The 56,571-nt window shown below is 68.8% G+C and carries 50 protein-coding genes (2 of these 50 running past the window's edge); 27 read left to right on the top strand and 23 right to left on the bottom strand.

Annotation, left to right across the window (positions count from 1 at the left end):
* The 10 genes in view from ispC to KAK06_RS11260 are tightly spaced (at most 18 nt apart) and all read left to right on the top strand, a layout consistent with a single transcriptional unit that may run on beyond the window.
* A protein-coding gene (ispC, locus tag KAK06_RS11305) for a 1-deoxy-D-xylulose-5-phosphate reductoisomerase (protein ID WP_210802182.1) crosses the window boundary here: on the top strand, positions 1–31 show its end. Its footprint begins 1,157 nt before the window's first position; only the last 31 of its 1,188 coding nucleotides appear in the window; its start codon lies beyond the left edge, outside the window; it ends in the stop codon at positions 29–31.
* 7 nt (positions 32–38) lie between these two features.
* Positions 39–1,391, top strand: coding sequence for an RIP metalloprotease RseP (gene rseP, locus KAK06_RS11300; protein WP_210802178.1), 1,353 nt, complete (start codon positions 39–41; stop codon positions 1,389–1,391).
* A gap of 8 nt (positions 1,392–1,399) precedes the next feature.
* Positions 1,400–3,703 (top strand): outer membrane protein assembly factor BamA, encoded by a 2,304-nt coding sequence (bamA, locus tag KAK06_RS11295; RefSeq protein ID WP_375140890.1) that lies wholly within the window; start codon positions 1,400–1,402, stop codon positions 3,701–3,703.
* 14 nt (positions 3,704–3,717) lie between these two features.
* Positions 3,718–4,212, top strand: coding sequence for an OmpH/Skp family outer membrane protein (locus KAK06_RS11290; protein ID WP_310738553.1), 495 nt, complete (start codon positions 3,718–3,720; stop codon positions 4,210–4,212).
* Between the two features lie 14 nt (positions 4,213–4,226).
* Positions 4,227–5,282: a UDP-3-O-(3-hydroxymyristoyl)glucosamine N-acyltransferase gene (gene lpxD, locus KAK06_RS11285; protein WP_210802175.1), complete on the top strand. Its 1,056-nt coding sequence runs from the start codon at positions 4,227–4,229 to the stop codon at positions 5,280–5,282.
* A complete protein-coding gene (gene fabZ, locus KAK06_RS11280) occupies positions 5,279–5,731 on the top strand; it encodes a 3-hydroxyacyl-ACP dehydratase FabZ (protein WP_210802174.1) in 453 nt (150 codons plus the stop codon). The genes lpxD and fabZ overlap by 4 nt, the downstream gene beginning before the upstream one ends.
* 4 nt (positions 5,732–5,735) lie before the next feature.
* On the top strand, positions 5,736–6,512 hold the full coding sequence (lpxA, locus tag KAK06_RS11275) for an acyl-ACP--UDP-N-acetylglucosamine O-acyltransferase (RefSeq protein WP_210802173.1): 777 nt from the start codon (positions 5,736–5,738) through the stop codon (positions 6,510–6,512).
* 18 nt (positions 6,513–6,530) lie between these two features.
* Positions 6,531–7,682 (top strand): lipid-A-disaccharide synthase, encoded by a 1,152-nt coding sequence (gene lpxB, locus KAK06_RS11270; RefSeq protein ID WP_210802172.1) that lies wholly within the window; start codon positions 6,531–6,533, stop codon positions 7,680–7,682.
* Entirely contained in the window at positions 7,651–8,286 is a 636-nt protein-coding gene (rnhB, locus tag KAK06_RS11265; RefSeq protein ID WP_210802171.1) for a ribonuclease HII, read from the top strand. Before lpxB ends, rnhB begins: the two co-directional genes overlap by 32 nt.
* A complete protein-coding gene (locus tag KAK06_RS11260) occupies positions 8,283–9,056 on the top strand; it encodes a TrmH family RNA methyltransferase (protein ID WP_210802170.1) in 774 nt (257 codons plus the stop codon). Before rnhB ends, KAK06_RS11260 begins: the two co-directional genes overlap by 4 nt.
* 39 nt (positions 9,057–9,095) lie before the next feature.
* On the opposite strand, the gene ppsR is transcribed toward KAK06_RS11260, so the two are convergent.
* On the bottom strand, positions 9,096–9,920 hold the full coding sequence (gene ppsR / locus KAK06_RS11255) for a posphoenolpyruvate synthetase regulatory kinase/phosphorylase PpsR (RefSeq protein WP_210802169.1): 825 nt from the start codon (positions 9,918–9,920) through the stop codon (positions 9,096–9,098).
* 218 nt (positions 9,921–10,138) lie between these two features.
* On the opposite strand from ppsR, the gene ppsA reads away from it, so the two are divergent.
* From ppsA to KAK06_RS11220, 7 genes are all read left to right on the top strand, one after another.
* Positions 10,139–12,538: a phosphoenolpyruvate synthase gene (gene ppsA / locus KAK06_RS11250; protein ID WP_210802167.1), complete on the top strand. Its 2,400-nt coding sequence runs from the start codon at positions 10,139–10,141 to the stop codon at positions 12,536–12,538.
* Positions 12,539–12,646: 108 nt separating this feature from the next.
* The gene (gene rpsF, locus KAK06_RS11245) at positions 12,647–13,009 is read left to right on the top strand and encodes a 30S ribosomal protein S6 (RefSeq protein WP_210802166.1); all 363 of its coding nucleotides are present in this window, start codon (positions 12,647–12,649) and stop codon (positions 13,007–13,009) included.
* A gap of 34 nt (positions 13,010–13,043) precedes the next feature.
* A complete protein-coding gene (priB, locus tag KAK06_RS11240) occupies positions 13,044–13,334 on the top strand; it encodes a primosomal replication protein N (protein WP_210802165.1) in 291 nt (96 codons plus the stop codon).
* A 39-nt stretch (positions 13,335–13,373) separates the two neighbouring features.
* A complete protein-coding gene (gene rpsR / locus KAK06_RS11235; protein ID WP_210802163.1) occupies positions 13,374–13,658 on the top strand; it encodes a 30S ribosomal protein S18 in 285 nt (94 codons plus the stop codon).
* A 13-nt stretch (positions 13,659–13,671) separates the two neighbouring features.
* Positions 13,672–14,124 carry a 50S ribosomal protein L9 gene (rplI, locus tag KAK06_RS11230; protein ID WP_210802162.1) on the top strand — a complete coding sequence of 151 codons (453 nt, stop codon included), beginning with the start codon at positions 13,672–13,674 and terminating at the stop codon, positions 14,122–14,124.
* 152 nt (positions 14,125–14,276) lie between these two features.
* Positions 14,277–15,695: a replicative DNA helicase gene (gene dnaB / locus KAK06_RS11225; RefSeq protein WP_210802161.1), complete on the top strand. Its 1,419-nt coding sequence runs from the start codon at positions 14,277–14,279 to the stop codon at positions 15,693–15,695.
* Between the two features lie 60 nt (positions 15,696–15,755).
* Positions 15,756–16,919: a PA0069 family radical SAM protein gene (locus KAK06_RS11220; protein WP_210802160.1), complete on the top strand. Its 1,164-nt coding sequence runs from the start codon at positions 15,756–15,758 to the stop codon at positions 16,917–16,919.
* A 9-nt stretch (positions 16,920–16,928) separates the two neighbouring features.
* Here the strand turns inward: KAK06_RS11220 and KAK06_RS11215 are convergent, their stop codons facing one another.
* The 8 genes from KAK06_RS11215 to KAK06_RS11180 form a co-directional block, all read right to left on the bottom strand.
* A complete protein-coding gene (locus KAK06_RS11215) occupies positions 16,929–17,537 on the bottom strand; it encodes a sensor histidine kinase (protein ID WP_210802159.1) in 609 nt (202 codons plus the stop codon).
* A gap of 10 nt (positions 17,538–17,547) precedes the next feature.
* Positions 17,548–19,194 (bottom strand): tetratricopeptide repeat-containing response regulator, encoded by a 1,647-nt coding sequence (locus tag KAK06_RS11210; RefSeq protein WP_210802158.1) that lies wholly within the window; start codon positions 19,192–19,194, stop codon positions 17,548–17,550.
* 186 nt (positions 19,195–19,380) lie between these two features.
* The gene (gene dnaJ / locus KAK06_RS11205) at positions 19,381–20,532 is read right to left on the bottom strand and encodes a molecular chaperone DnaJ (RefSeq protein WP_210802157.1); all 1,152 of its coding nucleotides are present in this window, start codon (positions 20,530–20,532) and stop codon (positions 19,381–19,383) included.
* A 117-nt stretch (positions 20,533–20,649) separates the two neighbouring features.
* Entirely contained in the window at positions 20,650–22,650 is a 2,001-nt protein-coding gene (dnaK, locus tag KAK06_RS11200; protein WP_259373617.1) for a molecular chaperone DnaK, read from the bottom strand.
* 48 nt (positions 22,651–22,698) lie between these two features.
* Positions 22,699–23,235 carry a nucleotide exchange factor GrpE gene (gene grpE / locus KAK06_RS11195; RefSeq protein ID WP_210802155.1) on the bottom strand — a complete coding sequence of 179 codons (537 nt, stop codon included), beginning with the start codon at positions 23,233–23,235 and terminating at the stop codon, positions 22,699–22,701.
* Between the two features lie 100 nt (positions 23,236–23,335).
* Entirely contained in the window at positions 23,336–23,755 is a 420-nt protein-coding gene (locus KAK06_RS11190) for an Hsp15 family ribosome-associated heat shock protein (protein WP_310741071.1), read from the bottom strand.
* A complete protein-coding gene (locus tag KAK06_RS11185; RefSeq protein WP_210802154.1) occupies positions 23,752–25,182 on the bottom strand; it encodes a sensor histidine kinase in 1,431 nt (476 codons plus the stop codon). Before KAK06_RS11185 ends, KAK06_RS11190 begins: the two co-directional genes overlap by 4 nt.
* Positions 25,182–25,880, bottom strand: coding sequence for a response regulator transcription factor (locus KAK06_RS11180; protein WP_210802153.1), 699 nt, complete (start codon positions 25,878–25,880; stop codon positions 25,182–25,184). The genes KAK06_RS11185 and KAK06_RS11180 overlap by 1 nt, the downstream gene beginning before the upstream one ends.
* Before the next feature lie 102 nt (positions 25,881–25,982).
* Here KAK06_RS11180 and KAK06_RS11175 point away from each other — a divergent pair, with 102 nt between their 5' ends.
* The 3 genes from KAK06_RS11175 (at position 25,983) to KAK06_RS11165 (ending at position 29,111) form a co-directional block, all read left to right on the top strand.
* Positions 25,983–26,954 (top strand): Bug family tripartite tricarboxylate transporter substrate binding protein, encoded by a 972-nt coding sequence (locus tag KAK06_RS11175; RefSeq protein WP_210802152.1) that lies wholly within the window; start codon positions 25,983–25,985, stop codon positions 26,952–26,954.
* Between the two features lie 107 nt (positions 26,955–27,061).
* A complete protein-coding gene (locus tag KAK06_RS11170; RefSeq protein WP_210802151.1) occupies positions 27,062–27,613 on the top strand; it encodes a tripartite tricarboxylate transporter TctB family protein in 552 nt (183 codons plus the stop codon).
* 13 nt (positions 27,614–27,626) lie between these two features.
* Positions 27,627–29,111 carry a tripartite tricarboxylate transporter permease gene (locus tag KAK06_RS11165; RefSeq protein WP_210802150.1) on the top strand — a complete coding sequence of 495 codons (1,485 nt, stop codon included), beginning with the start codon at positions 27,627–27,629 and terminating at the stop codon, positions 29,109–29,111.
* 47 nt (positions 29,112–29,158) lie between these two features.
* Here the strand turns inward: KAK06_RS11165 and hemH are convergent, their stop codons facing one another.
* The 7 genes from hemH to argA all read right to left on the bottom strand — a co-directional run bounded on the left by hemH (position 29,159) and on the right by argA (position 37,689).
* Complete coding sequence (hemH, locus tag KAK06_RS11160; RefSeq protein ID WP_210802149.1) at positions 29,159–30,163, bottom strand: ferrochelatase; 1,005 nt, start codon at positions 30,161–30,163, stop codon at positions 29,159–29,161.
* Between the two features lie 25 nt (positions 30,164–30,188).
* Entirely contained in the window at positions 30,189–31,121 is a 933-nt protein-coding gene (locus KAK06_RS11155; RefSeq protein WP_210802148.1) for an adenylate/guanylate cyclase domain-containing protein, read from the bottom strand.
* 37 nt (positions 31,122–31,158) lie between these two features.
* The gene (gene rpoD, locus KAK06_RS11150; protein ID WP_210802147.1) at positions 31,159–33,390 is read right to left on the bottom strand and encodes an RNA polymerase sigma factor RpoD; all 2,232 of its coding nucleotides are present in this window, start codon (positions 33,388–33,390) and stop codon (positions 31,159–31,161) included.
* A gap of 271 nt (positions 33,391–33,661) precedes the next feature.
* Positions 33,662–35,548, bottom strand: coding sequence for a DNA primase (gene dnaG / locus KAK06_RS11145; RefSeq protein ID WP_210802146.1), 1,887 nt, complete (start codon positions 35,546–35,548; stop codon positions 33,662–33,664).
* 88 nt (positions 35,549–35,636) lie between these two features.
* A complete protein-coding gene (locus KAK06_RS11140; RefSeq protein ID WP_210802145.1) occupies positions 35,637–35,948 on the bottom strand; it encodes an H-NS histone family protein in 312 nt (103 codons plus the stop codon).
* A gap of 109 nt (positions 35,949–36,057) precedes the next feature.
* The gene (locus tag KAK06_RS11135; RefSeq protein ID WP_210802144.1) at positions 36,058–36,330 is read right to left on the bottom strand and encodes an oxidative damage protection protein; all 273 of its coding nucleotides are present in this window, start codon (positions 36,328–36,330) and stop codon (positions 36,058–36,060) included.
* Between the two features lie 18 nt (positions 36,331–36,348).
* Positions 36,349–37,689, bottom strand: a complete 1,341-nt coding sequence (gene argA, locus KAK06_RS11130) for an amino-acid N-acetyltransferase (protein ID WP_210802240.1) — start codon at positions 37,687–37,689, stop codon at positions 36,349–36,351.
* Between the two features lie 16 nt (positions 37,690–37,705).
* Here argA and hrpA point away from each other — a divergent pair, with 16 nt between their 5' ends.
* A complete protein-coding gene (gene hrpA, locus KAK06_RS11125) occupies positions 37,706–41,710 on the top strand; it encodes an ATP-dependent RNA helicase HrpA (protein WP_210802143.1) in 4,005 nt (1,334 codons plus the stop codon).
* Between the two features lie 9 nt (positions 41,711–41,719).
* Here hrpA and KAK06_RS11120 read toward each other — a convergent pair whose 3' ends face one another.
* The 3 genes from KAK06_RS11120 to KAK06_RS11110 form a co-directional block, all read right to left on the bottom strand.
* Positions 41,720–42,823 carry a hypothetical protein gene (locus KAK06_RS11120; protein WP_210802142.1) on the bottom strand — a complete coding sequence of 368 codons (1,104 nt, stop codon included), beginning with the start codon at positions 42,821–42,823 and terminating at the stop codon, positions 41,720–41,722.
* Positions 42,824–42,891: 68 nt separating this feature from the next.
* A complete protein-coding gene (gene serB, locus KAK06_RS11115; protein WP_210802141.1) occupies positions 42,892–43,596 on the bottom strand; it encodes a phosphoserine phosphatase SerB in 705 nt (234 codons plus the stop codon).
* Between the two features lie 73 nt (positions 43,597–43,669).
* The gene (locus KAK06_RS11110; RefSeq protein ID WP_210802140.1) at positions 43,670–44,773 is read right to left on the bottom strand and encodes a methyl-accepting chemotaxis protein; all 1,104 of its coding nucleotides are present in this window, start codon (positions 44,771–44,773) and stop codon (positions 43,670–43,672) included.
* A 356-nt stretch (positions 44,774–45,129) separates the two neighbouring features.
* Here KAK06_RS11110 and KAK06_RS11105 point away from each other — a divergent pair, with 356 nt between their 5' ends.
* On the top strand, positions 45,130–46,398 hold the full coding sequence (locus KAK06_RS11105; protein ID WP_210802139.1) for a hypothetical protein: 1,269 nt from the start codon (positions 45,130–45,132) through the stop codon (positions 46,396–46,398).
* A 28-nt stretch (positions 46,399–46,426) separates the two neighbouring features.
* On the opposite strand, the gene mfd is transcribed toward KAK06_RS11105, so the two are convergent.
* Positions 46,427–49,870: a transcription-repair coupling factor gene (mfd, locus tag KAK06_RS11100; protein WP_210802138.1), complete on the bottom strand. Its 3,444-nt coding sequence runs from the start codon at positions 49,868–49,870 to the stop codon at positions 46,427–46,429.
* An 80-nt stretch (positions 49,871–49,950) separates the two neighbouring features.
* Between mfd and ispD the strand changes: the two genes are divergently transcribed.
* Both ispD and ispF read left to right on the top strand, forming a co-directional pair.
* Positions 49,951–51,024 carry a 2-C-methyl-D-erythritol 4-phosphate cytidylyltransferase gene (ispD, locus tag KAK06_RS11095; RefSeq protein ID WP_310741069.1) on the top strand — a complete coding sequence of 358 codons (1,074 nt, stop codon included), beginning with the start codon at positions 49,951–49,953 and terminating at the stop codon, positions 51,022–51,024.
* Positions 51,021–51,515, top strand: coding sequence for a 2-C-methyl-D-erythritol 2,4-cyclodiphosphate synthase (gene ispF / locus KAK06_RS11090; RefSeq protein WP_210802137.1), 495 nt, complete (start codon positions 51,021–51,023; stop codon positions 51,513–51,515). The genes ispD and ispF overlap by 4 nt, the downstream gene beginning before the upstream one ends.
* 11 nt (positions 51,516–51,526) lie before the next feature.
* On the opposite strand, the gene KAK06_RS11085 is transcribed toward ispF, so the two are convergent.
* Both KAK06_RS11085 and ompR read right to left on the bottom strand, forming a co-directional pair.
* Entirely contained in the window at positions 51,527–52,852 is a 1,326-nt protein-coding gene (locus KAK06_RS11085; protein WP_247652790.1) for a sensor histidine kinase family protein, read from the bottom strand.
* Positions 52,849–53,586: an osmolarity response regulator transcription factor OmpR gene (ompR, locus tag KAK06_RS11080; protein WP_210802136.1), complete on the bottom strand. Its 738-nt coding sequence runs from the start codon at positions 53,584–53,586 to the stop codon at positions 52,849–52,851. The genes KAK06_RS11085 and ompR overlap by 4 nt, the downstream gene beginning before the upstream one ends.
* Before the next feature lie 137 nt (positions 53,587–53,723).
* On the opposite strand from ompR, the gene KAK06_RS11075 reads away from it, so the two are divergent.
* A complete protein-coding gene (locus KAK06_RS11075; RefSeq protein WP_210802135.1) occupies positions 53,724–54,464 on the top strand; it encodes an SIMPL domain-containing protein in 741 nt (246 codons plus the stop codon).
* 19 nt (positions 54,465–54,483) lie between these two features.
* Here KAK06_RS11075 and KAK06_RS11070 read toward each other — a convergent pair whose 3' ends face one another.
* On the bottom strand, positions 54,484–55,263 hold the full coding sequence (locus KAK06_RS11070) for a 3-hydroxybutyrate dehydrogenase (protein WP_210802134.1): 780 nt from the start codon (positions 55,261–55,263) through the stop codon (positions 54,484–54,486).
* 70 nt (positions 55,264–55,333) lie between these two features.
* Here KAK06_RS11070 and KAK06_RS11065 point away from each other — a divergent pair, with 70 nt between their 5' ends.
* The gene (locus tag KAK06_RS11065) at positions 55,334–56,206 is read left to right on the top strand and encodes an alpha/beta fold hydrolase (RefSeq protein ID WP_210802133.1); all 873 of its coding nucleotides are present in this window, start codon (positions 55,334–55,336) and stop codon (positions 56,204–56,206) included.
* Positions 56,203–56,571 carry the 5' portion of a RelA/SpoT family protein gene (locus KAK06_RS11060; protein ID WP_210802132.1) on the top strand. Its footprint extends 1,881 nt past the window's final position, so only the first 369 of its 2,250 coding nucleotides appear in the window; its start codon is at positions 56,203–56,205; the stop codon falls past the right edge of the window. The genes KAK06_RS11065 and KAK06_RS11060 overlap by 4 nt, the downstream gene beginning before the upstream one ends.

The raw sequence follows: 56,571 nt of genomic DNA, 5'->3' as shown, positions 1-56,571 counted from the left end.
GCGGGAACTGATCGCCGCGGCGGCGCTCTGACCTGTCGATGACCACGGTTCTGGCCTTTCTCGTCACGCTGGGCGTGCTGATTGCCGTCCATGAGTGGGGCCACTTCCAGGTCGCCCGCTGGTGTGGCGTGCGGGTGCTGCGCTTTTCCATCGGCTTTGGCCGCGTGGTCTGGCGCCGCCAGCGCGACGCCGCGTCCACCGAGTACACGCTGTCGCTGCTGCCCCTGGGCGGCTATGTGCGCATGCTGGACTCGCGCGAGGGCCCGGTGCCCGAGGCCTGGCGCGCCCAGGCCTTCGACCAACAGCCACTGCGCTCGCGCGTGGCCATCGTCGCGGCCGGACCACTGGCCAATTTGCTGCTGGCGGCGCTGCTCTTCACCGCCACGCACTGGATTGGCGTGCGCGAGCCCGCCGCCCACCTGGCCACGCCACCCGTGGGCGGCCTGGCGGCCCAGGCGGGCCTGCTGCCGGGCGACCGCGTTGATGCCGTCATTGACGATGACGAGCGTCTGGAGATCCGCTCGCTCACCGACCTGCGCTGGCGCATCACCCAGGCCGCCGCCGAGCACCGACCGCTGCAGCTGGAGGTGACCGACGAGCGAGGCAACCATCGGCGCCAGTTGACGCTGGCCCTGGACCGCCTCGAGGGCCATGACCTGGACGCCGCCACCTGGCGCCAGATCGGCCTGCCCGGCCCCTGGACCGATCCGGTGATGGGTACCCTGGTGGCCGGCGGTCCGGCGGAGCAGGCCGGACTGCGCCAGGGTGACCGCGTGCTGCGGGTGGACGAGGTGTCGGTGGCCGACGCCGCCGCACTGCGCGAGCGCATTCGCCAGGGCGCCGGCCAGGCCATGCGCTGGACCATCGACCGCAGCGGCGTGGTGATGCAGCTCGAGGTGCAGCCACGGCGGGTGGAAGAGGGCGGCCAGACCTTCGGCCGCGTCGACGCCTACATCGGTGAGCCGCCGCAGATGCTGACCGTCCGGCTGGGCCTGGTGGACGGCGCGGTGCGCGGCGTGCGCCAGGTGCTGGAAACCGCTCAGCTGAGCTTGAAGATGCTGGGGCGCATGCTGATCGGCGAGGCCTCGGTCAAGAACCTGAGCGGTCCGCTGACGATTGCCGACTACGCGGGCCAGACGGCGCGCGTGGGCCTGACCGAGTTCCTGATCTTCCTGGCCAACGTCAGCGTGGGCCTGGGTGTGCTGAACCTGCTGCCGCTGCCGATCCTGGATGGCGGCCACCTGATATATTATCTTTTCGAGGGCCTGACCGGTCGCCCGGTCACGGATGTCTGGTTGCGCAGGCTGCAGCGAGGCGGCGCCGTGGTGCTCCTGCTGATGATGTCTATCGCCCTGTCCAACGACGTGGCCCGCTTGCTGGGCCTGCATTGACTCCTCCGATGCCATTTCCTTTCCTGACGAGCCGGCTGCGCCCGGTGCCGGCTGGTGTGACCATGGCGCTTGCCGCCATCGTGGCGCCCGCCTGGGCTGTCGAGCCCTTCCAGATTGAAGACATCCGCATCGAGGGTCTGCAGCGCGGCGATCCCGGCAGTGTGTTCAATGCGCTGCCTTTCCGTGTGGGCGACAGTTACAACGACGACAAGGGCTCGGCGGCACTGCGTGCGCTGTTCGCCACCGGCCTGTTCAAGGACGTGCGCCTGGATGTCGACGGCAAGGTCGTGGTGGTGGTGGTCGATGAGCGATCGCTGATCGCCACGGTCAGCTTCAGCGGCCTCAAGGAGTTCGACAAGGACACCCTGGCCAAGGCGCTGAAGGACAACGGCATCGGTGAAGGCCAGCCCTTTGACAAGGCCGTGATCGACCGCGCCGAGCAGGAGATCAAGCGCCAGTACCTCAGCAAGAGTTTCTACGGTGCCGAGGTCACCACCACGGTCACGCCGATCGAGCGCAACCGCGTCAACATCGCCTTCACCGTCACTGAAGGCGATATCGCCAAGATCCGCGAGATCCGCATCCTGGGCTCGCAGGCGGTGTCCGAGTCCACGCTGCTGGACCTGCTCGACCTGACCACCGGTGGCTGGCTCACCTGGTACACCAAGTCGGACCGCTACGCCCGCACCAAGCTCAACGCCGACCTCGAGAAGATCCGCTCCTACTACCTGAACCGCGGCTACCTTGAGTTTGACATCAAGTCGACCCAGGTCACGATCTCGCCGGACAAGCAGGACATCTCGATCACGATCACCGTCGACGAGGGCCAGCCCTACGTGGTGACCGGCATCAAGCTGGATGGCGAGTTCCTGGGCCGCGACGGCGACTTCCGCGACCAGATCCAGGTGCGCCCGGGCCAGAACTACCGCGGCGAAGAAGTCACGGCCACGGTCAAGGCCTTCAGCGAGCTCTACGCCACCTACGGATACGCTTTTGCGCGAATCGAGCCCCGCACCGAAATCGACCGCAAGACCGGCCAGGTGGTGGTCGTCTTCCAGGGCCAGCCCGGGCAGCGCGTGTATGTGCGCCGCGTCAATGTCGCCGGCAACACCGTCACGCGCGACGAGGTCATTCGCCGCGAGTTCCGCCAGTTCGAATCGGCCTGGTACGACGGCGCCAAGATCAAGCTCTCGCGCGACCGGGTCGAGCGTCTGGGCTTCTTCGATGAAGTCACGATCGACACCAACGAAGTGCCCGGCGCACCCGACCAGGTCGACCTGGTGGTCAATGTCACCGAGAAGCAGACCGGCACGCTGCAGCTGGCGGCGGGCTTCTCGCAGTACGACAAGCTCTCGCTGTCGGCCTCGGTGCGCAAGGAGAACATCCTGGGCTCGGGCAACTACCTGGGCGTGGACGTCAACACCAGCAAGTCGCAGCGCAACCTGCTGATCAGCACGGTCGATCCGTACTTCACGGATGACGGCGTCTCGCGCGCGGTGGACCTGTACTACCGCACCTCCAAGCCGCTCAACAGCCTGGGCGATGCCTATCAACTGGCCACGCCGGGCATGGCGGTGCGTTTCGGCGTGCCCTTCACCGAGTACGACACGGTCTTCTTCGGCCTGGGCGTCGAGCAGACCATCATCGGCACCTCGTCAGGCGTGCCCAACAGCTACTACACCTACCGCTCGACCTTCGGCGCCTACTCCACCTCGTTCCCGCTGACCATCGGCTGGGCGCGCGAGGAGCGCGACAACCCGATGGTGCCCACCAAGGGTCGTTTCCAGCGCGTCAACGTCGACATCAGCCTGCTCGGTGACGTCACCTATGCGCGCCTGAACGGCCAGTACCAGCAGTACTTCGCGCTCACCAACAAGCTGACGCTGGGCCTCAATGGCGAGCTCGGCCTGGGCTACGGCCTGCGCGGCAAGCCTTATCCGCTGTTCAAGAACTTCTATGGCGGCGGCCTGGGCTCGGTGCGGGTGTTCGACCAGGGCTCCTTCGGCAGCGTCGACATCACCGGCGCCTATGACGGCGGCCCCAAGCGCCTGAACCTCAACAGCGAGCTCTACCTGCCGGTGCCCGGCAGCGGCAACGACAAGTCGCTGCGCGTCTTCGCCTTTGCCGACGCCGGCAACGTCTGGCGCCTGGGTCAGCCGCTGTCGCTGCGCGACCTGCGCGCCTCAGCCGGCATCGGCGTGAGCTGGGTGTCGCCGGTCGGCCCCTTCAAGCTCAGTTGGGGGACACCGATTCGCTCCTTCAGTGGCGATAAAATCCAACGCTTCCAGTTTCAGATCGGAACGGCTTTCTGATGATGACCTCTCCCGTGAAATCGCTGCTCGCCGCATCGGCGCTGGCGCTCTCGTTCGCCGCCGCCCAGGCCCAGGAGCTGAAGATCGGCTACGTGAACGGCGAACGCGTGCTGCGCGAGGCATCGCCCGCCAAGGCCGCTCAGGCCAAGCTCGAGGCCGAGTTCAAGAAGCGCGAGACCGAGCTGAACGACACCGGCAACAAGCTGCGCCAGGCCTTCGAGAAGCTCGAGAAGGACGGCCCCACGCTGTCCGAGGCCGAGCGCACCCGTCGCCAGCGTGATCTGGCCGAGCAGCAGCGCGACTTCGAACGCAAGCGCCGCGAGTTGCTGGAAGACCTGAACCAGCGCAAGAACGAAGAACTGGCCGCGGTCAGCGAGCGCGCCAGCAAGGTCATCAAGCAGATCTTTGAAACCGAAAAGTACGACCTGATCCTGCAGGACGTGGTTTTCGCCGGCCCGCGTGTCGACATCACCAAGAAGGTGATCGACGCGCTCAACGCTGGCAAGTGACACCGCGGCAGGGCATGACGGCGACGTCAGGCGCCCTGCCGACCCTGCGGCTGGCCGATATCGTCGGCGACCTCGGCGGTGAGTTGCACGGCGATGGCGAGTGTCGCATCGCACGCATTGCTTCACTGGAGACGGCCGGCCCGGGCGACCTCAGCTTTGTTGCCCAGGCGCGCCTGCGCCCGCTGCTGGAGCGCAGCCAGGCCGGCGCGCTGGTGGTGCGCGAGGACCTGCGCGAGGCCGCGCTGGCCCGCGGCGCCGCGGTCATCGTCACCGCCGATCCCTACCTGTACTACGCCCGCCTGACCCGCTGGTTTGCCGCGCGCCTGCGCCCGACCGCCGTGCCGGGCGTGCATCCCAGCGCGGTGATCGGTCGCGGGGTTGAACTGCATCCCAGCGCCCACGTGGGCGCCCAGGCGGTGGTGGAGGAGGGCGCCCGCATCGCCGCCGGCGCCGTGATCGGTCCGCAGTGCCTGGTCGGCGCCGATGCGGTGGTGGGCGAGGGCACGCGCCTGATCGCCCGCGTCCACTTTGGCGCGGCTTGCGTGATCGGTGCACGCGGCACGCTGCAGCCAGGCGCGGTGGTCGGCTCCGACGGTTTCGGTTTCGCGCCGCACCAGGGCCGCTGGGAAAAGATCGAACAGCTCGGCAGCGTGGTGATCGGCGACGACGTTGACATCGGCGCCAACACCTGCATCGACCGCGGTGCGCTGGACGACACCGTGCTGGCCGACGGCGTCAAGCTCGACAACCTGATCCAGATCGCCCACAACGTGCGCATCGGCGCCCACACCGCGATGGCCGGCTGCGTCGGCGTGGCCGGCAGCGCCCGCATCGGCGCGCACTGCACCTTCGGCGGCGCGGCCATGGTGCTGGGCCACCTGGAGATCGTTGACCATGTCCATGTCAGCGCCGGCAGCTTCGTGATGAGTTCGCTCACCAAGCCGGGCCAGTACAGCGGCGTGTTTCCCATCGACGACAATGCGTCCTGGGAAAAGAACGCAGCCACGCTGCGCCAGTTGCACACCCTGCGAAGCCGCCTTCGCGCCCTTGAAAAGAAGATCGAACCATGAGCGCTCCCGTGATGGACATCCACCAGATCCTCAAGCGGCTCCCCCACCGCTACCCCTTCTTGCTGGTGGACCGTGTCACCGAGCTGGAAAAGAACAAGCGCGTCCTGGCCCTGAAGAACGTGACGATGAACGAGCCCTTCTTCATGGGCCATTTCCCGCACCGTCCGGTGATGCCGGGCGTGCTGATCCTGGAAGCCATGGCACAGGCGGCGGCGCTGCTGTCCTTCGCCTCGATGGACACCGACCCGGGCGACGACACCGTGGTGTACTTCGCCGGCATCGACGGCGCGCGCTTCAAGCGCCCGGTCGAGCCCGGCGACCAGCTCTTCCTGGAAGCCACGATCCTGCGCGCCAAGGCCGGCATCTACAAGTACAGCGCACGCGGCCTGGTGGGGGGCGAGTTGGCCGCCGAGGCCGAGCTGATGTGCACGATGCGCAAGATCGCCTGAGGCCATGACCCGGATCCATCCGACCGCGCTGGTCGACCCGGCGGCCGAGCTGGACGACAGCGTCCAGGTGGGCGCCTACACGATCATCGGTCCGCAGGTGCGCATCGGCGCCGGCACCGTCATCGGGCCGCACTGCGTGATCGAGGGCCGCACCAGCATCGGCCGCGACAACCGCTTCTACCAGTTCGGCTCGATCGGCGCGATGCCGCAGGACATGTCGCATGGCGGCGAGATCACCGAGCTGGTGATCGGCGACCGCAACACCGTGCGCGAGTTCTGCACCTTCAACACCGGCACCTTCAAGGAGCAGGGTGTCACGCGGGTGGGCGACGACAACTGGATCATGGCCTATGTGCACCTGGCCCACGACGTGCGCCTGGGCAGCCACACGGTGCTGGCCAACAACGTCACGCTGGCCGGCCATGTGCACGTGGGTGACTGGGCGGTGATCGGCGGCCTGACCGGCGTGCACCAGTGGGTGCACGTGGGCGCGCATGCGATGATCGGCTTCCAGGGCCACGTGGCCCAGGACGTGGCGCCCTTCATGACCGTCGATGGCAACCCGCTGGCCGTGCGCGCGGTCAACCTGACGGGCCTGAAGCGCCGCGGCTTCAGCGATGATCGCCAGCGCCAGATCCGCCAGATGCACAAGCTGCTGTTTCGCGGCAGCCTGACGCTGGAGCAGGCCCGCACCGAGATCGAGGCGCTGGGCACCGACGAACCCGACGTGCGCACCATGCTCGACTTCCTGGCCGCCTCCACGCGCGGCCTGGTGCGCTGACCACCGGCCGACGCCAGCATGGACACATCGACGGCCCCGCGCCTGGCGATGGTGGCCGGCGAGGCCTCCGGTGACCTGCTGGCCAGCCTGCTGCTGCAGGGCCTGAGGGCGCGCTGGCCGGGCCTGTCGGCCGGCGGCATCGGCGGCCCGAAGATGCAGGCCCAGGGCTTTGACACCTGGTGGCCCAGCCACAAGCTGTCGGTCTTCGGCTATGTCGACGCGCTGCGCCACCTGCCCGAGCTGCTGGCCATCCGGCGCGCGCTGCGCCAGCGCGTGCTGGCCGAGCGGCCGTCAGTCTTCGTGGGCATCGACGCCCCCGACTTCAATTTCGCGCTCGAGCGCGCCTTGCGCGAACAGGGCCTGAAGACGGTGCACTTCGTCTGCCCGTCCATTTGGGCCTGGCGCGGCGAGCGTGTGAAGACGTTGGCCGCCGCCGCCGACCATGTGCTGTGCCTGTTCCCCTTCGAGCCGGCGCTGCTGGCCGAGCACGGCGTGCCGGCCAGCTTCGTGGGCCACCCGCTGGCCGACCTGATTCCGCTGCAGCCGCCGCGTGCCGCGGCCCGGGCGGCGCTGGGCCTGGACGACGAGTCCACCGTGCTGGCGCTGCTGCCTGGCAGCCGGCGCAGCGAGATCACCCACATCGCGCCGCCGCTGCTGCAGGCCGCGCAGGCGCTGCAGCGCGAGCGGTCCGACCTGCGCCTGGTGCTGCCGGTGGCGCCCGGCCTGCGGCCACTGATCGACGAGGCCCTGGCCCGCCATGCGCCGGGACTGGCGGTGGACCTGCTTGATGGCCGCTCGCACGAGGCCTTGGCCGCCTGCGACCTCACCTTGATCGCCAGCGGCACCGCCACGCTGGAAGCCGCGCTGTTCAAGCGGCCGATGGTGGTGGTCTACCGGCTCAACGCCTTCAACCACTGGCTGATGAAGGACAAGGCCTACCTGCCGTGGTTCAGCCTGCCCAACATCCTGCTGCGCGACATGGCCGTGCCGGAGCTGATCCAGGACGCCGCCACGCCGCAGGCGATTGCCGACGCCGCCCGCGCCTGGCTGGACGACCCGGCCCGGCGCGACGCGCTGCACGCCCGCTTCACCGAACTCCACCTCTCACTGCGCCAGGACACCGCGCAGTGCGCCAGCCATGCCATCGCGCAAGTCCTCGGCCAAGCCTGAACAGTTCGCCCTCAGCTTCGAGACCCCGGGCTTGGTCGCCGGCGTCGACGAGGCCGGCCGCGGACCACTGGCCGGGCCGGTGGTGGCGGCGGCGGTGATCCTGGACGACCTGCACCCGATTGCCGGTCTGGCCGACTCCAAGGTGCTGAGCGCCAAGCGCCGCGAGCGCCTGTTCGACGAGATCCGCGCCAAGGCCCTGTGCTTCAAGATCGCCGAAGCCAGCGTCGAGGAGATCGACGAGCTCAACATCCTGCACGCCACGATGCTGGCGATGAAGCGCGCGGTCGAAGGCCTGCGCCTGACACCGCACCACGTGCTGGTCGACGGCAATCGTCTGCCCCCGCTGCGCATGCCGGCGCAGGCCATCGTCAAGGGTGACGCCAAGGTCCCCGCCATCTCGGCCGCGTCCATTCTGGCCAAGGTCCACCGCGACCAGCTGTGTGCCGAAATGCACCGCGCCTACCCCGACTACGGTTTTGCCGGCCACAAGGGCTACCCCACGCCTGAACACCTGGCCGCGCTGCGCACCCACGGCGCCACGCCGCTGCACCGCCAGAGCTTCGGCCCGGTGCGCGAGGCCCTGGCCACCGGAGGCCATCTGTGACCGAACCCCTGATCCTCACCGCCCGCGACAACCCGCTGCTGCAGCGCATCCGCAAGCTGGGTCAGGACCCGGGCGCCTACCGCAAGCTGGGCCAGGTCTGGCTGGAGGGCGATCACCTGGTCGGGGCGGCGCTGCAGCGCGGCCGCCCGCTGGAAGAACTGGTGTTCACCGAGTCCGCCTGGCACGAGCGCGCCGACTGGCGCGGCTGGGTGGCGCGGGCGCGGCGGGTGGTGGTGGTGCCCGACGCGCTGATGAAGACGCTCAGCACGCTGGAGTCACCGCCGCGCATCGGTGCACTGCTGGCACTGCCCGCCGACGCCTGCCTGGCGCCGCAGGCCTTCAGCGTGGTGCTGGACCGCCTGCAGGATGCCGGCAATGTGGGTTCGATCCTGCGCAGCGCCGCCGCTTTCGGCGTGCGCCAGGTGCTGGCCATCAAGGGCACGGCGGCCTTGTGGTCGCCCAAGGTGCTGCGCGCCGGCATGGGGGCGCACTTCGCGCTGCAGTTGGTCGAGGGCCTGGTGCCCGAGGACCTGGCCGGTCTGGCTGTGCCGCTGCTGGCCACCAGCTCGCACGCTGGACTGGTGCTGGGCCAGGCCGCGCTGCCGCACCCCTGCGCCTGGGTGCTGGGCCATGAGGGCCGCGGCGTGGATGATGCCCTGATGGCCCGCTGCGCCCACACCGTCAGCATCCCGCAACCGGGCGGCGAGGAATCGCTGAACGTGGCGGCGGCGGCGGCGATCTGCCTGTTCGCCAGTCGGTCGCCGGGCTGATGCCGGCTAGCGCGCCCTGCACGGGCTGCGCTGGGGGCGTCAGTAGATGAGCCGGTCCGGCCGGATGTCGCGCAGGATGGTGGTGGCGATCTCCTCGATCGACTTGTGGGTCGACGACAACCACGAGATGCCGGCGCGCTTCATCATCGTCTCGGCCTCGCGCACCTCGGCGCGGCAGTTCTCGATCGCGGCGTACTTGCTGCCGGGGCGGCGCTCGTTGCGGATCTGGCTCAAGCGCTCGGGGTCGATCGTCAGGCCGAAGCATTTGCGCTTGTGCGGTGCCAGCGAGGCGGGCAGGGCATTGCGCTCAAAATCCTCGGGGATCAGCGGGTAGTTGGCGGCCTTGATGCCGTGCTGCATCGCCAGGTACAGCGAGGTGGGCGTCTTGCCGCTGCGGCTCACGCCCACCAGGATCACGTCGGCGGCCTCCAGGTTCTTGGCCGATTGACCGTCGTCGTGGGCCAGCGAGAAGTTGATCGCCTCGATGCGGTCGTTGTACTCCTGGCTCTTGGCAGCGTCCGAGAAGCGGCCGATGCGGTGGTTGGACTTCAGCCCGAACTCCACCTCCAGCGGCTCGACGAAGGCCTTGAACATGTCCATCACGAAGCCCTTGCAGCGGGGGCTGGTCAGCACCTGGTGGGCGTCGTCCAGGGCCAGCGTGATGAAGACGATGGGCCGCACGCCTTCGGCCTCGAAGGTGGCATTGATCTCGGAGACCACCTTCTCGGCCTTGTCGATCGAGTCGATGAAGGGCCGGCGGATGTGGCGCGGCTTGATCGCGAATTGGGCCAGGATCGAGTTGCCGAAGGTCTCCGCGGTGATGCCGGTGCCATCCGAGACAAAGAACACAGATCGATTGGGCATGAAAAGTTCTCAAGCGCGGGGAAACACACACCATGATAGGCAGTCCCTTCGTAGAATCCCAGCATTCGCGTCTGACGCCCGCCACGCCACCCCCGATACCGCGCCCGGATGAGCCCCCGCAGCCTCCCATTCGAATGCCAACGCGCTGCGGCGTGGGCCCTTGTGCACGCCGGCCCTGGGAAGACGCCCCCGGTTTTTCACCATCAAGGAGCTTTCCCATGTCTTCCACCGCACTGGCGACCGCCCTGGTCGCTCCGTTCGAACACCTGAGAATGACCGACGTCGAGGTCGTTGGCGGCAAGAACGCCAGCCTCGGCGAAATGATCAGCCAGCTCGCCGAGACCGGCGTGCGGGTGCCGGGCGGCTTCGCCACCACGGCCCACGCCTTCCGCGAGTTCCTGGCCTTCGGCGGTCTGACCGACAAGATCAACGCCCGCCTGGCGGCCCTGGACACCGATGACGTGCGTGCGCTGGCCGAGGCCGGAGCCGAGATCCGCGGCTGGGTGGAAAACGCCCCGTTCCCGCCCGACTTCGAGGCCGCGGTGCGCGCCGAATACGCCCGCGTCGCCGGTGACTCGCCCGACGCCAGCTGGGCCGTGCGCTCCTCGGCCACCGCTGAAGACCTGCCCGACGCCTCGTTTGCCGGCCAGCAGGAGACCTTCCTGAACGTGCATGGCATCGACGAGGTGCTGCACAAGATGAAGGAGGTCTTCGCCTCCCTGTACAACGACCGGGCGATCAGCTACCGCGTCCACAAGGGCTTCAGCCACTCGGAAGTCGCCCTGTCGGCCGGCGTGCAGCGCATGGTGCGATCGGATGTGGGCGCCGCCGGCGTGATGTTCACGATCGACACCGAATCGGGCTTCAAGGACGTGGTCTTCATCACCTCCAGCTACGGCCTGGGCGAGACGGTGGTGCAGGGCGCGGTCAACCCCGACGAGTTCTACGTCCACAAGCCGGCGCTGCAGGCCGGCAAGTTCCCGGTGATCCGCCGCTCGCTGGGCTCCAAGCTGATCCGCATGGAGTTCGCCACGCCCGACGAGAAGAAGGCCAGCGGCAAGCTGGTCAAGACGGTGGACAACCCGCCCGAGCAGCGCAACCGCTACTCGCTGGCCGATGCCGATGTGGTCGAGCTGGCCAAGTACGCCATGATCATCGAGCAGCACTACGGCCGCCCGATGGACATCGAGTGGGGCAAGGACGGCGTCGATGGTCGCATCTACATCCTGCAGGCCCGCCCCGAGACCGTGCGCAGCCAGGCCGAGGGCCAGGTCGAGCACCGCTACAAGCTCAAGGGCCACTCCACCGTGCTGGCCGAGGGCCGCGCGATCGGCCAGAAGATCGGCACCGGACCGGTGCGCCTGGTCAGCAGCATTGCCGAGATGGAGCGCGTGCAGCCCGGCGACGTGCTGGTCACCGACATGACCGACCCGAACTGGGAGCCGGTGATGAAGCGCGCCAGCGCCATCGTCACCAACCGCGGTGGTCGTACCTGCCACGCGGCGATCATCGCCCGTGAGCTGGGCATCCCGGCGGTGGTGGGCTGCGGCGATGCCACCGAGACCCTGCACGACGGCGCCCTGGTCACCGTGGTCTGCTCCGAGGGCGACACCGGCTACGTCTACGACGGCCTGCTGGAGACCGAGGTCTCCGAGGTGCAGCGCGGCGAGCTGCCGTACTGCCCGGTGAAGATCATGATGAACGTCGGCAACCCGCAGCTGGCCTTTAACTTCGCCCAGATCCCCAACTCTGGCGTCGGCCTGGCCCGCCTGGAGTTCATCATCAACAACAACATCGGCGTCCATCCGAAGGCGATCATGGACTACCCGAACGTCGACCCCGACCTGAAGAAGGCGGTCGAGTCGGTGGCTCGGGGCCATGCCTCGCCGCGCGCCTTCTACGTCGACAAGCTGACCGAAGGCGTGGCCACGATCGCCGCCGCCTTCTGGCCCAAGCCGGTGATCGTGCGCCTGTCGGACTTCAAGTCCAATGAGTACAAGAAGCTGATTGGCGGCAGCCGCTACGAGCCCGATGAAGAGAACCCGATGCTGGGCTTCCGCGGCGCCTCGCGCTACATCAGCGAGGAGTTCGCCGACGCTTTCGGCATGGAGTGCGAGGCCCTCAAGCGGGTGCGCAACGACATGGGTCTGACCAACGTCGAGATCATGGTGCCCTTCGTGCGCACCGTGCGCCAGGCCGAGCGCGTGGTGGGCCTGCTGGCCGACCGCGGCCTCAAGCGCGGCGAGGGCGGCCTGCGCATCATCATGATGTGCGAGATCCCGTCGAACGCCATCCTGGCCGATCAGTTCCTGCAGCACTTCGACGGCATGTCGATCGGCTCCAACGACCTGACCCAGCTGACCCTGGGCCTGGACCGCGACTCGGGCCTGGAGCTGCTGGCCGCCGACTTCGACGAGCGCGACCCGGCGGTGCGCTCGCTGATCTCGCGCGCCATCAACGCCTGCCGCGCCACCGGCAAGTACATCGGCATCTGCGGCCAGGGCCCCAGCGACCACCCCGACTTTGCGCAGTGGCTGGCCGACGAAGGCATCGTGTCGATTTCGCTGAACCCGGACACGGTGATCCAGACCTGGACCCAGCTGGCACAGCGCCGCTGAGCGATTCCTGCTAGAATAGCGGGCTTTCCCCTTGCCGCACCTGCATTTGACGCGCAGGGCGGCTTTCCCGCTGGCGGCAACGCCGGCGGATATCCACAAGGAGTGTTCATGCGTCACTATGAGATCATTCTGCTGATCCACCCGGATCAAAGCGAGCAGGTTCCGGCCATGCTGGAGCGCTACAAGGGCCTGGTCACCACCGGTGGTGGCAAGGTGCACCGTGTCGAGGACTGGGGCCGTCGCCAACTGGCGTACATGATCCAGAAGCTCGCCAAGGCGCACTACCTGTGCCTGAACATCGAGTGCTCGAAGGACGTGCTGGCCGAGCTGGAAACGGGCTTCCGTTTCAATGACGCCGTGCTGCGTCACCTGACCGTCAAGCTTGAGAAGGCCGAGACGGCCGCCTCGGTGATGATGCGTTCGGTCGAGAAGGAAGAGGCCCGCAAGGCCGCCCAGGAGACCACCGCCTGAACTTCGCAGGTGTCGCCCGTCCGGGCCTGACGCGATGAACCGCCTGGTTCTCGCGGCCAGCCTGGTCGAACGCGGCGCGACGCGCTACACCCCCGCCGGACTGCCGGCCCTGGACCTGAAGCTTGCGCACCAGTCCACGGTCAGCGAAGACGGCCAGCCCCGCCAAGTCTCCCTGGAGATGCGCGCGGTGGCGATCGGGGCGATCACGCGACGCATCGCCGCGCTGGGGCTGGGAGAACCGGTGACCGTTGCCGGATTCCTCACTGCCTCGCGCAATGGCAAGGGTCTGGTCTTCCACATCACCGAAGTCGAGCCCGGCACCTGACAACGCTTTGATCCAGATTCAGTTTCGAAAGAGGTCATCATGCCCCCGCCCAAGAGCCGTTTTTCCAAGGACCGCCGTCCGAAGCGCAACCAGCAATCGCTGCTGTTCCGCCGCAAGAAGTTCTGCCGTTTCACCGTCGCCGGCGTTGAGTCGATCGACTACAAGGACGTCGACCTGCTGCGTGACTTCATCGGCGAGAACGGCAAGATCACGCCGGCCCGCCTGACCGGCACCCGCGCCTTCTTCCAGCGTCAGCTGACCACCGCCATCAAGCGTGCGCGCTTCCTGGCGATGCTGCCGTACAGCGACCAGCACCGCGTCTAAGGAGACCGACACCATGCAAATCATCCTGCTGGACAAGGTCGCCAACCTGGGCAACCTGGGCGACATCGTCAAGGTCAAGGACGGCTACGCCCGCAACTTCCTGATCCCGACCAAGCGCGCCCGCCGCGCCACCGACGCCGCGATCAAGGAATTCGAAGCCCGCCGCGCCGAACTGGAAAAGGTCGCCGCCGAGAAGCTGGCCGCCGCACAAGCCCTGGGCGAGAAGCTCGGCGGTCTGGTGGTGGTCGTCACCCAGAAGGCCGGTGTGGACGGCCGTCTGTTCGGCTCGGTCACCAACCACGACATCGCTGAAGCCCTGGTCAAGCAAGGCTTCCAGGTCGCCAAGGCCCAGGTGCGCATGCCCAACGGCCCGCTGAAGGCCGTGGGCGAGTTCCCGGTCCAGGTGGCGCCGCACACCGACGTGGTGGTCGAGGTCACCATCAAGGTCGTCGGCGAGACCGACTGATCCGCCGCGGGCCTGCGGGCCTGCGCTGCCAGGAGGGCCGGAGCTGATCCGGCCCTTTTTCATTGGGGCGACCGCATCTCCACCGGTCGTCCCCGCGATCTCCCCAGGCTTGTCCACAGGCCCGGCGCAGGCGCGACCGTATGATCCACGCGATGTCCACGATCTTCGACGCCCACGACCCCCGCACCCCGCCGCGCGACGAGGAGGTGGCCCGCCTGCGCGTGCCGCCGCATTCGATCGAGGCCGAGCAAAGCGTGCTGGGCGGTCTGCTGCTGGACAACGGCGCCTGGGACCGCGCCGGCGACGTGCTGCAGGACGACGACTTCTACCGCCACGAACACAAGCTGATCTTCGGCGCGATTGGCACCCTGATCAGCCAGTCCAAACCGGCGGACGTGATCACCGTCTTCGAGCAGCTGCAGAACCTGGGCAAGGCCGAGGACGTGGGCGGCCTGAAGTACCTCAACGCGCTGGCGCAGAGCGTGCCCAGCGCGGCCAACATGCGCCGCTACGCCGAGATCGTGCGCGAGCGCGCCATCCTGCGCAAGCTGATCGCCGCCAGCGACGAGATCGCCACCCAGGCCTTCAACCCGCAGGGAAGGCAGGTCTCGCAGATCCTCGACGAGGCCGAGGGCAAGATCTTCAAGATCGGCGAGGAGGGCCAGCGCAGCAAGGCCGGCTTCCAGAGCATGGACCAGCTGGTGATGCAGCTGATCGACCGCGTCACCGAACTGGCCGAGAACGGCGCCGAGGATGTCACCGGCGTGCGCACCGGCTTCTACGAGCTCGACAAGATGACCGCCGGCCTGCAGGGCGGCGACCTGATCATCCTGGCCGCGCGTCCGTCGATGGGCAAGACCGCGTTCGCGCTGAACATCGCCGAGAACGTGGCGGTGCAGGAAGGCCTGCCGGTGGTGGTCTTCTCGATGGAAATGGGCGCCTCGCAGCTGGCCCTGCGGATGGTGGGCTCGCTGGGGCGCATCGACCAGTCGGGCCTGCGCACCGGCCGCCTGCGCGACGACGACTGGGGCCGCCTGACCGAGGCGGTGGACAAGCTGGCCAAGGCCTCGATCTTCATTGACGAAACCCCGGGTCTGAACCCGGCCGAGCTGCGCGCCCGGGCCCGCCGTCAGGCGCGCCAGTGCGGCAAGCTGGGTCTGATCGTCATCGACTACCTGCAGCTGATGGTGGGCACCAATTCCAGCAGCGGCGAGAACCGCGCCACCGAGCTGTCCGAGATTTCGCGCAGCCTGAAGGCCCTGGCCAAGGAGCTGCACTGCCCGGTGATCGCGCTGTCGCAGCTCAACCGCTCGGTCGAGACCCGCACCGACAAGCGGCCGATGATGTCCGACCTGCGCGAATCCGGCGCCATCGAGCAGGACGCGGACGTGATCATGTTCATCTACCGCGACGACTACTACACCAAGGAAGAGTCCAAGGTGCCCGGTACCGCCGAGATCATCATCGGCAAGCAGCGTAACGGCCCGGTGGGCTCGCTGCACCTGGCCTTCCTGAAGCCGCTGACCAAGTTCGACAACCTGGCGCCGGGTACCGAGTTCGGCGAGTACTGAGCGTCCACTCCGGAGCACCCCGGGCTTGCGCCCGCGGACAATACTGTATAGATTCACAGTATGCCGTCCGCCGTACCTGCCTGCGCCCCCGCCGCGCACCTCGCCGCCCAGCCCATCCAGTGGTTGCGCTCGCCCCGCCATGCGCCCATCAAGGGGCGCGGCACCGAGTGGGCGCTGCCGCACCGCTTCAGCAGCGAGCAGCGCGAGCTGGTCGACGACGGCTGGGGCACGCTGGACGATCTGGCACAGGCAGCGCCCCCCGCGGTCACCCAGGTCACGATGCAGTCGGTGCGCTCCATCCTCACCGGCAACAACTCGCCGGACATCAGCTTTGATGTCTCGATCAACCCCTATCGGGGCTGCGAGCACGGCTGCATCTACTGCTACGCCCGACCCACCCACAGCTACCTGAACCTGTCGCCGGGGCTGGATTTCGAAACGCGCATCATCGCCAAGGCCAACGCCGCCGAGCGCCTGCGCGAGACCCTGGCCAGCCGCAGCTACACGCCGCTGGATCTGTGCATTGGCGCCGCCACCGACGCCTACCAGCCCGCCGAGCGCGAGCTGCGCATCACCCGCTCGGTGATCGAGGTGCTGTCAGAGTGCCACCACCCCTTCGCACTGATCACCAAGTCGGCCGGCGTGCTGCGCGACCTGGACCTGATCGGCCCAATGGGTCGCCAGGGCCTGGCCGCGGTCTATGTGTCGGTCACCAGCCTGGACCCGGCGCTTTCCCGCGTGATGGAGCCGCGTGCCGCGTCGCCGGAGCGCCGGCTGCAGGTGATCCGGCAGCTGGCCGAGGCCGGGGTGCCGGTGGGCGTCAGCGTGTCGCCGGTGATCCCATTCCTCAATGAGCCCGAACTGGAAGCCATCCTGGCGGCCGCGGCCGAGGCCGGCGCCACGCGGGCGTTCTCCATCCCGCTGCGCCTGCCCTGGGAGGTGTCGCCCTTGTTCCAGCACTGGCTGCAGCAGCACTTCCCCGAGCGCGCGGCGCGCGTCATGGCCCGGGTGCGTGAGCAGCGCGGCGGCCAGGACAACGACGCCCGTTTCGGCAGCCGCATGCAGGGCGAAGGCATCTGGGCCGAGCTGCGCCGCCAGCGTTTTCACAAGGCCTGCGCCCGTCTGGGCCTGAACCGCGAGAGGGTGGCGCTGGACCGCAGCCAGTTCCGCCGACCGGCGCCATCGGCGCGGCCGGGCGAGATGCTGCAATCGGCCTTGTTCTGAGCCGCCGCTTCAGGCCGGCAGGCACAGCTCGAAGCGCGCGCCGCCCCCCGGCCGGGGCGCCAGACTGACCTGCGCACCGGTGCCGCCGTGGGCGCGGGCCACCGCCTCGCACAGCGCGGTGCCCAGGCCGGTGGCGTGGGCCGCGCCGGGGTCGGCACTGCCCGGTCCCGGGCCGTCGTCCTCGACCCGAAACACCAGCGTCGCGCCGCGCCGAAAAGCCTGCAAACCGATCCAGCCGCGTGCGAAACGCACCGCGTTGTGCAGCGCCGCCTCCAGCGCCAGGCGCACCAGGCGCGCGTCGTAGAAGGCAAAGGGCGGCGCGCCGTGGCGCAGCAGCACCTCGGTCTGCAGCGAGGGATGGCGCCGGGCAGTGGCCTGGGCCAGGTGGTCGAGCAGTTCGGCGGGATCTTCGTCGCTGGGGTGGGCGCGCAGGCCGTGATCGTGACCGTAGACCAGCAGGTACTGCACAAAGCGCTCGCGCAGCGCGCGGCAATCGTCGCGGGCCTGGGCGGCGGCGGGGTCGTCCACACGCTCGGCCAGGACCTGCAGCCGGGCTTCCAGTGCGCCCAACTCATTCTTGAGGTCGTGGACGACCAGCGCGGCCGCACGCGAGTCCATGGTCAGCGCGTCAGGCGGCCAGCTTTTGCGGCGCCATCAGCTGCTCCAGCGTTTCGCGGAAGTAGCGTTGCATCTGCGTCACGCGGTCGTTGCCGGGCAACAGCTTGTCCAGCCGCGCCAGGTACTGTTGCACGCGCTCCAGCACCACGGGGTCGAGAAGCTTTTGCAGCCGCAGCGACAGGCAGTTCATTTGCGCGGCCTGCAGCAGCACCGCGGTGTTCTCGGGGTAGTCGTGCACCGCGGCCTCGATCTCGGCCAGGGCCTCCACCAGGCGGCTGTCGCGGAACAGCGTCTTGGCCGCCTTGACGCGGTTCTCCAGACCAGCGGCCGCAGCCTCGATCACCTGGGCCAGCTTGTCCTCGTGGCCGGTGTCGGCCAGCGCCTTGCCGATCAGCTGCTTGACGCGCGGGTTCTCGTGGTCGGCGCTCACGGCCTGCTGCAGCAGGGCCAGGCCCGCCTGCTCGTCGCCGGTCACCAGCTCGGCCCGCGCCAGCGCCACCGTGGCCAGATCGGCCTTGGGCTTGCGCAGCAGCTGCCGGGCTTGCTCCAGCGCCGCCGCGGCACCGCCGGCGTCGCCCTTGCGTGCCAGCGCCTGGGCGCGAATGGCCTGCGAGGCCGGACCGAAGACCGCGCAGTGCGTGGCGCCGCCGGGTGTGTCCGCCAGCACGCCCAGGGCCTCGGACACCTCGCCGCGGTCGACCAGGGTCTGGGCGAGCATCAGCACATCGGAGGACTGTGCCACCACCGAGTTGCGCGTGGCCTTGGCCACCTGGCTCAGGCTGGCCTTGGCAGTGTCCAGATCACCATTGCGGTAGGCACTTTCGCCCAGCAGCCGGTGACGCTTGCTGGAAGGCACCACACGGGCGGCGTCCTTCAGTACCCACATCGCGCCCTGTGCATCGCCCAGCGACTCCAGCGACTCGGCCAGCACGTCATAAGCCGCCAGGTGCCGCTCGCCGTGGTGGCTGGCCACGATGTCCTGGGCAATCATGCGTGCCTGCTCGAACTGACCGGCCGCCTTGTGGGCGCGCGCCAGCCCCAGCTGCGCCCAGACCAGGTCGGCGCGCAGGTCCAGCGCCTGGCGGTACACCGTCTTGGCATCCTCGGGTCGGCCCATGTGCAGCAGGGTCTGGCCCTTGAGCTGCAGGGCCTGCACGAACCAGCGGTTCTTCAGCGCCAGCGCCTCGTCGCAGGCCTGCACCGCGCCGGCCAGGTCGTGCTTGCGCAGGCACTGGCTGATCGGCAACAGGGCGTGGCGGCGGTCGAGCAGGGTACGCAGGCGCTCGCCAATGTCGGCCGCGGTGATCGGCTTGAGCAGGTAGGCGTCGGGCTTGTGTTCGGTGGCGGCAGCGACCGAGGCGTAGCCGCCCTCGGCGGTGATCATGAAGAACAGGCAGTCGGGGGGCAGCAGGTCCAGCTCGCGCAGGTGCTCGAACAGCTGCTGGCCGTCGGTGCGGCTGTTCAGGTTGTAGTCGCACAAGATCAGGTGGAAGTGCTTGGCCCGCACCTGGCGCAGCGCGTCCTCGGCATTGCTGGCCACATCCACCTTGCCGATGCCCAGCGACGCCAGCTGGCCGCGCAGCGTGGTCTGCTGCACCGACATGTCGTCGATGATCAGCGCATGAAGCTGGCTGTAGGGGGTGAGGGTCGTGGCCATGCGGGTCTCCGTCGGTGCTGCCATGCGGCGTGAGCACGCGACAGCCTGCCCGGCGCCAAGCCTGCAAGCTGGTGCTGGGTCCTGTTCGGCTGTTTCGGCCGCTGGCCAAGGAACTTGAGCCGGCCCGGCATGGCAAAAGGCCCGCGAGCAGGGCGCCAGCGGGCCTTCAGCAGGGAGACGGCGGCCTTACTTGAACAGGTCCTTGACCCGGTCAGCCCAGCTCTTGGAGTTGGGCGAGTGCTTGTCACCGCCCTTCTTGAAGGACTCGTCCAGCTCCTTGAGCAGCTTGCGCTGGTGCTCGGTGAGCTTGACCGGCGTCTCGATGGACACGTGCGTGAACAGGTCACCCGGGTAGGCCGAGCGGATGCCCTTGATGCCCTTGCCGCGCAGGCGGAAGGTCTTGCCGTGCTGGGTGCCCTCGGGCAGCTCGATCTCGACCTTGCCCGACAGCGTGGGCACCTCCACCGTGCCGCCCAGGGCGGCCGTGGTCAGGCCAATCGGCACGGTGCAGTGCAGGTCGTCGCCGTCACGCTCGAAGATCTCGTGCGGCTTGATGCGGATCTCGATGTAGAGATCGCCCGGCGGGCCGCCGTTCTGCCCGGGCTCGCCGTTGCCGGCCGAGCGGATGCGCATGCCCTCGTTGATGCCGGCCGGGATCTTGACCTCCAGCGTCTTCTGGCGCTTGATCTTGCCGGCGCCGTTGCAGGCGGTGCAGGGCTCGGGGATGATCTTGCCGGTGCCATGGCAGTGCGGGCAGCTCTGCTGGATGCTGAAGAAGCCCTGGCGCATGTGCACCGTGCCCGAGCCATTGCAGGTGGTGCAGGTCTTGGCCTTGGTGCCCGGCTTGGCGCCGGTGCCGCCGCAGGTGTCGCAGTTGTCCCAGGAGGGAATGCGGATCTGGCTGTCCTTGCCGTTGGCGGCTTCCTCCAGCGTGATCTCCATCGCGTAGCTGAGATCGGCGCCGCGGTAGACCTGCTGGCCGCCGCCACCCCGCCGGCCACCGCCCTGGCCGCCGCCGAAGATGTCGCCAAAGATGTCGCCAAAGGCCTCGGCAAAGCCACCGAAGCCTTCCGCCCCGGGGCCGCCGCGGCCCATGCCGGCGTTCGGATCGACGCCCGCATGGCCGTACTGGTCGTAGGCCGCGCGCTTCTGGGCGTCGGAGAGCATCTCGTAGGCCTCCTTGGCCTCCTTGAACTTCTCCTCGGCGGCCTTGGCGTCATCACCCTGGTTGCGGTCAGGGTGGTACTTCATGGCCAGCTTGCGGTAGGCCTTCTTGATGTCGTCCTCAGAGGCGTTCTTCGCCACCCCCAGAACCTCGTAGTAATCACGCTTGGCCATACAGGGCTCGCTGTTCATATACGCAAATCGCCGCGTTGAGGTTCAGGCATGGCCTGTGACCTCCAACGCGGCGAGATATTCCGGCGACCCGAACCTCGGTTCGGGCCGTCAGGAATATCACTTCTTGACTTCCTTGAACTCGGCATCGACCACGTTGTCGTCGGCCGCCTTGGCCTGCGGCTGCTCGGCGGCACCGGCCGCGCCCGCGCCCGCGGCGGCCTGGGCGGCCTGCTGATCGGCGTAGATCTTCTCGCCCAGCTTCTGGCTGGCGGTCATCAGGGCCTCGGTCTTGGCGTCGATCTCGGCCTTGTCCTCGCCCTTGATCGCCTCCTCGGCGTCCTTCAGTGCAGCCTCGATCTTCTCCTTCTCGCCGGCGTCCAGCTTGTCACCGTGCTCGGTCAGGCTCTTGCGGACCGAGTGGATCATGCCGTCGGCCTGGTTGCGGGCCTGCACCAGCTCCAGCTTCTTGGCGTCCTCGGCGGCGTTGGCCTCGGCATCCTTGACCATCTTCTCGATCTCGGCCTCGGACAAGCCCGAGTTGGCCTTGATGGTGATCTTGTTTTCCTTGCCGGTGCCCTTGTCCTTGGCGCCGACATGCAGGATGCCGTTGGCGTCGATGTCGAAGCTCACCTCGATCTGCGGCAGGCCGCGCGGCGCCGGCGGGATGCCTTCCAGGTTGAACTCGCCCAGGCTCTTGTTGCCCGCGGCCATCTCGCGCTCGCCCTGGAAGACCTTGATCGTCACCGCCGGCTGGTTGTCGTCGGCGGTGGAGAACACCTGCGAGAACTTGGTCGGGATGGTGGTGTTCTTCTTGATCATCTTGGTCATCACGCCGCCCAGGGTCTCGATGCCCAGGCTCAGCGGGGTGACGTCCAGCAGCAGCACGTCCTTGCGCTCGCCGCCCAGGACCTGGCCCTGGATCGCCGCGCCGACGGCCACCGCCTCATCGGGGTTGACGTCCTTGCGCGGCTCCTTGCCGAAGAACTCCTTGACCTTCTCCTGCACCTTGGGCATGCGCGACTGGCCGCCCACCAGGATCACGTCGTCGATGTCGGCCACCTTGACGCCGGCATCCTTGATGGCAATGCGGCAGGGCTCGATGGTGCGCTCGATCAGCTCATCGACCAGGCTTTCCAGCTTGGCGCGGGTGAGCTTGATGTTCAGGTGCTTCGGGCCGCTGGCATCCGCCGTGATGTAGGGCAGGTTGACGTCGGTCTGGGTGCTGTTGGAGAGCTCGATCTTGGCCTTCTCGGCCGCTTCCTTCAGGCGCTGCAGGGCCAGCACGTCCTTGGTCAGGTCGACGCCCTGTTCCTTCTTGAACTCGGTGACGATGAAGTCGATGATGCGCTGGTCGAAGTCCTCGCCGCCCAGGAAGGTGTCGCCGTTGGTGGAGAGCACCTCGAACTGCTTCTCACCGTCGACATCGGCGATCTCGATGATCGAGATGTCGAAGGTGCCGCCGCCCAGGTCGAACACCGCGATCTTGCGGTCGCCCTTGCCGTGCTTGTCCAGGCCGAAGGCCAGGGCCGCGGCGGTGGGCTCGTTGATGATGCGCTTGACTTCCAGGCCGGCGATGCGGCCGGCGTCCTTGGTGGCCTGGCGCTGGCTGTCGTTGAAGTAGGCCGGCACCGTGATCACGGCCTCGGTCACTTCCTCGCCCAGGTAGTCCTCGGCGGTCTTCTTCATCTTGCGCAGCACCTCTGCCGACACCTGCGGCGGGGCCAGCTTCTTGCCGCGCACTTCCACCCAGGCGTCGCCGTTGTCGGCGGCAGCGATGGTGTAGGGCATCAGGTCGATGTCCTTCTGCACTTCCTTCTCGGTGAACTTGCGGCCGATCAGGCGCTTCACCGCGTACAGCGTGTTCTTCGGGTTGGTGACGGCCTGGCGCTTGGCCGAGGCGCCGACCAGCACCTCGCCGTCTTCCTGGTAGGCGATGATCGACGGCGTGGTGCGCGCACCCTCGCTATTCTCGATCACCTTGGTCGAGTTGCCTTCCATGATGGCCACGCACGAGTTGGTGGTGCCCAGGTCGATGCCGATGATCTTGCCCATGTTCTGATGCTCCTGTGAGGAATGTCTGGATGTGTTTGGAGTTGTGGTTGGCTCGTCCGACTTCAAGGGCTGTGGGGGCCCTGCGTGTGCGCCGGACTTGCGCTGAAGCAGTGTTTACTTGGGCGCCGCCACGGTGACCAGCGCCGGCCGCAGCACGCGGTCGGCAATCAGGTAACCCTTTTGCAGCACCGAGACCACGGTGTTGGCGTCCTGCTCGGCCGGCACCATGCTGATGGCCTGGTGCTGGTGCGGGTCGAACTTCGTGCCGGCGGGCGGGTTGACCTCGAGCACCTTGTTGCGCTCCAGCGCCTGGGCCAGCTGGCGCAGCGTGATGTGCACGCCTTCGAGCACCTTCTCCACCGGAGCGTCCGGCGCGGCGATGGCCGCTTCCAGGCTGTCGCGCACCGGCAGCATGGCCTCGGCGAAGGATTCCACCGCGAACTTGCGCGCCTTGCTGACCTCTTCGTCACTGCGGCGACGGATGTTCTCGACCTCGGCCTTGGCGCGCAGGTAGGCGTCGGCCATCTCGGTGTGCTTGGCCTGCAGCTCGGCCAGCTGGGTTTCCAGCGAGGGCGGCGTGGCGGCCTGGGCGCCGGACTCCGGCGGGGTCTGCTCGGTGGTGGACTCGGGGGTGGCGTCGTTCGAAGTCATGGTCTAAAGGCTTGATGTGCCTGGGGTTTTTCAGGCATGCGGCGGCATCTGGGGACGGCGGGCCGGTTTTCAAGAGCCGGCCGCCCGAAAAAGTGCAGGATCAGTCGAGCGAGGCGCTCCAGCGCTGCCAGTCGGCCAGCTGGCGTCGGTCGCGCTTGGTGGGCCGGCCTTGCCCGATGGCCAGCGCCGGCTCCACGCCCTGGCGACGCTGCTCACGGGCGGCTTCGCGCTGCTGCTGGCTCTCGGGCGTTTCGGCGTACAGGGTCTGGGCCAGCGGCGCGGGGCCGCGGATGTCGCTCAGGCCCAGCACCTCGATCTCGCGCGGGGGCAGGCCGGGGTCGCGCAGGGTGACGCGGTCGCCCACGCGCAGGTCGCGGCCGGCCTTCACCGGCTGGCCGTTGACCTCGATGCGGTGCTTGCCGATGGCCTCCACGGCCAGCGCGCGGGTCTTGAAGAAGCGCGCGGCCCAGAGCCACTTGTCCAGGCGCACGGGTTCCTGACGCAGGGGCAGTTCTTTCACGGCGCCGATTCTCGCTCAGCGGCGGCCGCCAGCGGCAGGCGCACGATGGCGTCCAGCCCCTGGACCGCACCCGCTCGCCCGCGGTTCTCCAGCGCGATCTGACCGCCCAGGGCCAGCACCACGTCGTGGCAGATCGACAGGCCCAGGCCCGAGCCGGAGCGGGTGTCGCCGGCCGAGAAGGGCTGGAACAGGCGCTGGCGCTGGACCTCGGAGATGCCCGGTCCGCCATCGGCGATGGTCAGGGCGGCATGGCGGCCGTCGCTGAGCAGCGTGATCGTCAGCCCCGAGTGGGGCGGGCCATGCTTGACGGCGTTGTGGATCAGGTTACGGCTGAGCTCGCGCAGCGCCCATTCATGCGCCCGCACCGGGGCGGCCTGCAGGTCCACCGCCACGTCCAGCTCGCGCTCGGCCATCAGCGGTGCCATGTCCAGGGCCAACTGGCGCACCACCTCGGCCCAGTCGGTCACCGGCGCATCGTCCTGGCGGCGCAGCTGCGCCACCTTGGCCAGCGCCAGCATCTGGTTGGCCAGCTCGGTGGCGCGCTCCACCGTCTGGCCGATCTCCTCCAGCGCCGCCTCGGCCGGCAGGTCGCCGCGGCGGGCCGACTGCACCTGGGCCTTGAGCACCGCTAGCGGCGTGCGCAGCTGGTGCGAGCTGTCGCGCACGAAGCGTTTCTGCTGCTCGAGCAGGTCGCGCAGCCGGCCCATCAGCTGGTTGGTGGCCTCGACCAGCGGGCGCAGCTCACGCGGCGCGTCGGTGGCCTCGATCGGCGCCAGCTCACCCTGGGCGCGCTGCCGCAGCGACTGGCTGATCCGCTGCACCGGCCGCATGGCCCGGTGCACCACAAAGGCCACCACCGCCGCGATCACCAGCAGCAACGCGCTTTCGCGCCACAGCGTACCCAGCAGCAGCTGGCGCGCCAGGCTTTCGCGCAGCTCCAGGGTCTCGGCCACCTGCACCGTGGCCATGCCCTGGCCGCCGTCCCAGGTCACCGGTTGCAGCAGCACCGCCATGCGCACCGGGGTGGGGCCGTAGTGGCTGTCGTAGAAGTCGACCAGCGCGGCGTACGGGCCTTTCTGCGGCAGGCGGCCACGCCAGGTGGGCAGCGCCTCGAAGCCGGAGACGGTCTCGCCGTCGAAGCCGCTGACCTTGTAGTACAGCCGGCTGCGGTTGTCGGCCTCGAAGGCTTCCAGCGCCGAGTAGAGCAGGGTGGATTTCAGCCGCGTGCGGCCGTCGACCCGCTCGACCTCCAGCAGGTCGCCGATCGACTTGGCGGTGGCGAGCAGCGTGCGGTCGTAGGCGGTGTCGGCCGCCTTCAGCGCCTGGCGGTACAGCACCACGCCGTTGAGCGCGATCACCGCCAGCACCGGCAGCAGGATGCCCAGCAGCAGCCGGTTGCGCAGCGACAGGCGGCGCAGGGCGTCCATCATCCGCTCGGGGCCCGCAGCAGGTAACCCAGGCCGCGCAAGGTCACCAGCGCGACGCCAGTGGGGGTGAGGCGCTTGCGCAACCGGTAGGCCACCACCTCCACGGCTTCCAGCTGCACCTCCAGCTCGCCGGGAAACACCGCTTCGAACAGGCGCTCCTTGGCCACCGCCTGGCCGGGGCGCTGCAGCAGGGCGCGCAGCATCGCCGCCTCGCGCGGGGCCAGCTCCAGTGGCGCCTCGTTGAACCAGACCGCGCCGGAGTCGGCATCGACCTGCAGTCCAGCGAAGCGGGGACCGGCCACGGCCGGCGCGGGGGGCGTCCCCGGCCGGCGGCGCACCAGGGCGCGCATGCGCGCTTCCAGCTCGTCCAGGTCGAAGGGCTTGGGCAGGTAGTCGTCGGCACCGGTGTTCAGGCCGATGATGCGGTCACCCACCGTGCCGCGGGCCGTGAGGATCAGCACCGGCGTGGCCAGGCCAGCCTGGCGGGCCTGCGCCAGCACCTCCAGGCCGTCCTGGCCCGGCAGGCTCAGGTCCAGCAGCACCAGCTCGGGCCGCAGGGCCTGCCAGCGGGCCAGTGCCTGGCTGCCGTCGCCACAGCTGGCCACCTGGTAGCCGCGGCGCTCCAGCGTGCGCTGCAGCGTCGCACGCATGGCCTCGTCGTCCTCGATCAGCAGCACCTGGCTCACGGGCCGCACCATACCGCAGCCGCGGGCTGGTGTTTTCCCTGAGGCGGCGGACAGCCAACTGACAGCGCCTGTCGCGACCATCCTCCCCACGCTCAACCACACTGGAGACATTGCATGCGTCGCGACACCTTCCTGAAGTCCCTGGCCGCGTTGGCCGCCGGTTCGGGCCTGCCGCTGGCGGCCCTGGCCAATGGTCCGGCCGTCAAGATGATGGTGCCGGCCAACCCCGGCGGCGGCTGGGACACCACCGGCCGCGCACTGGGCAAGGCCATGCAGGACGCCGGTCTGGCCGCGTCGGTGGCCTACGAGAACAAGGGTGGCGCCGCGGGCGCACTGGGCCTGGCGCAGTTCGTCAACGCCAGCAAGGGCGACCCGAATGCACTGATGGTCATGGGCGCCGTGATGCTGGGCGGCATCATCACCGGCAAGCCGCCGGTGACGCTGTCGCAGGCCACGCCAATCGCCCGCCTGACCAGTGAGTACAACGTGTTCGTGCTGCCGTCCAACTCGCCCTTCAAGACCATGAAGGACGTGGTCGAGGCCATGAAGAAGGACCCGGGCAGCGTCAAGTGGGGCGGCGGTTCGCGCGGCTCCACCGAGCACATCGCCGCAGCCATGATCGCCCGCGAGGCCGGCATCGACGCCTCCAAGATCAACTACGTGCCCTTCCGCGGGGGTGGCGAGGCCACCGCCGCCATCCTGGGCGGCAACGTCAGCATCGGCGGCAGCGGCTTCTCGGAGTTCGCCCAGTACATCGAGGCGGGCAAGATGCGCCCGATCGCCGTCACCTCGGCCTCGCGCCTGACCGGCAAGCAAAGCAAGGACATCCCCACGCTCAAGGAAATGGGCATCAATGTGGAGATTGGCAACTGGCGCGGCGTCTACGCCGCCCCGGGCATCACGCCGGCGCAGCGCAAGGCGCTGACCGACCTGGTGCTGGCCACCGTCAAGTCCAAGTCCTGGACCGACGCCCTCGAGAAGAACGACTGGACGCCGGCTGTGCTGTCGGGTCCGGCCTTCGACGAGTTCGTCGACCGCGAGTTCGCGTCGCTGCGCGCGGTCATGGTCAAGTCGGGCATGGTCTGACGCCTCGGCGCGCCTGGCCCCGTTGACGGCGGCCGGGCGCCCGTTCCCTGTTCCCACCCACACCACCGAGATGTCGCGCCCGCCGGGGCCAGCGGCAGGGGGCTGTCATGTCCTATCAGCAAATTCTTCCCGAGGCGCCCGAGACCGAGCACCACCCGCTGCCGCCCACCGGTCACCAGACCTGGATTGGCGTCGGCGTGCTGGCGGTGGGCGCTGCGATGGCCTATGGCGCCACGCAGATTTCGTCCGACGCCGGATATGCCGGCGTGGGCCCGAACTTCCTGCCCTGGGTGGTGTCGGTGGTGCTGATGCTGTGCGGCATCCTCCTGGTGCGCGAGGCGCGCACCGGCGGCTACCGCCAGGCCGAGGCACCGTCCGGCGCGGCGCGCGGTGACTGGAAGGCCATGGCCTGGGTGTCGGCCGGGGTGCTGCTCAATGCCAGCTTGATCACCACGATCGGCTTCGTGCTGAGCTGCGCGCTGTGCTTTGCACTGGCCGTTCGCGGCCTGCGCCTGTCCGAGGGCAAACCCGCCGGCAACCTGCGCACCAGCGCCACCGACCTGGGTGTGGGACTGGCGATCGCGGCGCCGGTGTTCTGGCTGTTCACCAAGCTGCTGGCGATCAACCTGCCGGGCCTGACGGCCACGGGCTGGCTCTGAGGAGGCGTGCACCATGGACATCTGGCAACAACTGCTGAGCGGCTTCGCCACGGCCGCCACGCCCCTGAACCTGATGTGGGCCTTCGTGGGCTGCGCGCTGGGCACCGCCATCGGCGTGCTGCCCGGCCTGGGCCCGGCGGTGACCGTGGCGATGCTGCTGCCGATCACCTCGCAGGTCGAGCCCACCGCGTCGATGATCTTTTTCGCCGGTATCTACTACGGCGCCATGTACGGCGGCTCGACCACCTCGATCCTGCTGAACACCCCGGGCGAGACCGGCACCATGGTGACCGCGCTGGAGGGCTTCAAGATGGCCAAGAGCGGCCGCGCCGGTGCGGCGCTGGCCACCTCGGCGATCGGCTCCTTCGTGGCCGGCACGATGGCCACCGTGCTGGTCACCTTGTTCGCGCCCATCGTGGCCGATTACGCGGTCCAGTTGGGCCCGCCGGAGTACTTTTGTCTGATGCTGCTGGCCTTCACCACCGTCAGTGCGGTGCTGGGCGCCAGCACGCTGCGCGGCATCACGGCCTTGTTCATTGGCCTGGCGATCGGCCTGGTGGGCATTGACCAGATTACCGCCAGCGTGCGTTACACCGGCGGCATTCCCGAGTTCATGGATGGTATCGAGGTGGTACTGATCGCCGTGGGCCTGTTTGCCATCGGCGAGGCGCTCTACACCACGCTCTACGAGGGGCGCAGCGAGGTCTCGCTGAACAAGTCGGGGCGGGTCCACATGACCGGCCTGGAATGGCGACGCTCCTGGCCGGCCTGGTTGCGCGGCACGGCCCTGGGGTTTCCTTTCGGCACCATCCCGGCCGGCGGTACCGAGATCCCGACCTTCCTGAGCTACGCGGTTGAGCGCAAGCTTTCCAAGCATAAGGAGGAATTCGGCACCACGGGCGCGATTGAAGGCGTGGCCGGCCCCGAGGCTGCCAACAACGCGGCCGTGACGGCCACCATGGTGCCGCTGCTGACCTTGGGCATCCCCACGTCGGTGACCACGGCCATCCTGCTGTCGGCCTTCCAGAACTATGGCCTGCAGCCCGGACCGCAGCTGTTCCAGACCTCCAGCACCCTGGTCTGGGGCCTGATCGCCTCGCTCTACATCGGCAATGTCATGCTGCTGGTGCTGAACCTGCCGCTGGTCGGTCTGTGGGTGAAGCTGCTGAAGATCCCCAAGCCGCAGCTCTATGCCGGCATCCTGATCTTCGCCACCGTGGGCGTGTACGGCATGCGCCAGAGCGCCTTCGACCTGTACGTGATGCTCGCCGTGGGCATGCTGGGCGTGCTGCTGCGCCGTTTCGACTTCCCCACCGCGCCGGTGATCGTGGGCATGATCCTGGGCCCGCTGGCCGAGGCGCAGCTGCGCAACGCGCTGTCGATCGGCGAAGGCCACTGGGGCGTGTTCTTCCAGCGGCCGGTGTCCTTGAGCATCCTGGTCGTGGTGGCGGCGGTGCTGGTGCTGCCGCAACTGATGAAACTGCGCCAACGGCGCTGAGCATCAGCGCCACGCCAAGCGGCCGCCCATGGGCGGCCGTTGTCGTTTCAGAGTGGCCAGCCAGCCAGCGCGTCCTGGGCGATCCGACCCAGCGCCGCGATGTGCAGCGGCTCGTCGTTCAGGCAGGGAATGTAGTGGAACTGCTGGCCGCCAGCGGCCAGGAACGCGTCGCGGCCCTCCTGGGCGATCTCCTCCAGCGTCTCCAGGCAGTCGGCCGAGAACCCGGGGCAGATCACATCCACCCGGGTGTGGCCGTCGCGGGCCAGGGCTTCCAGCGTGGGTTCGGTGGCCGGTTCCAGCCACTTGGCCTTGCCAAAGCGGCTCTGGAATGTAACGCGCAGCTGCTCGGGCGGCAGCTCCAGCGCCTGCGCCAGCAGCCGGGCGGTGGCCTGGCACTGGTCGTGGTAGGGGTCGCCCAGCGTGCGTGTGCGCTCGGGCATGCCGTGGAAGCTGGTCACCAGCATCGGGCTGCGGCCCTCGCGCTGCCAATGGCGGCGCACGCTTTCGGCCAGCGCGTGGATGTAGCCGGGGTCGTCGTGGTAGCCGGCGACGAACCGGCTGTCGGGCAGCACGCGCTGGGCGCGGCCCCAGGCGGCAAAGGCGTCAAAGGTGCTGGCGGTGGTGGCGCCGCAGTACTGTGGATAGGCCGGCAGCAGCAGCACCCGCTGCACGCCTTCGGCACGCAGCGCATCAAGCTGGGCGCCGATCGCAGGCTGGCCGTAGCGCATCGCCGGTCGCACCAGTACGGGCACGCCGCGCTCGCCCAGCCAGCCTTGCAGCAGGGCCGCCTGGCGCTGGGTCCAGACCAGCAGCGGCGAGCCCTCAGGCGTCCAGACGGTGGCGTACTTGGCCGCCGACTTGGCCGGTCGCACATTCAGGATGACCCCGCGCAGGATGGGCTGCCAGAGCCAGGCGGGCAGCTCCACCACCCGCGGGTCGGAGAGGAACTCGCCCAGGTAGCGGCGCAGCGCCGGGGCGTCGGGGGCATCGGGCGTGCCCAGGTTGCACAGCAGGATGGCCGTGCCAGGGGTGTTCGAGCGGGGCTCGGTCATGGCGGAACGGGAACGTTGGGGGTGCTCAGACGGCGTCGCCGACCAGCACCGTGAAGCCGAGGCGGGCAGCCTTGGGGTTCAGCGGCGAGGCACCCAGGCCGATCTCGCCGCTGCCGTGCAGCGTGCAGGCCGAGCGGCGCAGGCTGATGACCTCGTCGTCACCGGCGAAGCGCACGAAGCTGCCGTTGATGCTCAGGTCGGTGAGCTGCAGCGAGCCGCCCATCAGGTCGACGCGGGCGTGGGCGCGAGAGACGCGGGCGTCCTCGACCTTCAGCGAGCAGGTGGTGCTGCGTCCCAGGATGACCGGGAACTGGTCGAGCTTGAAGTCGTGGGTCTGGCCGGCGAGATCCAGGCGCAGGCCGCGCGGCTCGCTGACACCCACGCGCGACTCCAGCTGCGTGGCGGCGGTGTCGGCGCCGCGGCCGGCCAGCAGGTAGACATCCACCGGCTCGGCACGGCCGCGCAGATGAACCTTGTCCAGGTGCCTGAAGCGGGTGCGGGCCTCCCACGGTAGCTCGTCGAACACCTCGCGGGTGATCAGGGTCTCGTTGTCGCCGGCATGGTCGATCAGCCGGGCAGCCACATTGACGGCGTCGCCGAAGCAGTCGCCACCCACCTCGACCACCTCGCCGGCGGCCACCGCGACCTGCAGCTGCAGCTTGGCGGTGGCATCGAGATCGCGGCCCTGCGAGGTAGGCGCCCAGGCGGAGACCTCGCCCAATGCCTCGTGCATCTCGACGGCGGCCATCACGGCGGCGCGCACATTGGGAAACACCGCCATCAGGCCGTCACCCAGGGTCTTGACGAGTTGCCCGCCAACGGCCGGAACCCGGCGGGCGAGGGTGGTGATGGTGCGCGTGACCAACGTGGTCGCCTGGGCATTGCCCAGGGTCTCGTACAGCGCGGTACTGCCACGCAGGTCAGCGAACAGAACGATGCGACGCTTGATCGTGGCCATTGGCTTTGAGTGTAGCGCGCGCAGCGAAGAGCACGGCTCAGTTGTTGTCGAGGTAGGTGCGCAGCTTGTCGGAGCGGCTCGGGTGCTTGAGCTTGCGGATCGCCTTGGCCTCGATCTGGCGGATGCGCTCGCGGGTGACGTCGAACTGCTTGCCCACCTCTTCCAGCGTGTGGTCGGTGGACATCTCGATGCCGAAGCGCATGCGCAGCACCTTGGCCTCGCGCGGGGTCAGGCTGTCGAGGATGTCCTTGACCACGTCGCGCAGGCCGGCCTGCATCGCGGCCTCGACCGGGGCCACGTTGTTGGTGTCCTCGATGAAGTCGCCCAGGTGGCTGTCGTCGTCGTCACCGATCGGCGTTTCCATGGAGATCGGCTCCTTGGCGATCTTCATGATCTTGCGGATCTTGTCCTCGGGCATCTCCATCTTCTCGGCCAGCGTGGGGGCGTCGGGCTCGTAGCCGAACTCCTGCAGATGCTGGCGCGAGATGCGGTTCATCTTGTTGATCGTCTCGATCATGTGCACCGGGATGCGGATGGTGCGGGCCTGGTCGGCGATCGAGCGGGTGATGGCCTGGCGGATCCACCAGGTGGCGTAGGTCGAGAACTTGTAGCCGCGGCGGTATTCGAACTTGTCGACCGCCTTCATCAGGCCGATGTTGCCTTCCTGGATCAGGTCGAGGAACTGCAGGCCGCGGTTGGTGTACTTCTTGGCGATGGAGATGACCAGGCGCAGGTTGGCCTCGATCATTTCCTTCTTGGCGTCACGCGAGGCCTTTTCGCCCTCGTTCATGCGCTTGTTGATTTCCTTCAGGTCGTCCACCGGCACCACGGCGCGGGCCTGCAGGTCGATCAGCTTTTGCTGCAGTTCCTGGATGGCCGGCAGGTTGCGGCCCAGGATGGCGGCGTAGGGCTTGCCGCTGGCCATTTCCTTCTCGGCCCACTTCAGGTTGAGCGAGTTGGGCGGGAAGGCCTTGATGAAGTGCTCCTGCGGCATGCCGCACTTGTCGACCACGATCTTGCGGATCTCGCGCTCGTAGCGGCGCACGTCATCGACCTGCGAGCGCAGGATGTCGCACAGCTTCTCGATCGTCTTGACCGTGAAGCGGATCGTCATCAGGTCTTCGCTGATGGCGTGCTGGGCCTTGTTGTAGGCCACCGACTTGTAGCCTTCCTTCTCGTAGGCCTTGCGCATCTTCTCGAAGTGGGTGCGCAGCGTGCCGAACTTCTCCAGCGCAGCGGACTTGAGCTCCTCGAGCTTCTTGGTCAGTGCCTTGGAGCCGCCGTTGCCGTCGTCGTCGTCCTCTTCGTCGAACTCGTCGAAGTCCTCCTCGGCCACGTAGTCGTCGGCTTCGTCCTCGGCGACGAAGCCATCGACCACCTCGGAGATCTGCATGTCGCCCGCGGCGATGCGGTCGGCCATGGCCAGGATCTCGGCGATCGTGGTGGGCGAGGCGCTGATCGCCAGCATCATCGCCTGCAGCCCGCCTTCGATGCGCTTGGCGATCTCGATTTCGCCCTCGCGGGTGAGCAACTCGACCGAGCCCATTTCGCGCATGTACATGCGCACCGGGTCGGTGGTGCGGCCGAATTCGCTGTCGACGGTGGACAACGCGGCCTCGGCGGCTTCCTCGGCTTCTTCGTCGGTGGCGGTGGCGGTGTTGCTGCCGCTGATCAGCAGCGTGGCGGCGTCGGGGGCCTGCTCGTAGACCGCGATGCCCATGTCATTGAGCATCGAGATGATCGCCTCGAGGATTTCCTCGTTGATCAGCTTCTCGGGCAGGTGGTCGTTGATTTCCTGGTGCGTGAGGTAGCCACGCGTCTTGCCCATCTTGATGAGGGTCTTGAGCTCCTGGCGGCGCTTGGCAACTTCCTCTTCGGTCAGGGCGGTCTCGTCGAGACCGAATTCACGCATCAGCGCGCGCTCCTTGGCGCGGCTGACCTTCATGCGCAACGGCTTGGCCTTGGCCTTGTCCTCGGTGTCGTCGCTCTCGACCTCGGCCACCTCGGCCTCGACTTCGCCTTCGAGCTCGGCCTCGATGTCGCCCAGCTCCTCTTCAACCTCTTCGGCCTTCTTCTTGCCCTTGGCTGCGGTGGTCTCGGCCTTGGGCTTGCGACCCGGCTTGGCCTTGGTCTCGTCCGCCGGCTTGGCTGCCAGCTTGGTGGCCGCCTTGGCCTTCTTGGGCTCTTCGGCCTCCAGCGGCTTGGCGGTCTTGGCCGGCTTGGCGGCGGTCTTGGCGGCAGGCTTGGCAGCGGTCTTCTTGGCGGTCATGCGTGGTCTCGATGCGGTGCAGGGGGCCGGTGGATGCCGCCGTGATCGCAACGATCCAGCCGGCGACGCGCCAGCGTCACCGAACCATTGCGGTACGGGAGGACTCCGCCGGCAAGCTCGCGTGAACGGGGTGTTGCAGCCCTTTTTTGCAGCCCTTGCGGGAGAGGTGGCCTGTGTGCTTGCCCTTGTCGAGGGTGGCCGGGACCGGAGGTGCTGCTGTCACTCTTGCGGCGTGAAGCTTTGGATTATACCCAAAGGCAGTCGTCCGGGCTCAGTCCGCCGGGGCCCGCTGGCTCAGTTCACGCTGGCGCTCACGCAGGAGTCGCCGCTCCTCGGACAGCCCGCGGTAGCGGGCGATCTGCTCGGGGCTGCTGATGTCGCTGGCAGCCAGGCGGTCGAGCGCGGCATCCAGTTCGCGCAAGCGCAGCAGACCCAGCGCTGCGGCCAGGTCCTCGAAGCAGGCGTCGGGCAGCGCATCGCCATCGGCCAGCGCGCGCGACTCGGCGGGCAGGCTGTCGTCAGCGGCCAGCGCCTGGCGCAGCACCGCCCAGGGCCGCGGCCCGTGCTCTGCCAGGTCGCGCTCCAGCCAGGCGATGGCGGGGCCGTGCGGGGCCGCCAGCTCGTGCAGCAGGTGGTGCTCTGGCGGATCCAGGCGGTCCCACCAGGCGGGCTCGCCGAACAGCATCTGCACCGCCCGGTCCTCGGGGCTGCGCGGGGCCACGCGGCGGCCAGGCGTGGGTCGGGCTGCGGCCTCGCGGCGCCAGCGGGGACGGCCGGGGGCGTCGTCGGACGCTGGGCGGCCGTCGTCGTCGGCCTCGCGGCGCGGCGAACGATCGCGCGTGGATTGGGACTGCCACAGCCCGGTCAGCTCGGGCACCGGCACGCCACCGGCGCGGGCCAGCTCGGACAGCAGTTGCAGGCGCAGGCTGCCCTCGGGCAGCGCGTTCCACAGGGGTCGGGCCTGTGCCAGCATGCGGGCGCGGCCTTCGGCGGTGGCCAGATCGCAGTCGATCGCGGCGTGCTCCAGCAACTGCCGCGACAGCGGTACGGCGGCGCGCACCTGGGCCTCGAAGGCCTCGGCGCCGTTCGCCCGGATGTAGCTGTCGGGGTCGTGCTCGGGTGGCAGGAAGAGGAAGCGGAAGCTGCGCGTGTCGCTGGCGTAGGGCAGGGCGGCTTCCAGCGCCCGGCCGGCGGCGCGGCGGCCGGCGGCGTCGCCGTCAAAGCTGAACACCACCTGCTCAGTGAAGCGCAGCAGCTTGCTGACATGGTCGTCGGTGCAGGCCGTGCCCAGGGTGGCCACGGCATTGGGAAAGCCCAGTTGCGCCAGCGCCACCACGTCCATGTAGCCTTCGGTGACCAGCGCGTAGCCCTTTTGCCGCAGGCCGGTGCGGGCCTCGAACAGGCCATACAGCTCACGGCCCTTGTGGAAGACCGGCGTCTCGGGCGAGTTCAGGTACTTGGGCTCACCCTGGTCCAGCACCCGGCCGCCAAAGCCGATCACCTCGCCCTTGACGTTGCGGATCGGGAACATGATGCGGTCGCGAAAGCGGTCGTAGCGCTTCTGCTCGGCCTCGGGTTTGCCTTCGTCGGCGCCCTGCACGATGACCAGGCCCGATTCGGCCAGCAGCGGGTCGTCGTAGCGGGGAAAGACGCTGGCCAGGCCGCGCCAGCCCTCCGGCGCATAGCCCAGGCCGTAGCGCAGCGCGATCTCGCCGGTCAGCCCGCGGCGCTTCAGGTAGTCCACGGCGCGCGGGCTGCCCTTGAGCTGGCGACGGTAGTGCTCGGACGCTCGGGTCAGCACGTCGCTGAGGCTGGATTCGCGCTCGCGCTGCTGGGCGGCCTGGGCCCGCTCGGCCGGGCTGGCGTCGTCTTCGGGGACGACCATGCCGGTGGACTGCGCCAGATCCTTGACGGCCTCAATGAAGCTCAGGCCGTGGTGTTCGGTCAGAAAACGCAGCGCGTCACCGTGCGCGCCGCAACCGAAGCAGTGGTAGGTCTGGCGCGAGGGACTGACGATGAAGCTGGGCGTCTTCTCGCCGTGGAAGGGGCACAAGCCCTTGAAGTTGATGCCGGCCTTCTTGAGCTCGACATGGCGGCCCACAACCTCGACCACGTCGGTGCGGCTCAGCAGGTCCTGGATGAAGCCATGGGGAATCACCGGCGATAGTCTAGACGAGGCGCAGACAAGACAAAGGGCAGCCCGAAAGCTGCCCTCGTCGAAGACCGGGGCGGCTGCCCCGGCGCGTTCAGATGGCGAAGTCGCTCAGCTGCTTGCCGGTGGCCAGCGCGGCGGTCAGCCACTTGGGCTTGAGGCCGCGGCCGGTCCAGGTCTGGCCGGTGGCCGGATCACGGTATTTGGCAGCGACCTTCTTGCCACCTTCGGGCTTCGGGGCCGCAGGAGCACGACCTGCCAGGTCCGCCGCCGTCAGGCCGTACTCGGCCATCAGGGCCTTGACCTTGGCAATGGCGTCAGCACGCGCCGAACGCTGGGCGTCGGCGATCTGCTTTTCGAGGGCGGCCTTTTGGGCCAGCAGTTCTTGAATCGAGGGGGAGGGCATTCGATACTCCATGAATCCCGTTACTGGGAGCCCGCAGTATATACCTGAAATTCTGGAGGAACCGGCGCAGGCCTGTTTCTTTTTGAAAATGGCAGGCGCAACCGTGAAGTCAGGCCGCCGGTGGCACAAACCCCGTGGGCTGGTCGGCATGGCCGCCAAACAGGAACTGCTCCATCTGCCGGGCCAGGTATTGGCGGGCCCGCAGATCGGCCAGGTTCAGGCGGTTCTCGTTGACCAGCATGGTCTGGTGGCGCTTCCATTGTTCGAAGGCCTCCTTGCTGATCTGGTCATAGATGCGCTTGCCCAACTCGCCTGGGTACGGCGGGAAATCCAGCCCTTCGGCTTCCTTCTTGAGAAAGATGCATTGAATGGTGCGTGCCATGGTGAGTCCTCTAGGGTGTCAGCTGAGCTTCTTGACCAGCACCTGTGAGCGCCGGTCCCAGTTGTACTTGCGCTTGCGCGCCTCGGGCAGCCAGTCTGGGTCGACCGGGCTGAAGCCGCGCTTGATGAACCAGTGCATGGTCCGGGTGGTGAGCACGAATATCGAGGCCAGTCCCGCCGCGCGCGCGCGCTGTTCCACCCGCTTGAGTATCTTGTCGCCGTCGCCCTGGCCTTGCACTTGCGGGGACACCGTCAATGCAGCCATCTCGCCAGTCATCGCCTCGGGGTATGGATACAGCGCAGCACACCCAAATATCACGCCGTCGTGCTCAATCACCGTGTAATTGGCGATGTCGCGCTCGATCTCGGTGCGGTCGCGCTTGACCAGGGTGCCGTCGCGCTCGAAAGGCTCGATCAGTTGCAGGATGCCGCCCACGTCGTCGGCGCCGGCTTCGCGCAGGCTTTCGAGCTTCTCGTCGACCACCATGGTGCCGATGCCATCGTGGGTGAAGATCTCCATCAGCAGCGCGCCATCCGACGCAAAGGGCAGGATGTGCGAGCGCTCGACGCCGCCGCGGCAGGCATCGATGCAATGCCGCAGATAAAAGCCCGGATCGGTGGGCAGCGTGCTCTCGGGCAGGCGGGCGAGCAGGCGCTCGGCGTCGGCCAGGGCGAGTTCGGTGTCAATCGGGCTGTCGGGGTCGTCCAGCGATTCGCGCACGCCGGGCACCTCGGTCAGGAAGAGCAGCTTGTCGGCCTGCAGGGCCACCGCGGTGGCGGTGGCCACGTCTTCCATCGTCAGGTTGAAGGCCTCGCCGGTGGGCGAGAAACCGAACGGGGACAGCAGCACCAGCGCGCCGATGTCGATCGCGCGGCGAATCATCACCGCATCGACCTTGCGCACAAAGCCACTGGACACAAAATCAACGCCATCCACGATACCCACCGGGCGCGCCGTCAGGAAATTGCCCGACACCACGCGCACCGTGGAATTCGCCATGGGCGTGTTGGGCAGCCCCTGGGAAAAGGCGGCCTCGATCTCGAAGCGCAGTTGTCCCGCCGCTTCCTGCGCGCAGTCCAGTGCCACGCTGTCGGTGATGCGCCGGCCCTGGGCAAACTTCGAGGTCAGGCCCTTGGCACGCAACTGCTCGTCAACCTGCGGCCGGAAACCGTGCACCAGCACCAGGCGCACGCCCATCGCGTGCAAGATGGCCAGGTCCTGGACCAGCGCATTGAGCTTGCCCGCAGCAATCGCCTCGCCGGTGATGCCGACAACGAAGGTCTTGCCCCGGTAGGCATGGATATGCGGTGCCACCGACCGAAACCAGGGCACAAAGGTGTGGGGAAAGACCAGATCCATCATCGCGCCGGGGATTGTGCCCCAGTGCGCTGGCGTTGCCGGGCGTGAAGGGCATGCCGATCGACGGCGGCCCGATAATCGCGGCCCTGTGACTGTTCCGCCTTCCGCTTCTTCTCGCCCGCCGCGCCCGCCTCGGGCCCCCCGTGTGCCTGCCCCGGCCACGCCGGTGCCGCCGATCCACTTTCCCGACAGCCTGCCGGTCAGCGCCCGGCGCGACGAGATCGCGCAGGCGCTGCGCGAGCACCAGGTGGTCATCGTCTGCGGCGAGACCGGCTCGGGCAAGACCACCCAGCTGCCCAAGATCGCGCTGGCGCTGGGGCGTGGCCGCGGTGCTGGCGGCGCCGGCCTGATCGGCCACACCCAGCCGCGGCGCATTGCCGCCAGTTCGGTGGCCAAGCGCATTGCCGAGGAGCTGAACTCGCCGTTGGGCGAGGTGGTGGGCTACAAGGTGCGCTTCAACGACCGCCTGCAGCCCGGCGCCAGCGTCAAGCTGATGACCGACGGCATCCTGCTGGCCGAGACCCAGACCGACCCGCTGCTGCGTGCCTACGACACGCTGATCATCGACGAGGCCCATGAGCGCAGCCTCAACATCGATTTCCTGCTGGGCTACCTGCGCCAGATTCTGCCGCGCCGGCCCGACCTGAAGGTCATCGTCACCTCGGCCACGATCGACGCCGATCGCTTTGCCGAACACTTCGCCAGCGCCCGGGGCAAGGCCCCGGTGCTGATGGTCAGTGGGCGGACTTTTCCGGTCGAGCAACGCTACCGGGCCTTTGAAGAGCGCAAGGATTTCGACCAGAACGATGCCATCGCCGAGGCGGTGGACGAGCTCTGGCGCGAAGGCCCGGGCGACATCCTGGTCTTCCTGCCCGGCGAGCGCGAGATCCGCGAGGCGGCTGACCACCTGCGCAAGCACGCCGCCCAGCACCATCGCCACGGCCCACAGCCCGAGATCCTGCCGCTGTTCGCCCGCCTGAGCCAGGCCGAGCAGGACCGCGTCTTCACGGCCGGCAACGGCCGGCGCATCGTGCTGGCGACCAACGTGGCCGAGACCTCGCTGACGGTCCCCGGCATCCGCTATGTGATCGACAGCGGCGACGCCCGCGTCAAGCGCTACAGCTACCGCAACAAGGTCGAGCAGCTGCAGGTCGAGTCCATCAGCCAGGCCGCGGCCAACCAGCGCGCCGGCCGCTGCGGCCGGGTGGCCAACGGCATCTGCATCCGCCTGTACGACGAGAAGGACTTCAACGGCCGGCCTCGCTTCACCGACCCCGAGATCCTGCGCTCCTCGCTGGCCGGGGTGATCCTGCGCATGAAGGCGCTGGGTCTGGGCCTGGTCGAGGAGTTCCCGTTCCTGGAGGCGCCGCCCCGCAAGGCGATTGCCGACGGCTACGCGCTGCTGGCCGAGCTGGGCGCGGTGGACGAGGCCAACGAGCTGACCCCGATCGGCCGCGAGTTGTCGAAATTGCCGCTGGACCCGCGCGTGGGTCGCATGATCCTGGAGGCGCGCGACCGCCAGGCGCTGGCCGAGGTGCTGGTCATCGCCTCGGCGCTCAGCGGCCAGGACGTGCGCGACCGTCCGTTGGAGCAGCAGCAGGCCGCCGACGAGAAGCACAAGCTCTTCGACGACGAGAAGTCCGAGTTCATGGGCTACCTCAAGCTGTGGAGGTGGATCGAGGCCGGGCGCGGCAACCACGGCCATGCCGGCCAGGCCGGCCAGCAGGTCGACACCCACAAGCTCAGCAACCGCCAGCAGGAACAGCGCCTGCGCGAGCAGTTCGTCAACCCGCGCCGGGTGCGCGAGTGGCGCGACATCCACAGCCAGCTGATGACCGTGGTCACCGAGCACGGCTGGCGCCTGAACCAGAGCCCCGCCACCTACGAGCAGATCCACCTGTCGATGCTGGCCGGCCTGCTGGGCAATGTGGGCTGCAAGGCCGATGACGACGAGTGGTACCTGGGCGCGCGCGGCATCAAGTTCTGGCGCCATCCCGGCGCGCACCTGAGCAAGAAGCCCGGCCGCTGGCTGGTGGCGGCCGAGCTGGTGGACACCACGCGCCTGTTCGGCCGTGGTCTGGCGGCGATCGAGCCGCAGTGGATTCCGCCGATCGCCGGCCACCTGCTCAAGACCCAGCTGCTGGAGCCGCACTGGGAAAAGAAGGCCGCCGAGGTGATCGCGCTGGAGCGCGCCACGCTGTACGGCATCGTCATTTACAGCGGCCGTCGGGTGAACTTCGGCCGCGTGGATGCCCGCGCGGCGCGCGAGATTTTCATCCGCGAGGCGCTGGTCAATGGCGAGTGGGACAGCAAGCTGCCCTTCCTGGCCCATAACCGCAAGCTGATCGCCCAGGTCGAGGAGCTGGAGCACAAGTCACGCCGGCAGGATGTGCTGGTCGATGACGAGCTGATCGTTGCCTACTACGACGAACACGTGGGCGCCGAGGTGGTCAGCGGCGCGACGATGGAGCGCTGGTACCGGGAAGCCAGCCGCAGCAACCCGCGCCTGCTGCACCTCAGCCGCGACGAGCTGATGCGCCACGAGGCCGCCGGCGTCACCACCGCCGCCTTTCCGCGCACGCTGCGCCTGGGCGGCGTGGACTGCGCGGTCAGCTACCTGCACCAGCCGGGCGATGCCAAGGATGGCGTCACCGTCACCGTGCCGATCTACGCGCTCAACCAGGTCAGCGAGGAGCGCTGCGACTGGCTGGTGCCCGGCATGCTGGAGGCCAAGGTGGCCGCGCTGATCAAGAGCCTGCACCAGAAGCCGCGCGCCCGGCTGCAGCCGGTGGGCGAGTTCGTGGCCGAGTTCTGCGCCACGGCCGAGCCCGGCCAGGGGGCGCTGGTCGATGTGCTGCTCAAGGCGGTGCGCGAACGCACCCAGCTGGCGGTGCAGCGCAACGACTTCAAGCTGGAGCAACTGGGGCCGCACCTGTTCATGAACCTGCGGGTGGTCGACGAGCACGGCCGGCAACTGGGCATGGGCCGCCAACTGGCCACACTCAAAGCCGAGCTGGGCGGCCAGGCGCGCTCGGCCTTCCAGGCCCTGGCCGCCTTGAAGCTGGCCACGCCGGCCCCGGCGCCGCAGCCGCAGCTCATCCGCACCGAGAGCGGCGGGCGGGCGATCCAGGCCGTGGTGAAGGCCCCCGCGCCAGCGCCTGTCGACAGCGTACCCGCCCAGCACACTGGCTGGACCTTTGGCGAGCTGCCCGAGCTGATGGAGATCCGCAAGGCCGGCCAGACGCTGGTGGGCTTCCCGGCGCTGATCGACAAGGGGGCGCATGTCGAGATCGAGGTCTTCGACGAGCCCGAGCTGGCGGCGCACAAGCACCGCGCCGGTCTGCGCCGCCTGGTGGCGCTGCAGATCAAGGAGCCGCTGAAGTACCTGGACAAGAACATCCCCGACCTGACGAAGATGGCGGTGGCCTACATGCCGCTGGGCACAGCCGACGAGCTGAAGGCGCAGATCATCGACGTGGCGGTCGACCGCGCCTTCCTGGCCGATCCGCTGCCGCAGGACAAGGCGTCCTTCGAACGCCGGATCGACGAGGGCCGCAGCCGGCTGAACCTGATCGCCCAGGAGGTGGCGCGGTTGGCGGGCGCGGTGCTCACCGACTACGCTGCTGCCGTCCGCAAGCTCAAGGACGCCAAGCCGCCCAAGGAGGTGGCCGAGGACATCAGCGCCCAGCTGGCTCGCCTGTGCCCCAAGCGCTTCGTGCTGCAGACGCCCTGGGCGCAGCTGCAGCACTATCCGCGCTACCTGAAGGGCGTGGTGATGCGCCTGGACAAGCTGCGGGCCGATCCCGCGCGCGATGCCCAGCGCCTGGCCGAGCTGCGACCGCTGGAGCAGCGTCACCAGCGCCGCCTGGCTGAGCGCAAGGGCCAGGCCGATGCCCGGCTGGACGACTTCCGCTGGCAGCTCGAGGAGCTGCGCATCAGCCTGTTCGCGCAGGAGCTGCGCACGCCGCAGCCGGTGTCGGTCAAGCGGCTGGAAAAGGTCTGGGCCCAGCTGACGGGCTGAGCCGCCGGCTCAGCGTGGGCTGACCGGCGTACTCAGCGCGCCCAGTTGCTGCCACAGCTGCCGGCCATCCAGCACCAGCACCGGCTCGCCGTCGCGGTCCACCGCCACGGCCTGACAGCCGCTGGCCTGGACCGTGGCGGGCGGGCAGGGGTCCAGCGCCAGGGGTTCGATCCCCAGCACCTCGTCGACCCGCAGGCCCTGCTCACGCATCAGCGTGTCGTCCTGGCGGCGCAGCACGATGGTGGCGCGGTCGGTGCACAGCAGGCGGCGGAAGCCCGAACTGCCAAACAGGCGCACCAGCGGCAGGGCTGCCAGCGGCTCCTGCACGGGCGGCAGCGGGTGACCGTCGGACCACCAGCAGCCTGGCGCGACATCGGCGTCCAGCGGCAGCGCGAAACGTTGGCCGCCGGCATCAAAGACCAGGCACAGCGGCTGCACCCGCTGGCGGCGGCGCGACAGCTCGGCCTCGCCGGCCACGGTCTCGTGCGCCGGGTGGTACCAGCCACCCCAGCGCCCCAGCGGCACCGGGCCACCCACCAGCGCCGTCAGGGCCAGTGCCGCTTCGGCGCCGCGTTCGTCGTGGCGCAGGCACAGCAGCGATTCAAAGACCCGTCGCGCCGACACCACTGTCGGTGCGGCCGCATCGGGCAGCGCCACCAGCTCCAGTTGCTGCTGCCAGGCATCGATCAGGCGCTGCTGGCAGGCGTCCGCGCCGGCCAGGCAGCGCAGCGGCAGGCCCAGCAGCAGGGCCGCCGACTCGGTCAGATCCGCCGTGGTGGCCTGACTGGGCAACAGCAGATTGGCGCCGGCGATGCGCGCGGCCTGGGCCGCCAGATCGGGCATCTGGGTGTCCGGCGGCAGGCAGACCAGCACCGGCAGCGGGCTGGTCACCTGGCGGCGCAGCGCGCGGATCAGCGCCGTGCCTGGTACGGCCCAGTCGCTGAGGTCGATCACCACCAGGTCGCCGCGGCGCTGGCCGTCGGGGCCGGCCAGGCGCTGCAGGCTGTCGCCACGGCCAAAGGCTTCGACGATGCGGCCGCCCAGCGGCTGAAGGGCTTGCGCCAGGCGTTCGCGGCGCTCACCCGAGGGATGGATGACGAAGATGCGGTTCATGCCCCGGCTATCGGCTGGCCGGGACCTGGGCTAAAGACGGAAAAGCAGGGGGGGCGCCGCCGACGGACTCAGCGCAGCACGTCGAGCGCGCGGTCCATGCCTCCGGTCTCGATCGACAGCATGGCCTGGTCGCGCACCGCCGGCTTGCCATGGAAGGCGATGGACAGGCCGGCCACGCTCATCATGGGCAGGTCATTGGCGCCGTCACCCACCGCGATCGCCTGCGTGGGCGCGATGCCCATCAGCTCGCACACCTCCAGCACCACGCGGCGCTTCTCGGCGCCGTCGACGATGTCGCCCCAGGGCCGATCCACCAGACGGCCGGTGAGTACGCCGTTGTCCATCTCCAGCACATTGGCGCGGGCGAAATCCAGGCCCAGACGGTGCTTGACGCGATCGGAGAAGAAGGTGAAGCCGCCCGAGACCAGCAGCGTCTTCAGTCCCGCCGCCTGGCAGGCGCCAACGAAGGTCTCGACGCCCGGATTGAGGTGCAGGTGGCGGTTGTAGACCTCGTCCAGTGCGGTCACCGGCACGCCCTTGAGCAGGGCCACGCGGCGGCGCAGGCTGTCCTTGTAGTCGGTGATCTCGCCGCGCATTGCGGCCTCGGTGATGGCCGACACCTCGTCCTTGCGTCCGGCGGCGGCGGCGATCTCGTCCACGCATTCGATGTTGATCAGCGTGGAATCCATGTCGAAGGCGACCAGGCGGAAGTCGCGCAGGCGCAGCGGCGGCTCAAAGCCGCGGATGAACAGACCGGGGGAGAGGGTTGACATGCTCGGACGCAAGAAAAAGGTCGGTCGGCAGTGGGCCGACCGACCTGATTGTCGCCGAGCGACCGGCTGCTCGTCAGGCCTTGACGCGGAAGACCTGCGAGGCCTGGGCCAGTGATTCCGACTGCTGGCGCAGTGAGCCAGCGGCGGCGGCCACCTGCTCGACCAGCGCAGCGTTCTGCTGCGTGGCGTTGTCGATCTGGGCGATCGCGGCGTGCACCTGATCGATGCTTTCGCTCTGCGAGCCGCTGGCGCTGGCCATCTCGCCGATCAGTGTGGACACCCGGCTGACCCGCTCCTGCAGGGCCCGCATGGTCTCTCCTGCGGTGGACACCAGCGAGCTGCCGGCATCGACCTTGGCGCCGGAATCGAGAATCAGGTCCTTGATCTCGCGGGCCGCGGCGGCACTGCGCTGGGCCAGCGTGCGCACCTCGCCCGCGACCACCGCAAAGCCGCGGCCCTGTTCCCCGGCGCGTGCGGCCTCGACCGCAGCGTTCAGCGCCAGGATGTTGGTCTGGAAGGCGATGCCATCGATCACGCCGATGATCTCGCCGATGCGCTGGGCGCTCTGGTGGATGTCGCGCATGCGCTGTTCCACGTCGTGCATCAGTTGGTCGCCCTGCTGGGCCACCTCACGCGCCTGCTCCATGGCATGGCTGGCCTCGCGGGCATGCTGGGCGTTGCCACGCACCGTGTGGGCCAACTGGTCCATGGTGCTGGCGGTCTGCTGCAGCGCTGCGGCCTGCTGTTCGGTGCGGGCCGACAGGTCCTGGTTGCCTTTGGCGATCTCCTCGGAGGCCGCCGCCACGCCATGGATGCCCTGGCGCATGTCGAGCAGCATCGAGCGCAGTTTCTTGCGCATGCTGTTGAGTTCATGGCGCAACCATGACAACTCGTCGCGGCCGGGCGATTCAATGCGGACTTCCAGATCGCCCTGGGCGATCTGCTGCACCACATTGGCCGTGTCCTCGACGGGGGCCTTGATGCTCTGGCGTACCGCCCAGCCGCTGAACAGACCCAGGCAGGCCAACGCGGCAGATCCCGCCCCGAACCACAGGCCCAGCTCTGTGGGCAGCAGCGTGGCGGCCCACAGGCCTTGTGCCAGCACGGTCAGCGACAGGACCGAGAAACCCAGCATCACGCGCTGGGCCTGACTGAAGCGGCGCAACCAACCGGTCATGAATGTCTCCTACATCGGACGGCCTTCGACAGCAGAGGCCTGCACGCATCTTCGGCGGACACGTCCCACTGCTGGAGTGGGATGAACGGGGCGTTTCGCGGCTTTTTTCGCGACAGCCCGTGCTGGCGGCAGGATCCCACCCCTACGTGGGATGGGAACCTCGGTCCTGTGACGCTATCCTCGCGGCCATTCAAGCAATCCCTGCCACTCTCACCCACGGAGCCCCGCTCGTGCCCAAGCTGATCCTGCATGTCGGTACCGGAAAGACCGGAACGACCAGCATCCAAATCGCCCTCAAGCGCAACGAAGAGGCCCTCGCGAACCTGGGTTACCACGTCGTCGAAAGCCGGCGCACCATGCCCCGGTCTGCCAAGCACCGGCTGGAGTGGCGCGACCCGAACGACGCCGGCTGGGCCGAGTTCGCCGCCGAGGCACAGCGCATGCTGCCCACCGGTCGCCACCTGATCATGTCCAATGAGGGCCTGTGGCGCGTGGATGCCGACAGCCTGAGCCAACTGGCCGAGGTGTTTCAGGGCTACGAGCCCATGGTCGTGATGTACGTGCGCGAGCAGGTGGAATGGGTCCAGTCCTCGCTGTTGCAAAAGCAGAAGCTGCGCCGCAAGCGCTTTGACCTGGACGACAACGACCGGGTGAACCGCTGGATCCGCCGCCGGCCGCTGGATTACCTCAAGGTCTGCCAGACATTCGAGCTGGCCTTCGGTCCGGGCTGCGTCCACGCCCGCCTTTTCCACCGCAGCGCCTTTGTCGACAACGACCTGCTGGCCGACTTCTTCCACGCGATCGGCATCGCGGATCCTCAGCAGCTGGATCTGGAGCAGGGCGAGACCAACCCCAGCCTGGCCTCGCAGTTCGCCGCGCTGCTCATGAAGGTCAAGCGCGAGGAAGGCTCGACCTCGCTGCGGAACAAGCAATTGCAGGATCTGGCCTGTCGCCTGACGGCCAATGGCGTCGGCTCGCGTTTCTTCATGACCCGCGAACGGGTGGAGGAGCTGCGTGAGCAGTTCCGTGCCAGCAACGAGGAGTTTGCCAGGCGCTACCTGAAGAATGGCGACGGACTGCCCATGAAGGACGCCTGGCGCCCCGACAAGGCTGAAACCGTGGAGGAGGTCGAAGCCCAGGTGATGGAGGTTGTCGACCGGCTGCACATGATCACCCAGCGCGGCTGGCAGGGGCAGGCCCGGGTGTTCTACATGATCTTCACCGAGGGCTGGACGCTGGAGGTCGTGCCCGAGGACACCGACCTGGCCCGGGCCCGCCCAGGCGGCCCGGTGGGCGTGGTCAATTTCCGGCTGCCGTACCGGCGGCGCTACCGCCACAAGGGCACGGTCCGCGTGGCACTGCGCACCACCGGCGATCAGCCCTTGCTGGCCAATGTGTCCATCAACGGCCACCCGGCGCAGACGCTGGAGGTCGGACGCGAAGAGATCTGCTTCCCGGTGGAATGGACCGAACCGATCGATGAAGTCCGCATGGAGCTGGCCTTTGTCGGCGACATCGCCGCCATGCCTGCGGTGGTCGGTATCGAGGTGTTGTCGATCGTGGGCGCCCTGGGCGACAGCGACGACGACGAGGACGATGTCGACAGCGAGGACGACGACGACTGACCCGCGTCGACCTGCGCGCAGGCCGGTGTCAGCTGGTCAGTGAGCGCAGCAGGTCGCGCACCATGTCGGCGCGCAGGCGCGGCTCGGCGATTTCGCGCTCCACCCGCAGCTTGTCGTTGCCGGCCAGGCGGATGTGGCGGTGCTTTTGCACCAGCGCCACGATGCGCTGGCCGTCGACCGGCGCGTTCGGGCGGAAGCTGACCGTGATCGCCCTGGGCCCCGCGTCCACCTTCTGCACGCCGCAGCGCTGGGCCTGGATGCGCAGCCGGTGGCTGTCGAACAGCGTTTGGCCTTGGGTGGGCAGCTTGCCGAAGCGGTCGGTGATTTCCTCCAGCAGCAGGTCCAGCTGCTCCGGCCGCTCGGCACTGGCCAGACGCTTGTAGAAGTTCAGCCGCACGTGCACGTCGCCGCAGTAGGCGTCGGGCAGCAGGGCGGGGGCGTGCAGGTTGATCTCGGTGGTGCCGCCGCCAAAGACGGCGCTGTTGGGGCTGAGCAGGTCGGGCTCCTGGCCGTTCTTCAGCGCGCGCACGGCTTCGGCGAGCATCTCGTTGTAGAGCTGGAAGCCCACTTCCATCATGTTGCCGCTCTGGTGGTCGCCCAGCACCTCGCCGGCGCCGCGGATCTCCAGGTCGTGCATCGCCAGGTAGAAGCCTGAACCCAGCTCTTCCATCTCCTGGATCGCGGTCAGGCGCTGGGCGGCCTGCTTGGTCAGGCCTTCGACATCGGGCACCAGCAGGTAGGCGTAGGCCTGGTGGTGGCTACGGCCTACCCGGCCGCGCAGCTGGTGCAGCTGCGCCAGGCCGAACTTGTCGGCGCGGCTGATGACGATGGTGTTGGCGGTGGGCACGTCGATGCCGGTCTCGATGATGGTCGAGCACAGCAGCAGGTTGAAGCGCTGGCTGGTGAACTCGCGCATCACCCGCTCGAGCTCGCGCTCGGGCATCTGGCCATGGGCCACGGCAATGCGGGCCTCGGGCAGCAGCTCTTCAAGCTTCTGCCGGCGGTTCTCGATGGTCTCGACCTCGTTGTGCAGGAAGTAGACCTGGCCGCCGCGCTTCAACTCGCGCAGCACCGCCTCTCGGATCGTGCTGCTGCCCTCGTTGCGCACAAAGGTCTTGATCGCCAGCCGGCGCTGCGGCGCGGTGGCGATCACGCTGAGGTCGCGCAGGCCCTCCAGCGCCATGCCCAGCGTGCGCGGGATGGGGGTGGCGGTGAGGGTGAGCACATCGACCTCGGCGCGCATCGCCTTGATCGCCTCCTTGTGGCGCACGCCGAAGCGGTGTTCCTCGTCGATGATCAGCAGGCCCAGGCGCTTGAACTTCACGTCCTTGCTGAGCAGCTTGTGGGTGCCGACGACGATGTCGATCGTGCCGGCCTCGATGCCCTCCAGCGCGGCCTTGACCTCCTTGGCGGTGCGAAATCGGCTGAGCTCGGCCACCTTGACCGGCCACTTGCCGAAGCGGTCGACGATGGTCTGGTAGTGCTGTTCGGCCAGCAGCGTGGTGGGCGCCAGCAGCGCCACCTGCTTGCCACCGATCACCGAGACGAAGGCGGCGCGCAGCGCCACCTCGGTCTTGCCAAAGCCCACGTCGCCGCAGACCAGGCGGTCCATCGGCCGCGGGCTGACCATGTCCTGGATCACCGCATGGATCGCGGCGCGCTGGTCAGCGGTCTCCTCGAAGCCGAAGCTGGCGGCGAAGGCCTCGTAGTCATGCGCCGAGTAGCGGTGACTCATGCCCTGGCGGGCGGCGCGCACCGCGTACAGGTTGAGCAGCTCGGCCGCGGTGTCGCGCACCTGCTCGGCGGCCTTGCGGCGGGCCTTGTCCCACTGCTGCGAGCCCAGCTTGTGCAGCGGCGCTTCTTCGGCACTGACGCCGGTGTAGCGGCTGATCAGGTGCAACTGGCTGACCGGCACATAGAGCGTGGCCTTGTCGGCGTACTCCAGGTGCAGGAACTCCGACGGTCCTTCACCCAGGTCGATGTGCAGCAGGCCCTGGTAGCGGCCGATGCCATGCGCCGAGTGCACCACCGGGTCGCCGATCTTCAGCTCCGAGAGGTCCTTGATCAGCGCATCGACGTTGCTGGTCTGCTCCTGTTTGCGGTGGCGCCGGCGGGTGCTGGGCGCGGCGGCGAAGAGCTCGGTCTCGGTGATGAACTGGGTGGCGATGCCCTCGGCCGGCTCGTGCCAGAAGAAGCCGGCGGCCAGCGGCGCGGCGGTGATGGCCACTTTCTCTGAGCCGTCCTGGAACTCAGCCAGCGTGGCCACCGCGGGCACCTCGATGCGGTGGTCGCGCAGCAGCTCGAGCAGGCTTTCGCGCCGGCCGTCGCTCTCAGCCACCAGCAGCACGCGGTGCGGCGTGCTGTCCAGGTGCTTCTCCAGCGCCGACAGCGGCTCGGTGCTGCCGCGGTCGGTGGCCACGCCGGGCAGCGGCCGCGCCCAGTCGACCTCGGCGCTGCCGCGCAGGACCAGCACCGCATGCTCGGCGGCGCGGGCGAAGAACTCGTCGGTCTTCAGGAAAATCGCCTCGGGCGGCAGGATCGGGCGTTCCGGGTCGTGCTGCAGGAAGCGGTGGCGCTCGCGCGTTTCGGCATGGAACTTCTGCAAGGCTTCGTCCACCTCGCCATGCAGCACCAGCTCGGCCTGGCTGCCCAGGTAGTCGAAGATGCTGGCGGTGTCCGCGAAGAACAGCGGCAGGTAGTACTCGATGCCGGCGGTGGCCATGCCCTGGGCCATGTCCTTGTAGATGCGGCTCTTGGTGGGGTCGCCCTCCAGCAGCTCGCGCCAGCGTTCACGAAAGCGCTGGCGGGCAGCGTCGTCCATGGGGAACTCGCGGCCGGGCAGCAGCTGCACCTCGGGCACCGGGTAGAGACTGCGCTGGCTGTCGGGGTCGAAGGTGCGGATCGAGTCGATCTCGTCGTCGAACAGGTCCACCCGGTAGGGCACGTTCGAGCCCATCGGGAAGAGGTCGATCAGGCCGCCGCGCACCGCGTACTCGCCGGGTGAGACCACCTGGCTGACATGGGTGTAGCCGGCCAGCGTGAGCTGGCGCTTGAGCGCCGCTTCGTCCAGCCGGGCCTTCTGCTTGAACGAGAAGGTGGTGGCCGCCAGGAAGGATGGCGGCGCCAGCCGGGTGAGCGCGGTGGTCGCGGGCAGCAGCACCACGTCCACGTCCTGCTGGTGGATGCGCCACAGCGTGGCCAGGCGCTCCGAGATCAGGTCCTGGTGCGGGCTGAAGTTGTCGTAGGGCAGGGTCTCCCAGTCGGGGAACACCGCCACCCGCAGGCCCGGGGCAAAGAACGGCATCTCGTCGGCCAGGCGCTGGGCATCGGCCGGCTCGGCGGTGATCACCGCCAGCCGCTGACCGTCGGCCAGGCGCGCCTGGGCGTGCCGGGCCAGCAACAGGGCATCGGCCGAGCCGATCGGGCGGGGCAGGGTGAATCGTTTGCCGGGGGCGATGACAGGCAGTTGCATGGCGGATGGGGCAGCAATGACGGCACGCCCCCGTGCGGGCGGCAGGGGGGCGTGCGGGCGACAATTCTAGAATCCCGGCAATGACGTCCTTCACCGTCGGGGCTGAGCCCCGCTTCTTCGCCCTGGTGCCCTGCGCCGGCACCGGCACCCGAGCCGGCACGCTGGGCCCCAAGCAGTACCAGCCGCTGGCCGGTCGACCGCTGGTGGCCCACACGCTGAGTGCGCTGGCCCGCGTGCCACGCCTGTCCGCCACGCTGGTGGTGCTGGCCCCCGACGACGAGCAGTTCGAGGACGACCTGCCCGGCCTGGCCGGCGAGCGCCTGTGGCTGGCCAAGGCCGGCGGCGCCAGCCGCGCCGAGACCGTGGCCAACGGTCTGAACGAGTTGCGTGCACGCGGCGCCCAGCCGCAGGACTGGGTGCTGGTGCACGACGCCGCGCGCTGCCTGCTGCAGCCCGAGTGGGTGGACCGCCTGATCGACGCCTGCCAGGACGACGAGATCGGCGGCCTGCTGGCGCTGCCGCTGGCCGACACCCTCAAGAGCGAGCAGGACGGCCGCGTGGCCGCCACCGTGGACCGCGCCGGCAAATGGGCCGCGCAGACGCCGCAGATGTTCCGCCTGGGCCTGCTGGCCCCGGCCCTGGCCTTTGCCGGCGAGCAGGTGACCGACGAGGCCAGCGCGGTCGAGGCGCTGGGCCACCGGCCGCGGCTGGTGCGCGGCGACTGGGAGAACCTGAAAATCACCTTCCCGCCCGACTTTGCGCTGGCCGAGCGCCTGCTGGCCAGCCGCGGCGGCCCCGAGATCCGCGCCACCGTGCCGGCGCGTGATTTCGCCACGGCCCAGCAGTTCTACCAGGACCTGGGCTTCACCCGCGAGTTCGCCATGGGCGATCTGGCGGGCTTCAGGATGGGCCGCGCCGGTTTCCTGCTGCAGCGCCACGAGGCCCCGCAGGCAGCGCACGCCCAGCACCTGCACCTGACGGTGGACGACCTGGACGCGCTGTGGGCGCGCATCCAGCAGGCTGGCCTGGCGGCGCGCTACGGCGTGGCGGTGCAAGCGCCCCAGCAGCGCGCCTGGGGCCGTCGCGATCTGGACCTGTTGGACCCCAGCGGCGTGCGCTGGACGCTGTCCGAGCGCATGGAGGTGGCTGAATGACCCCCGGCATTCCCGAGTTTCGCGTGGGCGAGGGTTGGGACACCCACGCCTTGGTGGCCGGCCGGCCCCTGGTGCTGGGCGGCGTGACGATCCCGCATGCGCTGGGCCTGCTGGGCCATTCGGACGCCGACGCGCTGCTGCACGCGATCACTGACGCCGTGCTGGGCGCCGCCGGCCTGGGCGACATCGGCCGCCACTTTCCGGACACTGCTGCCGAGTTCGCCGGCGCGGATTCGCACCGCCTGCTGAGCGAGGCCGTGCGCCGCGTGCAGGCCGCCGGCTGGCAGGTGGTGAACGTCGACAGCACCATCGTCGCGCAGGCGCCGAAGATGGCCCCCCACATCCCGGCGATGGTGGCGCGCATTGCCGAAGCGCTGGATATCCCGCCAGAGCGGGTCAATGTGAAGGCCAAGACGGCCGAAAAGATGGGCCCGGTGGGCGAGGGCAGGGCGATCGAGACGCGGGCGGTGTGTCTGCTGGCGCGCGCTTGATGCCGGCCTGATCAGGCCTTCTTCAGCCGGATGTGGGCAATCAGCCCGCTGTCGCGCGCATTGGCCAGGTCCAGTGTGCCGCCCATGCGCTGCAGCGTCTTCTTGACGATGGCCAGACCCAGCCCGGCGCCGCTGGCGGCGGTGCGGGCGGCGTCGCCGCGGAAGAAGGGCGTGGTCAGGTGCATCAGCTTCTCGGGCGGCACACCGGGGCCGTGGTCGCGCACGGTGACGATCACATCCACGCCGGTCTGCACATGGCTGACGATGACCTTGGCCACGCCAGTGTCCACGGTGCGGCCGTAGCGGCGGGCATTTTCGAAGAGGTTGGCAAAGACCCGCCCCAGTTCCACGTCGTCGCCCTGCACGACCAGACTTTGCGGCAGCTTCAGCAGGATGCGGATCTGGCTGGTGTCGCGGAAGGCCATGGCCTCGCGCTCGATGATTTGCGCCAGGTCCACTGGCCGCACCTTGGCGTCCTCGGGGCGGGCGTAGTCCATGAACTTGTCGATGATGTTGTCGAGCTGGTCGATGTCCATCGCCATGTTGCGGCGGGCCTCCTCGTAGGACACCGAGATCTCGGCCTCCAGGCGCAGACGGGCCAGCGGTGTGCGCAGGTCATGGCTGATGCCGGCCAGCATCACGGCACGTTCCTCTTCCACCTTGGCCAGCTCGCGCGCCATGCGGTTGAAGCCGATGTTGACCGCGCGGATCTCGCTGGTCATGGTGGTCTCGTCCAGGCGCGAGTCGAACTCGCCCTCGCGAATGCGGCTGGCGGCAAACGACAGGTCCTTCAGCGGCCGGTTGATCAGGCGGGCCACGGCCACCGAGCCCAGCACGGTGGCGATGACGGCGGTGATCACCCACAGGAACCAGGTGCTGGGCGTCAGCGGCTCCAGACGGGCGTACTCGGCCTGCATCCAGTAGGGGTCGTGTTCGATCTGAAAGCCCACCCACAGCGCGGTCTGGTTGTTCACCGTGCGGGCGATGATGGTGTCCTCGCCCAGCCGAGCACGCAGGTCGGCGGCCACCAGGCGGGTGAAGCGGTCGGTCTCGAAGGGCTCCCACTGGTCCTTGGGCTCGCGCGGCAGCACCCGCACGGCCTCTTGCTCGCTCATGGTCTTGACCACGGCGATGCGGTTGATGCCGTCCGAGTAGCGCAACGCCGCGCGCGACAGGTTGACCAGGCTGGCGATCTGCTGCGCGGCCTGGACCGCCCGCGGCTCAAACTCGAGCTGGCGCAGCGTGATGACCCAGGCGAACACGCCACCGGCCAGCAGCACCCCCAGCAGGAAGAAGGTGCGCCAGAACAGGTTCAGCGTGAACGCGGGACGCTTCAAGCCGGTCCTTCAGCAGGCACGAAGACGTAGCCCACGCCCCAGACGGTCTGGATGTAGCGCGGGTTGGACGGATCGGGCTCAAGCATCTTGCGCAGGCGCGAGATCTGCACGTCCAGGCTGCGGTCGAAGGGTTCGAACTCGCGGCCGCGCGCCAGCTGGGCCAGCTTGTCGCGCGACAGCGGCTGGCGCGGGTGGCGCACCAGGGCCTTGAGCATTGAGAACTCGCCGGTGGTCAGCGTGATCGGCTCGCCATCCTTGGTCAGGCGGCGCAGCGACAGGTCGAATTCGAAGGGGCCGAACTTGACGATCTCGGCCTCGCTGGAGGGTGCGCCGGGGGCCTCCAGACGGGGGCGGCGGCGCAGCACGGCATGGATGCGAGCCAGCAGTTCGCGCGGATTGAACGGTTTGGGCAGGTAGTCGTCGGCGCCCACCTCCAGGCCGACGATGCGGTCCACATCCTCCACCTTGGCGGTCAGCATGATGATCGGCGTGGGGTCGTTGGCGGCGCGCAGGCGGCGGCAGATCGACAGGCCGTCCTCGCCCGGCAGCATCAGGTCGAGGATGATCATGTCGATCGTCTCGCGGGTGAGCAGCCGATTCAGCGCCTTGGCATCCTCGGCCAGCAGCACCTCGAAGCCTTCCTGGGTGAGGTAGCGGCGCAGCAGGTCGCGGATGCGGGCGTCGTCGTCGACAACGACAACCCGGTCCTGCTTGGGCGTGGCGGTGGCATTCATGGCGAGTCCCCAATTTGTAACAGAGGCGATTGTGCTTGGCAAAGCTGGGTTGAATTAGGTTACTTGACCCGTTGTTACAACTGTTGCCCCCGGTCAGGCCGGGTCATCGCCGGCGGCCTGCCGTGCGTTGTGGGGCCATGACGCACAACAACTCCCTCAAGCGCCTCGGCCGCCACACGCTGCTGATTCCCCTGGCCTCGCTGGCCGCCGTGCCCGCCCTGGCGCAGACCACTGCGGCGGCACCTGGCCCGGTACCGCAGGGCGTGTTGACGCTCAGCGCCAGCGCCAGTGTCGACGTGCCCCACGACTGGATGTCTCTGAGCTTCCAGGCCAGCCGCGAGGGCAGCGATGCCGGCGTCGTGCAATCACAACTCAAGACCGCGCTGGAGGCCGCACTGGCCGAGGCCCGCCGCGTGGCTCGGCCGGGTCAGGTCGAGGTGCAGACGGGCGGCTTCTCGATCTACCCGCGCTATGGCAGCAAGGGCCAGATCAATGGCTGGCAGGGCAGCACCCGGCTGCTGGTCGAAGGTCGCGACATGGCGGCGATCAGCCAGCTTGGCGGCCGCATCAGCAGCATGAGCATTGCCGGCGTGGGCTTCAGCCTGTCGCGCGAGGCGCGTGAGCAGGTCGAGTCGCAGGTGACCGCCCAGGCGATTGCCCGCTTTCGCGCCCGCGCGGCGGAGCAGGCCAAGGCCTTCGGCTACGCCGGCTTCTCGGTGCGGGAGGTCAACGTGGGGCTGGACCAGGACGGCGGCGGCGTGCCAGTGCCGCGTGTGACCATGGCCGCCGCCCGGATGGCCGAGGACGCGCCACTGCCCACCGAGGCGGGCAAGGGCACGGTGACGGCCAGCGTCAACGGCAGCGTGCAGATGCGCTGATTCCAGCGCCCGGTCAGCCTTACTGGGCGACCCAGCCGCCGTCCATGTTGACGGCGGTGCCGCGCAGGTTGCCGGCGGCCGGCGAGCACATGAACACCGCCATCGCGGCCAGCTCCTCCGGGGTGGTGAACTGCTGCGACGGCTCTTTCTCGGACAGCAGGCGCTTGGTGGCCTCGGCGTTGTCCACGCCGTCGGCGGCGGCGCGGGCGTCCACCTGCTTTTGCACCAGCGGCGTCAGCACCCAGCCCGGGCAGATCGCGTTGCAGGTGACGGGCGTGGTGGCGGTTTCCAGTGCCACCGCCTTGGTCAGGCCGATCACGCCGTGCTTGGCGGCCACGTAGGCCGACTTGTTGGCCGAGGCCACCAGACCGTGCACCGAGGCCACGTTGATGATGCGGCCCCAGCCGCGCGCCTTCATGCCCGGCAGCGCCACGCGGGTGGCATGGAAGACCGAGCTGAGGTTGATCGCGATGATCGCGTCCCAGCGTTCGACCGGGAACTCATCCACCGGCGCCACGAACTGGATGCCGGCGTTGTTGACCAGGATGTCGACGGCGCCGAATTCGGCCGTGCAGGCCTGGACCATGGCCTCGATCTCGGCGGGCTTGCTCATGTCGGCGCCGTGGTAGCCGACGCGGGCGCCGCCGGTGGCGACGGCGGCGACCTCGGCCTGGGCGGCGGCGGTGTCGCCGAAGCCGTTGAGCATCACATGGGCGCCCTGGGCGGCCAGGGCCTTGGCGATCCCGAGGCCGATGCCGCTGGTCGATCCGGTGACCAGCGCGGTTTTTCCGTTGAGCATGCGAAAAATCTCCTTGGCGGTTGCTACAGTGGATTATCCGGCCCCCAGGCTTTCACGAAAACTACACGACATGAGCGCCAGCGAACCCCGCCTCAGAGACGTCAGCTGCCTGGGCGCTTGCGGCCTGCACCGGATGGCCTACTGGGAATGGGGCGACCCGGCCAACGACCGGGTGCTGGTGTGCGTGCATGGGCTGTCGCGCCAGGGTCGCGACTTCGACACCCTGGCCCGCGCGATGGCCGCCGACTACCGCGTGGTCTGCCCCGACGTGGTGGGCCGCGGCCGCTCGGCCTGGCTCAAGAACCCGGCCGGCTACGCCATCCCGGCCTATGTGGCCGACATGGTGACGCTGCTGGCGCGCCTGAACGCCCGCACCTTGCATTGGGTGGGCACGTCGATGGGTGGCCTGATCGGCATGGGCCTGGCGGCGCTGCCCGACTCGCCGGTCCAGCGCCTGGTGCTCAACGACGTGGGGCCGAAAATCGAATTCGTCTCGCTGCAGCGCATTGGCCAGTACCTGGGCCAGCCGGCGCACTGGGCCAGTCTGGACGAGGCGGCCGACGCGCTGTGGGCGATTTCGCAGGGCTTTGGTCCGCACACCCGCGCGCAGTGGCTGGACCTGACCCGGCCGCAACTGGCGCCTGACGCAGACGGCTTCAAGCCCCACTATGACCCGGCGATCGCCGTGCCCTTCCGCCAGGTCACGGCCGAGGTGGCCGCCGCTGGCGAGGCGGCGCTGTGGGCCAGCTACGACGCGATCCGCTGCCCGACGCTGCTGCTGCGCGGCGCGCAGTCCGACCTGCTGTCGGCCGCCACCGCGGACGAGATGACCCGCCGCGGCCCGCAGGCCCGCCTGCGCGTGTTTGACGGCGTGGGCCACGCGCCGATGCTGGTGCAGCCCGACCAGGTGGCCGCGGTGCGGGAGTTCCTGCTGGGCCCATGAAGAGCGGAAGCACGCTGCACGAAGGCGCGGCGCCGATCGTCACGCTGGCGGGTGAATCGCCCGCGGTGCGTCACGCCGCTGCCCAGGCGCTGGAAGACAGCCTGGCGGCGCTGGAGCGCGCGCGCGCCTTTGCCGAGCCGCTGCTGACCGGGCGGGAGCTGGACACCGGCGAGGACGCCTACGCCCACGCCCAGGGCGTGGCCGGCATCCTGCGCGACATCGGCGGCGCGCCCAGCCTGCAGGCGGCGGCCTACCTGGTCTATGCCGGCGACTACCTGCAGCGGCCCGAGGAAGTGATCGAAAAGGCCTTCGGACCGTCCTTCGCCAGCCTGGTCACGCTGACGCGCAAGCTGGTGCAGATCCAG

Origin of the sequence: Ideonella aquatica, from assembly GCF_018069755.1 — a bacterium.
Taxonomy (GTDB): Bacteria; Pseudomonadota; Gammaproteobacteria; order Burkholderiales; family Burkholderiaceae_C; genus Ideonella; species Ideonella aquatica.
Note: the sequence above shows the minus strand (reverse complement) of the source record. Positions and strands in the feature narration are given on the sequence as shown.

Excerpts from the sequence above, each read along its gene's own strand:
- bamA (WP_375140890.1), top strand. The coding sequence starts at position 1,400 with ATGCCATTTCCTTTCCTGACGAGCCGGCTGCGCCCGGTGCCGGCTGGT.
- grpE (WP_210802155.1), bottom strand. The coding sequence starts at position 23,235 with ATGACTTCGAACGACGCCACCCCCGAGTCCACCACCGAGCAGACCCCG.
- rnhB (WP_210802171.1), top strand. The coding sequence starts at position 7,651 with ATGCCATCGCGCAAGTCCTCGGCCAAGCCTGAACAGTTCGCCCTCAGC.
- KAK06_RS11065 (WP_210802133.1), top strand. The coding sequence starts at position 55,334 with ATGAGCGCCAGCGAACCCCGCCTCAGAGACGTCAGCTGCCTGGGCGCT.
- KAK06_RS11220 (WP_210802160.1), top strand. The coding sequence starts at position 15,756 with ATGCCGTCCGCCGTACCTGCCTGCGCCCCCGCCGCGCACCTCGCCGCC.
- ispD (WP_310741069.1), top strand. The coding sequence starts at position 49,951 with ATGACGTCCTTCACCGTCGGGGCTGAGCCCCGCTTCTTCGCCCTGGTG.
- mfd (WP_210802138.1), bottom strand. The coding sequence starts at position 49,870 with ATGCAACTGCCTGTCATCGCCCCCGGCAAACGATTCACCCTGCCCCGC.
- KAK06_RS11185 (WP_210802154.1), bottom strand. The coding sequence starts at position 25,182 with ATGGACGCCCTGCGCCGCCTGTCGCTGCGCAACCGGCTGCTGCTGGGC.
- lpxA (WP_210802173.1), top strand. The coding sequence starts at position 5,736 with ATGACCCGGATCCATCCGACCGCGCTGGTCGACCCGGCGGCCGAGCTG.
- rpsF (WP_210802166.1), top strand. The coding sequence starts at position 12,647 with ATGCGTCACTATGAGATCATTCTGCTGATCCACCCGGATCAAAGCGAG.
- rpoD (WP_210802147.1), bottom strand. The coding sequence starts at position 33,390 with ATGACCGCCAAGAAGACCGCTGCCAAGCCTGCCGCCAAGACCGCCGCC.
- KAK06_RS11210 (WP_210802158.1), bottom strand. The coding sequence starts at position 19,194 with ATGGCCACGACCCTCACCCCCTACAGCCAGCTTCATGCGCTGATCATC.
- KAK06_RS11105 (WP_210802139.1), top strand. The coding sequence starts at position 45,130 with ATGCCCCGGTCTGCCAAGCACCGGCTGGAGTGGCGCGACCCGAACGAC.
- KAK06_RS11215 (WP_210802159.1), bottom strand. The coding sequence starts at position 17,537 with ATGGACTCGCGTGCGGCCGCGCTGGTCGTCCACGACCTCAAGAATGAG.
- serB (WP_210802141.1), bottom strand. The coding sequence starts at position 43,596 with ATGTCAACCCTCTCCCCCGGTCTGTTCATCCGCGGCTTTGAGCCGCCG.
- lpxB (WP_210802172.1), top strand. The coding sequence starts at position 6,531 with ATGGACACATCGACGGCCCCGCGCCTGGCGATGGTGGCCGGCGAGGCC.
- dnaB (WP_210802161.1), top strand. The coding sequence starts at position 14,277 with ATGTCCACGATCTTCGACGCCCACGACCCCCGCACCCCGCCGCGCGAC.
- KAK06_RS11075 (WP_210802135.1), top strand. The coding sequence starts at position 53,724 with ATGACGCACAACAACTCCCTCAAGCGCCTCGGCCGCCACACGCTGCTG.
- KAK06_RS11135 (WP_210802144.1), bottom strand. The coding sequence starts at position 36,330 with ATGGCACGCACCATTCAATGCATCTTTCTCAAGAAGGAAGCCGAAGGG.
- rpsR (WP_210802163.1), top strand. The coding sequence starts at position 13,374 with ATGCCCCCGCCCAAGAGCCGTTTTTCCAAGGACCGCCGTCCGAAGCGC.
- KAK06_RS11110 (WP_210802140.1), bottom strand. The coding sequence starts at position 44,773 with ATGACCGGTTGGTTGCGCCGCTTCAGTCAGGCCCAGCGCGTGATGCTG.
- hemH (WP_210802149.1), bottom strand. The coding sequence starts at position 30,163 with ATGACCGAGCCCCGCTCGAACACCCCTGGCACGGCCATCCTGCTGTGC.
- KAK06_RS11175 (WP_210802152.1), top strand. The coding sequence starts at position 25,983 with ATGCGTCGCGACACCTTCCTGAAGTCCCTGGCCGCGTTGGCCGCCGGT.
- KAK06_RS11140 (WP_210802145.1), bottom strand. The coding sequence starts at position 35,948 with ATGCCCTCCCCCTCGATTCAAGAACTGCTGGCCCAAAAGGCCGCCCTC.
- KAK06_RS11120 (WP_210802142.1), bottom strand. The coding sequence starts at position 42,823 with ATGAACCGCATCTTCGTCATCCATCCCTCGGGTGAGCGCCGCGAACGC.
- ppsR (WP_210802169.1), bottom strand. The coding sequence starts at position 9,920 with ATGCCCAATCGATCTGTGTTCTTTGTCTCGGATGGCACCGGCATCACC.
- lpxD (WP_210802175.1), top strand. The coding sequence starts at position 4,227 with ATGACGGCGACGTCAGGCGCCCTGCCGACCCTGCGGCTGGCCGATATC.
- priB (WP_210802165.1), top strand. The coding sequence starts at position 13,044 with ATGAACCGCCTGGTTCTCGCGGCCAGCCTGGTCGAACGCGGCGCGACG.
- KAK06_RS11165 (WP_210802150.1), top strand. The coding sequence starts at position 27,627 with ATGGACATCTGGCAACAACTGCTGAGCGGCTTCGCCACGGCCGCCACG.
- KAK06_RS11070 (WP_210802134.1), bottom strand. The coding sequence starts at position 55,263 with ATGCTCAACGGAAAAACCGCGCTGGTCACCGGATCGACCAGCGGCATC.
- dnaJ (WP_210802157.1), bottom strand. The coding sequence starts at position 20,532 with ATGGCCAAGCGTGATTACTACGAGGTTCTGGGGGTGGCGAAGAACGCC.
- rseP (WP_210802178.1), top strand. The coding sequence starts at position 39 with ATGACCACGGTTCTGGCCTTTCTCGTCACGCTGGGCGTGCTGATTGCC.
- KAK06_RS11155 (WP_210802148.1), bottom strand. The coding sequence starts at position 31,121 with ATGGCCACGATCAAGCGTCGCATCGTTCTGTTCGCTGACCTGCGTGGC.
- KAK06_RS11180 (WP_210802153.1), bottom strand. The coding sequence starts at position 25,880 with ATGGTGCGGCCCGTGAGCCAGGTGCTGCTGATCGAGGACGACGAGGCC.
- KAK06_RS11170 (WP_210802151.1), top strand. The coding sequence starts at position 27,062 with ATGTCCTATCAGCAAATTCTTCCCGAGGCGCCCGAGACCGAGCACCAC.
- fabZ (WP_210802174.1), top strand. The coding sequence starts at position 5,279 with ATGAGCGCTCCCGTGATGGACATCCACCAGATCCTCAAGCGGCTCCCC.
- ispF (WP_210802137.1), top strand. The coding sequence starts at position 51,021 with ATGACCCCCGGCATTCCCGAGTTTCGCGTGGGCGAGGGTTGGGACACC.
- ppsA (WP_210802167.1), top strand. The coding sequence starts at position 10,139 with ATGTCTTCCACCGCACTGGCGACCGCCCTGGTCGCTCCGTTCGAACAC.
- rplI (WP_210802162.1), top strand. The coding sequence starts at position 13,672 with ATGCAAATCATCCTGCTGGACAAGGTCGCCAACCTGGGCAACCTGGGC.
- argA (WP_210802240.1), bottom strand. The coding sequence starts at position 37,689 with ATGGATCTGGTCTTTCCCCACACCTTTGTGCCCTGGTTTCGGTCGGTG.
- ompR (WP_210802136.1), bottom strand. The coding sequence starts at position 53,586 with ATGAATGCCACCGCCACGCCCAAGCAGGACCGGGTTGTCGTTGTCGAC.